The organism is Campylobacter sp. 110 (assembly GCF_002383965.1).
Classification (GTDB): domain Bacteria; phylum Campylobacterota; class Campylobacteria; order Campylobacterales; family Campylobacteraceae; genus Campylobacter_D; species Campylobacter_D coli.
Genome location: NZ_NXBD01000034.1, coordinates 57,672 through 115,342 on the forward strand (window position 1 = coordinate 57,672; position 57,671 = coordinate 115,342).

The 57,671-nt window shown below is 29.8% G+C and carries 60 protein-coding genes and 2 pseudogenes (2 of these 62 cut by a window edge); 37 read left to right on the forward strand and 25 right to left on the reverse strand.

Features of this window, described 5'->3' with window-relative positions; translation table 11 throughout:
* The 4 genes from BGS43_RS03560 to nspC form a co-directional block, all read right to left on the reverse strand.
* On the reverse strand, window positions 1-1,361 hold the beginning of the coding sequence (locus tag BGS43_RS03560) for a molybdopterin-dependent oxidoreductase (RefSeq protein ID WP_079742052.1). Its footprint begins 1,444 nt before the window's first position; the window shows 1,361 of its 2,805 coding nt (coding positions 1-1,361); it begins with the start codon at window positions 1,359-1,361; its stop codon lies beyond the left edge, outside the window.
* Window positions 1,361-1,552, reverse strand: a complete 192-nt coding sequence (locus tag BGS43_RS03565; protein ID WP_002779484.1) for a twin-arginine translocation signal domain-containing protein — start codon at window positions 1,550-1,552, stop codon at window positions 1,361-1,363. Before BGS43_RS03565 ends, BGS43_RS03560 begins: the two co-directional genes overlap by 1 nt.
* The gene (locus tag BGS43_RS03570; protein WP_002790288.1) at window positions 1,527-2,228 is read right to left on the reverse strand and encodes a TorD/DmsD family molecular chaperone; all 702 of its coding nucleotides are present in this window, start codon (window positions 2,226-2,228) and stop codon (window positions 1,527-1,529) included. The genes BGS43_RS03565 and BGS43_RS03570 overlap by 26 nt, the downstream gene beginning before the upstream one ends.
* Window positions 2,229-2,561: 333 nt before the next feature.
* Window positions 2,562-3,710 (reverse strand): carboxynorspermidine decarboxylase, encoded by a 1,149-nt coding sequence (gene nspC, locus BGS43_RS03575; RefSeq protein WP_002790287.1) that lies wholly within the window; start codon window positions 3,708-3,710, stop codon window positions 2,562-2,564.
* 123 nt (window positions 3,711-3,833) lie between these two features.
* Between nspC and cueO the strand changes: the two genes are divergently transcribed.
* Genes cueO through BGS43_RS03595 form a run of 4 tightly spaced genes read left to right on the forward strand, consistent with a single transcriptional unit; the run spans window position 3,834 to window position 7,285 of the window.
* Complete coding sequence (cueO, locus tag BGS43_RS03580) at window positions 3,834-5,375, forward strand: multicopper oxidase CueO (RefSeq protein ID WP_096568811.1); 1,542 nt, start codon at window positions 3,834-3,836, stop codon at window positions 5,373-5,375.
* Between the two features lies 1 nt (window position 5,376).
* Entirely contained in the window at window positions 5,377-5,598 is a 222-nt protein-coding gene (locus BGS43_RS03585; protein ID WP_002790284.1) for a MoaD/ThiS family protein, read from the forward strand.
* On the forward strand, window positions 5,599-6,045 hold the full coding sequence (locus BGS43_RS03590) for a molybdopterin synthase catalytic subunit (RefSeq protein WP_002831339.1): 447 nt from the start codon (window positions 5,599-5,601) through the stop codon (window positions 6,043-6,045).
* Window positions 6,046-6,094: 49 nt separating this feature from the next.
* Window positions 6,095-7,285: a molybdopterin molybdotransferase MoeA gene (locus BGS43_RS03595; protein ID WP_096568814.1), complete on the forward strand. Its 1,191-nt coding sequence runs from the start codon at window positions 6,095-6,097 to the stop codon at window positions 7,283-7,285.
* 16 nt (window positions 7,286-7,301) lie between these two features.
* On the opposite strand, the gene BGS43_RS10195 is transcribed toward BGS43_RS03595, so the two are convergent.
* Window positions 7,302-7,706, reverse strand: coding sequence for a hypothetical protein (locus tag BGS43_RS10195; protein ID WP_042962885.1), 405 nt, complete (start codon window positions 7,704-7,706; stop codon window positions 7,302-7,304).
* A 1,171-nt stretch (window positions 7,707-8,877) separates the two neighbouring features.
* On the opposite strand from BGS43_RS10195, the gene BGS43_RS10245 reads away from it, so the two are divergent.
* Window positions 8,878-9,234: a hypothetical protein gene (locus BGS43_RS10245; protein ID WP_370658913.1), complete on the forward strand. Its 357-nt coding sequence runs from the start codon at window positions 8,878-8,880 to the stop codon at window positions 9,232-9,234.
* Between the two features lie 34 nt (window positions 9,235-9,268).
* A pseudogene (gene dcuC, locus BGS43_RS03615) lies at window positions 9,269-10,402 on the forward strand (C4-dicarboxylate transporter DcuC).
* Here dcuC and BGS43_RS03620 read toward each other — a convergent pair.
* Window positions 10,354-11,331, reverse strand: a complete 978-nt coding sequence (locus BGS43_RS03620; RefSeq protein WP_002779495.1) for a glycosyltransferase family 9 protein — start codon at window positions 11,329-11,331, stop codon at window positions 10,354-10,356. The pseudogene dcuC and the gene BGS43_RS03620 sit on opposite strands and share 49 nt — an antisense overlap.
* A 60-nt stretch (window positions 11,332-11,391) precedes the next feature.
* The gene (gene purM / locus BGS43_RS03625; RefSeq protein ID WP_096568817.1) at window positions 11,392-12,381 is read right to left on the reverse strand and encodes a phosphoribosylformylglycinamidine cyclo-ligase; all 990 of its coding nucleotides are present in this window, start codon (window positions 12,379-12,381) and stop codon (window positions 11,392-11,394) included.
* Window positions 12,382-12,441: 60 nt separating this feature from the next.
* On the opposite strand from purM, the gene coaE reads away from it, so the two are divergent.
* Genes coaE through BGS43_RS03640 form a run of 3 tightly spaced genes read left to right on the forward strand, consistent with a single transcriptional unit; the run spans window position 12,442 to window position 14,499 of the window.
* Window positions 12,442-13,047 (forward strand): dephospho-CoA kinase, encoded by a 606-nt coding sequence (gene coaE / locus BGS43_RS03630; protein ID WP_096568821.1) that lies wholly within the window; start codon window positions 12,442-12,444, stop codon window positions 13,045-13,047.
* A complete protein-coding gene (gene dapF / locus BGS43_RS03635) occupies window positions 13,044-13,793 on the forward strand; it encodes a diaminopimelate epimerase (RefSeq protein ID WP_057041780.1) in 750 nt (249 codons plus the stop codon). The genes coaE and dapF overlap by 4 nt, the downstream gene beginning before the upstream one ends.
* Window positions 13,768-14,499 (forward strand): glucosaminidase domain-containing protein, encoded by a 732-nt coding sequence (locus BGS43_RS03640; RefSeq protein ID WP_057033078.1) that lies wholly within the window; start codon window positions 13,768-13,770, stop codon window positions 14,497-14,499. The genes dapF and BGS43_RS03640 overlap by 26 nt, the downstream gene beginning before the upstream one ends.
* Window positions 14,500-14,505: 6 nt before the next feature.
* On the opposite strand, the gene BGS43_RS03645 is transcribed toward BGS43_RS03640, so the two are convergent.
* Entirely contained in the window at window positions 14,506-15,543 is a 1,038-nt protein-coding gene (locus tag BGS43_RS03645) for a DUF4143 domain-containing protein (RefSeq protein ID WP_042963740.1), read from the reverse strand.
* Between the two features lie 175 nt (window positions 15,544-15,718).
* On the opposite strand from BGS43_RS03645, the gene BGS43_RS09790 reads away from it, so the two are divergent.
* From BGS43_RS09790 to BGS43_RS03670, 7 genes are all read left to right on the forward strand, one after another.
* Window positions 15,719-15,886, forward strand: coding sequence for a hypothetical protein (locus BGS43_RS09790; protein WP_002825918.1), 168 nt, complete (start codon window positions 15,719-15,721; stop codon window positions 15,884-15,886).
* A gap of 5 nt (window positions 15,887-15,891) precedes the next feature.
* Entirely contained in the window at window positions 15,892-16,086 is a 195-nt protein-coding gene (locus BGS43_RS09795) for a hypothetical protein (protein WP_002825919.1), read from the forward strand.
* A 228-nt stretch (window positions 16,087-16,314) separates the two neighbouring features.
* The gene (locus BGS43_RS10110; RefSeq protein WP_250637195.1) at window positions 16,315-16,590 is read left to right on the forward strand and encodes a Sir2 family NAD-dependent protein deacetylase; all 276 of its coding nucleotides are present in this window, start codon (window positions 16,315-16,317) and stop codon (window positions 16,588-16,590) included.
* 32 nt (window positions 16,591-16,622) lie between these two features.
* A complete protein-coding gene (locus BGS43_RS10115; RefSeq protein ID WP_223207178.1) occupies window positions 16,623-16,985 on the forward strand; it encodes a hypothetical protein in 363 nt (120 codons plus the stop codon).
* A 26-nt stretch (window positions 16,986-17,011) separates the two neighbouring features.
* On the forward strand, window positions 17,012-18,340 hold the full coding sequence (locus BGS43_RS03660) for a DUF262 domain-containing protein (RefSeq protein WP_096568824.1): 1,329 nt from the start codon (window positions 17,012-17,014) through the stop codon (window positions 18,338-18,340).
* Window positions 18,341-18,351: 11 nt separating this feature from the next.
* A complete protein-coding gene (locus tag BGS43_RS03665) occupies window positions 18,352-20,439 on the forward strand; it encodes a DUF262 domain-containing protein (protein ID WP_002825921.1) in 2,088 nt (695 codons plus the stop codon).
* Between the two features lie 472 nt (window positions 20,440-20,911).
* Window positions 20,912-21,253: a hypothetical protein gene (locus tag BGS43_RS03670; protein WP_025399260.1), complete on the forward strand. Its 342-nt coding sequence runs from the start codon at window positions 20,912-20,914 to the stop codon at window positions 21,251-21,253.
* 103 nt (window positions 21,254-21,356) lie between these two features.
* Here the strand turns inward: BGS43_RS03670 and BGS43_RS03675 are convergent, their stop codons facing one another.
* The 4 genes from BGS43_RS03675 to BGS43_RS03685 all read right to left on the reverse strand — a co-directional run bounded on the left by BGS43_RS03675 (window position 21,357) and on the right by BGS43_RS03685 (window position 24,526).
* Window positions 21,357-22,310 carry a WG repeat-containing protein gene (locus BGS43_RS03675; RefSeq protein ID WP_002825923.1) on the reverse strand — a complete coding sequence of 318 codons (954 nt, stop codon included), beginning with the start codon at window positions 22,308-22,310 and terminating at the stop codon, window positions 21,357-21,359.
* 129 nt (window positions 22,311-22,439) lie between these two features.
* A complete protein-coding gene (locus tag BGS43_RS03680; RefSeq protein WP_308203085.1) occupies window positions 22,440-23,615 on the reverse strand; it encodes a DUF2779 domain-containing protein in 1,176 nt (391 codons plus the stop codon).
* 47 nt (window positions 23,616-23,662) lie between these two features.
* Window positions 23,663-23,839, reverse strand: coding sequence for a hypothetical protein (locus BGS43_RS10205; protein ID WP_002825925.1), 177 nt, complete (start codon window positions 23,837-23,839; stop codon window positions 23,663-23,665).
* A 57-nt stretch (window positions 23,840-23,896) separates the two neighbouring features.
* Window positions 23,897-24,526, reverse strand: a complete 630-nt coding sequence (locus tag BGS43_RS03685; protein WP_096568827.1) for a hypothetical protein — start codon at window positions 24,524-24,526, stop codon at window positions 23,897-23,899.
* A gap of 161 nt (window positions 24,527-24,687) precedes the next feature.
* Between BGS43_RS03685 and BGS43_RS03690 the strand changes: the two genes are divergently transcribed.
* The 5 genes from BGS43_RS03690 (at window position 24,688) to BGS43_RS03705 (ending at window position 27,896) form a co-directional block, all read left to right on the forward strand.
* Window positions 24,688-25,998, forward strand: coding sequence for a hypothetical protein (locus BGS43_RS03690; RefSeq protein ID WP_051989426.1), 1,311 nt, complete (start codon window positions 24,688-24,690; stop codon window positions 25,996-25,998).
* 8 nt (window positions 25,999-26,006) lie between these two features.
* Window positions 26,007-26,219, forward strand: a complete 213-nt coding sequence (locus tag BGS43_RS03695; protein WP_223207365.1) for a hypothetical protein — start codon at window positions 26,007-26,009, stop codon at window positions 26,217-26,219.
* 186 nt (window positions 26,220-26,405) lie between these two features.
* Window positions 26,406-26,579 carry a hypothetical protein gene (locus tag BGS43_RS09805; protein ID WP_180753342.1) on the forward strand — a complete coding sequence of 58 codons (174 nt, stop codon included), beginning with the start codon at window positions 26,406-26,408 and terminating at the stop codon, window positions 26,577-26,579.
* Window positions 26,548-26,817, forward strand: coding sequence for a hypothetical protein (locus BGS43_RS03700; protein ID WP_002825927.1), 270 nt, complete (start codon window positions 26,548-26,550; stop codon window positions 26,815-26,817). The genes BGS43_RS09805 and BGS43_RS03700 overlap by 32 nt, the downstream gene beginning before the upstream one ends.
* Window positions 26,818-26,849: 32 nt before the next feature.
* On the forward strand, window positions 26,850-27,896 hold the full coding sequence (locus tag BGS43_RS03705; RefSeq protein WP_096568830.1) for a 5-methylcytosine restriction system specificity protein McrC: 1,047 nt from the start codon (window positions 26,850-26,852) through the stop codon (window positions 27,894-27,896).
* A 4-nt stretch (window positions 27,897-27,900) separates the two neighbouring features.
* Here the strand turns inward: BGS43_RS03705 and BGS43_RS03710 are convergent, their stop codons facing one another.
* Window positions 27,901-28,398: a hypothetical protein gene (locus tag BGS43_RS03710; protein ID WP_002825930.1), complete on the reverse strand. Its 498-nt coding sequence runs from the start codon at window positions 28,396-28,398 to the stop codon at window positions 27,901-27,903.
* 32 nt (window positions 28,399-28,430) lie between these two features.
* Window positions 28,431-28,589, reverse strand: a complete 159-nt coding sequence (locus BGS43_RS09810) for a hypothetical protein (protein ID WP_153606222.1) — start codon at window positions 28,587-28,589, stop codon at window positions 28,431-28,433.
* Window positions 28,590-28,829: 240 nt separating this feature from the next.
* Between BGS43_RS09810 and BGS43_RS03715 the strand changes: the two genes are divergently transcribed.
* Complete coding sequence (locus tag BGS43_RS03715) at window positions 28,830-30,248, forward strand: PDDEXK-like family protein (protein ID WP_002825932.1); 1,419 nt, start codon at window positions 28,830-28,832, stop codon at window positions 30,246-30,248.
* Between the two features lie 5 nt (window positions 30,249-30,253).
* Here the strand turns inward: BGS43_RS03715 and BGS43_RS03720 are convergent, their stop codons facing one another.
* From BGS43_RS03720 to tupB, 7 genes are all read right to left on the reverse strand, one after another.
* Window positions 30,254-31,171 (reverse strand): helix-turn-helix transcriptional regulator, encoded by a 918-nt coding sequence (locus BGS43_RS03720; protein ID WP_025399263.1) that lies wholly within the window; start codon window positions 31,169-31,171, stop codon window positions 30,254-30,256.
* A gap of 243 nt (window positions 31,172-31,414) precedes the next feature.
* Window positions 31,415-31,864 carry a Dps family protein gene (locus BGS43_RS03725; RefSeq protein ID WP_002825934.1) on the reverse strand — a complete coding sequence of 150 codons (450 nt, stop codon included), beginning with the start codon at window positions 31,862-31,864 and terminating at the stop codon, window positions 31,415-31,417.
* Window positions 31,865-31,987: 123 nt separating this feature from the next.
* On the reverse strand, window positions 31,988-33,211 hold the full coding sequence (locus BGS43_RS03730; protein WP_096568833.1) for a glucose-6-phosphate isomerase: 1,224 nt from the start codon (window positions 33,209-33,211) through the stop codon (window positions 31,988-31,990).
* Complete coding sequence (gene galU, locus BGS43_RS03735) at window positions 33,205-34,029, reverse strand: UTP--glucose-1-phosphate uridylyltransferase GalU (RefSeq protein WP_002825937.1); 825 nt, start codon at window positions 34,027-34,029, stop codon at window positions 33,205-33,207. Before galU ends, BGS43_RS03730 begins: the two co-directional genes overlap by 7 nt.
* Window positions 34,030-34,110: 81 nt before the next feature.
* Entirely contained in the window at window positions 34,111-36,084 is a 1,974-nt protein-coding gene (gene acs / locus BGS43_RS03740) for an acetate--CoA ligase (protein WP_025399266.1), read from the reverse strand.
* Window positions 36,085-36,224: 140 nt separating this feature from the next.
* Window positions 36,225-37,220, reverse strand: coding sequence for a tungstate ABC transporter ATP-binding protein TupC (tupC, locus tag BGS43_RS03745; protein WP_071314944.1), 996 nt, complete (start codon window positions 37,218-37,220; stop codon window positions 36,225-36,227).
* The gene (tupB, locus tag BGS43_RS03750) at window positions 37,221-37,907 is read right to left on the reverse strand and encodes a tungstate ABC transporter permease TupB (RefSeq protein ID WP_002779509.1); all 687 of its coding nucleotides are present in this window, start codon (window positions 37,905-37,907) and stop codon (window positions 37,221-37,223) included.
* Window positions 37,908-37,989: 82 nt separating this feature from the next.
* On the opposite strand from tupB, the gene tupA reads away from it, so the two are divergent.
* The 6 genes from tupA (at window position 37,990) to BGS43_RS03780 (ending at window position 43,565) form a co-directional block, all read left to right on the forward strand.
* Complete coding sequence (tupA, locus tag BGS43_RS03755; protein ID WP_025399267.1) at window positions 37,990-38,799, forward strand: tungstate ABC transporter substrate-binding protein TupA; 810 nt, start codon at window positions 37,990-37,992, stop codon at window positions 38,797-38,799.
* Between the two features lie 343 nt (window positions 38,800-39,142).
* Window positions 39,143-39,913, forward strand: a complete 771-nt coding sequence (locus BGS43_RS03760) for a LamB/YcsF family protein (protein WP_025399268.1) — start codon at window positions 39,143-39,145, stop codon at window positions 39,911-39,913.
* 21 nt (window positions 39,914-39,934) lie between these two features.
* The gene (locus BGS43_RS03765) at window positions 39,935-41,104 is read left to right on the forward strand and encodes an NRAMP family divalent metal transporter (RefSeq protein WP_002781022.1); all 1,170 of its coding nucleotides are present in this window, start codon (window positions 39,935-39,937) and stop codon (window positions 41,102-41,104) included.
* A 1-nt stretch (window position 41,105) separates the two neighbouring features.
* Window positions 41,106-41,846, forward strand: coding sequence for a 5-oxoprolinase subunit PxpB (gene pxpB / locus BGS43_RS03770; RefSeq protein ID WP_002787656.1), 741 nt, complete (start codon window positions 41,106-41,108; stop codon window positions 41,844-41,846).
* Window positions 41,827-42,792, forward strand: a complete 966-nt coding sequence (locus BGS43_RS03775; protein ID WP_025399269.1) for a biotin-dependent carboxyltransferase family protein — start codon at window positions 41,827-41,829, stop codon at window positions 42,790-42,792. Before pxpB ends, BGS43_RS03775 begins: the two co-directional genes overlap by 20 nt.
* An 8-nt stretch (window positions 42,793-42,800) precedes the next feature.
* The gene (locus BGS43_RS03780; RefSeq protein ID WP_002825950.1) at window positions 42,801-43,565 is read left to right on the forward strand and encodes a putative hydro-lyase; all 765 of its coding nucleotides are present in this window, start codon (window positions 42,801-42,803) and stop codon (window positions 43,563-43,565) included.
* Here BGS43_RS03780 and BGS43_RS03785 read toward each other — a convergent pair.
* The 3 genes from BGS43_RS03785 to BGS43_RS03795 all read right to left on the reverse strand — a co-directional run bounded on the left by BGS43_RS03785 (window position 43,562) and on the right by BGS43_RS03795 (window position 46,383).
* The gene (locus tag BGS43_RS03785) at window positions 43,562-44,461 is read right to left on the reverse strand and encodes a DMT family transporter (RefSeq protein WP_096568836.1); all 900 of its coding nucleotides are present in this window, start codon (window positions 44,459-44,461) and stop codon (window positions 43,562-43,564) included. The genes BGS43_RS03780 and BGS43_RS03785 overlap by 4 nt on opposite strands.
* Window positions 44,462-44,594: 133 nt before the next feature.
* Window positions 44,595-45,176 (reverse strand): NAD(P)H-dependent oxidoreductase, encoded by a 582-nt coding sequence (locus BGS43_RS03790; RefSeq protein ID WP_002806425.1) that lies wholly within the window; start codon window positions 45,174-45,176, stop codon window positions 44,595-44,597.
* A gap of 16 nt (window positions 45,177-45,192) precedes the next feature.
* On the reverse strand, window positions 45,193-46,383 hold the full coding sequence (locus tag BGS43_RS03795) for an MFS transporter (RefSeq protein WP_096568839.1): 1,191 nt from the start codon (window positions 46,381-46,383) through the stop codon (window positions 45,193-45,195).
* 124 nt (window positions 46,384-46,507) lie between these two features.
* On the opposite strand from BGS43_RS03795, the gene BGS43_RS03800 reads away from it, so the two are divergent.
* Window positions 46,508-46,960: a lipocalin family protein gene (locus BGS43_RS03800; protein WP_057980255.1), complete on the forward strand. Its 453-nt coding sequence runs from the start codon at window positions 46,508-46,510 to the stop codon at window positions 46,958-46,960.
* Here the strand turns inward: BGS43_RS03800 and BGS43_RS03805 are convergent, their stop codons facing one another.
* The gene (locus BGS43_RS03805) at window positions 46,961-48,040 is read right to left on the reverse strand and encodes an NAD(P)-dependent alcohol dehydrogenase (protein ID WP_096568842.1); all 1,080 of its coding nucleotides are present in this window, start codon (window positions 48,038-48,040) and stop codon (window positions 46,961-46,963) included.
* Between the two features lie 135 nt (window positions 48,041-48,175).
* Here BGS43_RS03805 and hsdR point away from each other — a divergent pair, with 135 nt between their 5' ends.
* From hsdR to BGS43_RS03845, 8 genes and pseudogenes are all read left to right on the forward strand, one after another.
* The gene (gene hsdR / locus BGS43_RS03810) at window positions 48,176-50,494 is read left to right on the forward strand and encodes an EcoAI/FtnUII family type I restriction enzme subunit R (protein WP_096568845.1); all 2,319 of its coding nucleotides are present in this window, start codon (window positions 48,176-48,178) and stop codon (window positions 50,492-50,494) included.
* Window positions 50,484-52,079 carry an RNA-directed DNA polymerase gene (locus BGS43_RS03815; protein WP_002787644.1) on the forward strand — a complete coding sequence of 532 codons (1,596 nt, stop codon included), beginning with the start codon at window positions 50,484-50,486 and terminating at the stop codon, window positions 52,077-52,079. The genes hsdR and BGS43_RS03815 overlap by 11 nt, the downstream gene beginning before the upstream one ends.
* 91 nt (window positions 52,080-52,170) lie before the next feature.
* Window positions 52,171-52,770, forward strand: coding sequence for a DUF6037 family protein (locus tag BGS43_RS03820; RefSeq protein ID WP_002787643.1), 600 nt, complete (start codon window positions 52,171-52,173; stop codon window positions 52,768-52,770).
* Window positions 52,771-52,774: 4 nt separating this feature from the next.
* Window positions 52,775-53,539 carry a hypothetical protein gene (locus BGS43_RS03825; RefSeq protein ID WP_002798167.1) on the forward strand — a complete coding sequence of 255 codons (765 nt, stop codon included), beginning with the start codon at window positions 52,775-52,777 and terminating at the stop codon, window positions 53,537-53,539.
* A gap of 13 nt (window positions 53,540-53,552) precedes the next feature.
* The gene (locus tag BGS43_RS03830) at window positions 53,553-54,785 is read left to right on the forward strand and encodes a restriction endonuclease subunit S (RefSeq protein ID WP_096568862.1); all 1,233 of its coding nucleotides are present in this window, start codon (window positions 53,553-53,555) and stop codon (window positions 54,783-54,785) included.
* Between the two features lie 119 nt (window positions 54,786-54,904).
* Window positions 54,905-55,975, forward strand: coding sequence for a Fic family protein (locus BGS43_RS03835; protein ID WP_096568848.1), 1,071 nt, complete (start codon window positions 54,905-54,907; stop codon window positions 55,973-55,975).
* Window positions 55,976-57,463 (forward strand): type I restriction-modification system subunit M, encoded by a 1,488-nt coding sequence (locus BGS43_RS03840; protein WP_096568851.1) that lies wholly within the window; start codon window positions 55,976-55,978, stop codon window positions 57,461-57,463.
* Between the two features lie 26 nt (window positions 57,464-57,489).
* Window positions 57,490-57,671: pseudogene (locus BGS43_RS03845) on the forward strand (RBBP9/YdeN family alpha/beta hydrolase) (it continues 420 nt past the right edge of the window).

Below are 57,671 nucleotides of genomic sequence, written 5' to 3' on the forward strand. Positions count from 1 at the left end.
GCATTATCCACTTTATCATTTCCATCTTTACCATTTAAGGCTGCAGCCCACCATCTAGCAAGTGAAAGTCCAGTTTTATGCATCCAATCTTTACTTACAAAATTTCCTAAAAGCCACTCATAATCAACGCCCCAAATCTTAGCATAATATCTCCAAGTCGCTTCATTTAAAGGATAATAGCCTGGTAAATTTTCACTCAAACACGCCATATCTGAAGCACCTTGCACATTATCGTGTCCGCGTAAAATATTTACCCCGCCGCCGAATTTACCTATATTTCCAAGTACCATTTGTACTATAGGTGCTAAACGTGTATTTGAAGTTCCTACAGTATGTTGAGTTAAACCCATAGCCCAAATAAGCGTAGTTGGTTTGTTTTTAGCTACTTCGTGAGTGATTTGCACCAAAAGTTCTTTAGAGATCCCTGTAACATTTTCCACTTCTTCAGCTGTCCATTTTGCTGCTTCTTCACGAATTTTATCAATTCCAAAAACTCTTTCATCAAGGTATTTTGTATCTTCTAAGCCTTCATCAAAGATGATTTTTAGCATTCCATACATGAAAGCAATGTCAGTTCCTGGACGAATTCTTGCGTAAATATCCGCTTTTGCCGCACTCTTTGTAAATCTAGGATCTACAACGATAAGCTTTGCACCTTTTTCTTTTGCTTTTAAGAAGTGTCTAAAACCTACAGGGTGATTTACTGCTGGATTTGCCCCAATGATAATGATACATTTACTTCTTTGAATATCTCCAAGATGGTTTGTCATAGCGCCATAACCAAATGTATTCGCCACACCGGCGACTGTTGCGCTGTGTCAAATTCTAGCTTGATGATCTACATTATTGGTTCCAAAAAATGCTGCGAATTTTCTTATATAATAAGCTTGTTCATTGTTTAGTTTTGCAGAACCTAAAAACATAACACTTTCAGGATTTTCTTTACGATAAGCTGCTAATTTTTCTCCGATTTCACTTAAAGCTTGCTCATAACTTATGCGTTTCCATTCTCCATTTTCTTTTTTCATAGGGTATTTTAAACGCACATGAGAACGCACCATATCGATCATATCAGAGCCCTTACAGCAATGGCCTCCCGAGCTAACAGGGTGATCTTGTGCGATTTCTTGGCGCAACCACACTCCGTTTTGAACTTCTGCAATAATTCCGCAGCCTACAGAACATGCGGTACATACACTCTTAATCTTTTGACTTCCTTCATAAGCTTCTTTTAATTCATCCGCATTTGCTTCTCTTAAAATTTCGCTTCTAGCTAGCAACGGACTTGCCAAACTTGAAAGCGCGGCCATTTTAAGAAAAGAACGGCGATTAAGCTTGATAGTTTCATTCATACTTGACATTATTCAGCCCTCATATAATATTTTTCCCAATTAGCACTTCTTTGATAAAGCACTTCCTTCTTTTTGCTTTTGCCTCTAACAAGATCCTTTCTTTCTTCATCTTGCCCAAAAGCTACACTTGCACCGCCTAAAAGACTTGCAGTACCCAAAGCAATAGCAGATTTTTTAAGAAATTCCCTGCGATTTTTCACGAGATCTCCTTTGTTTATTTGCTTCTCTTCTTAAAAATTCAGAACGAGATAAATCATTTTGAACTTTCTTAGAAGGTTTTATAGTAGGTTTTTCAAGTTCAAAACAATATCTTTCAAATTCTATAAACTGCGCAGCAATATTTGCTATTTCTTTATAAAGCTTCGCTTTTGAATTTGAAAAAATAAGCATTAAAAATTCATCAATGCCTTGATTGATGACTTTTTCAAACAATGCCTTAGCAAGTTCATCTTCCTTATTTTTTAGAAATTCACTCATCAAAATAAAACAAAATCCTACACTATCTTCAGCTTCTTTAAAAATTTTTTCATTGCGACGGATTGTACTCTTAGCTAAAATCTGCCTTACATTAAGCAATGCTTTTGAATTTTCAAAACCTTCTTCTATATAAGAGAAAGTCATAGGAATAGTATTTTTAAGTGCTAAAAAAAGCTCGTCGTATTCCTTATAAAATACTTGGAGATCTTGCGTATCTTTTAAATTAGAAAGTAAAATTTCAAAACTTGTTCTTAAACTTTCATCAAATAAACCCTCTTGCATAGCTTCTAAATAAGCTTTTAAGTTACACAATCTATTTTCGGAAAATGAAAAAACGAAAAGTTCTCCTAAGCACTGATAATAAAGACTTCTAGCTAATCTTAGTTTTTCTAAATCCATTTTTAACTCATTCAAATTTTTGAAGATTTGTCGTTAAATAATTTGCAAAATAATATTATGCAAATTACACCTAATTTTCCTTCTTAATCCTTATTTTTGACTGATTTATCTTAATATGATTTGTTTTAAAAGGAACTGAATTTCTCTTAAAAATCTGCCTGATATGAAAAAATAGAATCTATCCTTAAAATCCTATAAAATAGTATCTTGATAAGGTTTTTATAAAAAAGTTGCATAAAATATTTAAGCCTAAAAAACAAAACTTTCATTTTGTTGTTTAAAAAATATTTTATGCTAAAAAGAAATAATAAAATTATTCTTCCAAAAAAATTTTTAATTTCTTAAAGAATAATCCTTATAAGAAAATTCTCTTATCATTTGAAGTTCATTTTTGTGATCTAAAAGCATAAGATTTGGAAGTCTTATGCCATTAAAAGTTGTGTTTTTCACAATAGTGTAATGAATTTGATCTAAAAAAACAATTTTATCGCCGATTTTAAGCTTTTTATCAAAGGCATATTCTCCCATTACATCACCCGCTAAACAAGTATTTCCAGTAAGCAAATAGGCAAATTCGTTTTCTTTTAAGTCTGAAATTTTTTCATTTTCTCTTGTGGCTAAAATTCTAGCATTTAAAACTTCACTTGTATAAGGCATGATGATAGTATCTGGCATATGCGCTTCGCTTGAAGTGTCTAAAATAGCAATTTGCTTTTCATTTTCTATGATATCTACTACACTAGCCACTAAATTTCCTGTTTGCCAACCTACCGCTTCACCTGGTTCAAGATAAACTTGCACGCTATATTTATCACTGAAATTTTTACACAAAGCAATAAGTTTTTCAACATCATAGCCTTTTTTGGTGATGTGATGCCCTCCTCCAAAATTCACCCATTTCATTTGCCCTATCCATTTGCCAAATTTCTCTTCAAAAGCCTTTAAAACAGCTTCTAAAGCATCAGCACTTTCTTCACAAAGTGCGTGAAAATGAAGTCCTTCTACTCCGCTTAAATCAAAATTTTCTAAATCCTTGCTCAAAATCCCTAGTCTAGAGTATTTCCCGCAAGGATTATAAAGCTCTTTAGGAGCAAAAGAAAATTCCAAATTGCAACGAAGTCCTAAGGAGTTATTAGTACACAAGGATTTAAATTTATCAAATTGATACAAAGAATTAAAAACAATATGATGAGACAAATGAGCAATCTCACTCATTTCATCTTCTTTAAAAGCAGGCGAATAAGTATGAATTTCTTTATCCATATATTGTTTAGCAAATTTTGCTTCCCAAAGCCCGCTACAAGTACAGCCTTTAAGATACTCACCTACAATCTTCATCGCCCCTGAAAAAGCAAAACCTTTTAGAGCTAAAAGCACTTTAGCTCCGCTTTTTTCACCAACATTTGCTAAAATTTCACAATTTCTTCTTAATTTATCTTCCTCCAAAATATAAGCTGGGGTTTGAATATTTTCATAAAACATTATTTTTCCTTGATTAAATTGCTAAAATCATAACAAAATTAAACCAAATTTTCAAAATAAATATTTACTAAAACTAAAAAAATAATGACTATAATACAAAAAATCAAGCAAAAGGAAAAACTAATGAATAGAAGAAATTTTTTAAAATTTAATGCACTCACTCTAGCAAGTATGGGTGTAGCCTATGCAAATCCTATGCACGATATGCACTCCATGCATAAAAATCATTCTATAAATCATGACTTAGATACTTCTTTTATAAACTTTGCTCCAAAAAATTTAAAACTTTTAGATCCAAAACAATTCCCCCAAGGAGAAATTTTAAAAGCCTTACCTTTGCTCAAAAATGAAAGTAAAGAAAAAAATATTTTTCGTGCTACCATAGAAATCAAAGAAAATCATATAGAACTTATCAAAGGTAAAAAAACTCTATTTTACACTTATAATGGCTTAATACCGGCTCCAAAAATAGAAGTTTTTGAAGGAGATAAACTTGAAATTTTAGTCAAAAATAAACTCAAAGAAGCTACAACTATACATTGGCATGGCGTTCCTGTACCACCTGATCAAGATGGAAGCCCACATGATCCTATCTTAGCAGGAGAGGAAAGAATATATCGATTTGAAATTCCTCAAGATAGTGCAGGGACTTATTGGTATCATCCACACCCACATTTCACTACTTCTAAGCAAGTTTTTATGGGATTGGCTGGAGCTTTTGTGATTAAGGCGAAAAAAGATGCTTTAAGTCATTTAAAAGAAAGAGATTTGATGATTAGTGATTTGCGTCTTGATGAAAACGCTCAAATTCCAAACAACAACCTCAATGATTGGCTTAATGGTAGAGAGGGTGAGTTTGTACTCATCAATGGACAATTTAAACCTAAAATCAAACTCGCCACAAACGAACGCATACGCATTTATAATGCTACTGCGGCAAGATATTTAAATTTACGCATACAAGGAGCTAAGTTTATACTTGTTGGTACTGATGGCGGACTTATAGAAAAAGCTATTTACAAAGAAGAACTTTTCTTAAGTCCTGCTTCTCGCGTAGAAGTTTTAATCGATGCTCCAAAAGATGGGGAATTTAGACTAGAAAGTGCTTATTATGATAGGGATAAAATGATGGTAGAAGAAGAACCTAATACCCTATTTTTAGCTAGTATTAGCTTAAAAAAAGAAAATTTAGAACTTCCAAAAAAATTAAAAATTTTCAAACCTTTAGAAGAGCCTAAGGAATTTAAAGAAATAATCATGAGTGAAGATCATATGCAAATGCATGGTATGATGGGAAAAAGTGAAAGCGAATTAAAAATCGCTCTTGCGTCTATGTTTTTAATCAATGGCAAAAGCTATGATTTAAAACGCATTGATTTAAGCTCCAAGCTTGGAGTAGTTGAAGACTGGATAGTGATAAACAAATCTCACATGGATCATCCTTTCCACATACACGGCACGCAATTTGAACTCATCTCATCAAAACTCAATGGCAAAGTTCAAAAAGCCGAATTTAGAGCCTTCAGAGATACTATAAATGTGCGTCCTAATGAAGAGTTAAGACTTAGAATGAAACAAGATTTTAAAGGACTTAGAATGTATCATTGCCATATTTTAGAACATGAAGATTTAGGAATGATGGGAAATTTAGAAGTAAAGGAATAAAATGGTAAAAGTGGAATTTTTAGGCCCTATAAATAAAGAAAATTTAGAACTTGAAGTAAAAAATTTAAAAGAATTAAAAGAAATTTTGCAAAAAGATGAGAGTTTAAAAGAATGGCTAGAACTTTGTGCTGTATCTTTAAATGATGAAATCATTTTTGATGAAAACACTAGCTTAAAAGATGGTGATAAAATCGCACTTTTACCACCGGTTTGTGGGGGTTAAATGAGTGAATTTATATTGACAAATAATGCCTTAGATATTCCGCGAATTTATGCAAAATGGTATGAATTTGCTAAGGATAAAAATTGTGGTGCTTTGCTGACTTTTTGTGGTATAGTGCGCGAAGAAGAAGGCATTGAAGCACTTAGTTTTGATATTTATGAGCCGCTTTTAAAAAAATGGTTTGATGAATGGCAAAAAAGAGTTAAAGAAGAAGGTGTGATCTTGCTTTTTGCACATTCAATCGGAGATGTAAAAACACATGAAAGCTCGTATTTTGCAGGAATTTTAAGCAAACAAAGAAAATTAGGACTTAAACTTCTTAATGAATTTGTTGAAGATTTTAAAGCAAGTGCGCCCATTTGGAAGTATGATGTGATAAACAAAGAAAGAATTTATGCCAAAGAAAGATCAACCAAACTTTGCGGTGCAGGACTTTTAAAATCATAGTTTATTTTTTCAAAAATCAATCTTAATAAATTTAAATTAAGGAATTAAAATGCTAATGTCTTATGAAGAAAGTCTAAAAATTTTACATTCTCATATCAAACCTTTTGCAAGGGTTGAAAAAATAGCTCTTACCGAGTGTTTGGGGCGAATTTTAGCTCAAGATATAAAAGCGAGTAAAAATCAGCCTGAATTTTTAACTTCAGCCATGGATGGTTATGCTATAAAATTTGAAGATCAAGACAAACCTTTAAAAATTTTAGGCATCACACCTGCAGGGACTATGCCTGAATTTAAAGTAGAAAACGATACTTGTGTTAAAACCTTTACAGGATCGCTTATGAGCGAAGGAAGTGATACTTTAGTGCCTGTTGAAAATGTTCGTGTGGAAAAAGATACACTTTTTATAGAAAAAAAGGTTTCTAAAGGCTTTGCAGTTAGGGAAATCGGAGAAAATTATAAAAAAGATGAAATTTTACTTAAAAAAGGCACGAAGCTAAACTATAGCGAAATAGCTCTTTTGGCTGAACTTGGATTTTTTCATATCAGTGTATTTATAAAGCCTATCATAGGAGTTTTAAGCAGTGGAAGCGAGATAAAAGATCTAGGAGAAGCCTTAGAAAACCCTGCTCAGATTCGCTCTTCAAATCATATTGCTATAGCTAGCTTAGCTAAGAATTTAAATTGCGATACAAGGGTTTTTCCGCTTTTAAAAGATGATGAAAAAACTACTTTTTCTACCCTTGAAAGTGCATTGCAAAGTTGTGATATTTTAGTTACGACGGGCGGAGTTTCAATGGGAGATTTTGACTTTTTAAAAAAGGCTATTAAAGAGTATGAACTCATCATCGATAAAGCAGATATCAAACCAGGAAGACACATCAAGATAGCTAAGGCTAATGAAAAATTCATCATCGCCTTACCAGGTTTTCCTTACTCAGCCATGGTGATGTTTAATCTTTATGCAAGAGAGATTTTAAATTCTTGGCTACTTCAGCCAAAAGACTATATTTGCAAAGCTTTTTTGCAACGAAGTTATAAGAAAAAAACACCTTATTTGGAATTTGTTGCTTGTAATGTGGAATTTAAAAATGGACGCATTTTGGCAAATTTAGAAGGCAAAAAAGAAGGCTCAAGTGCGATCATTAATAATCTTAACAACAAAGCCGCACTGATGATAGCGCCAAAAGAATGTGAAATTTTAGAAAATGAAAGCTTAGTGGATATTATCTTTATGCCTTGAAATTTTTCAAAAAGGTTTAAATCGCCTTTTTGACTTCTTTTTGCCCTTTTAAACTAAGCCAAACAACTAAAAATGAAATGAAATAAGCAAGTGTAAATGGAATACTGATATAAAATATTATCTCCGTCATCATTTCTTGTAATCTTATACTATCTAATAGCCAAATAAAAGCAAAAAATAACTTACTTACAATTTCACTACAAACAAAAAATGCGAAAACAAGATAGAAAAGTTTTTCTTTTGTAGCTTGAACTAAAGTTTTAAAGAAGAAAAAGGCGATGATAATATAGACTACACTCATAATTTCATTCAAAATAAAATTTTCAATAAAAACACCTTCGCCCATTATTAATTTTAAAATAAAGTGCAAATTCCATTTAAGAACAATCAAAGCCTGCCACACAAAGAAATAAATAAGCATTTTATAGGTTTTTAACTTTTTACAAAATAAAAACACACTTAATAAAGCTAAAAATGTTGCTATATAAAATAAAACATATCGAATATAAAAAAGATTGTGTATTAACCTACCATAGGTCTCAAAATCAAAAAATTCTCTCCATGTGGATTGAAATGTAATTATTTGAGTAAAATTTGAAAGTCCGAGAATAACAGAAAACAAAACCAAAGACAAAACCATTGTAATTTTAATCCATTTTAAATCAAAATCGAAAATAACTTTTTGTGTTGGGATTGTAAATTTTTCTTTATTTGAAATTTCTTGCTTATCAAATTTTTTAAATTCAACCCACGCTAAAATCCAAAAAACCAAACTTGCTAGCAAAAACACCAAACCTATACCGATAATCAAAGTAAGAAGCCCTAAATAATAGGTATTAAAAGCATAAATGAAATACTTCTGTTTTGTTACTCTAGCAATTTCATAGTAAAAAGCTTTCAAAAAAGGAAAAATTAAAGCCAAAGTAATGATAAAAAGCACACTAAAAGTGGTTATGGCTGAAAATATACTATCTTGATTAAAATAAAAGTCACCAAAAAAGTCAATTCTAGGCTTCAAAATCACAAATAAAGAACTTGTGCTAATAAGAATGCCAAAAAATCCAATCCCTGCAGCAATAAAGAGATTTTTAAATAAATTTTTAGCACCGCCATAGATTTTTAAATCATAAAGCAAGATAAAAAACAAAATCCAACTCGCAAGAGCAAATAAAAATCCAAGATAAGGAATGATACCTAAAAATCCACAAACAATACTTGCTATAGCTTTAAAGCGAATTTCTTTTATCTTTTTTTGAAGTAAAATTTCATGTAAATTTTGCATCGAAATTCCTTAAAAATTAAAAAGGATATTTTACTGAATTTTGTATAAAATGCAATCATTAATATATAAAATATTTTCAACTTAAGCTATTTTGAGATTATTTTAATCATAACAAAATCTCTTACGATCTTCACACTGACGCTCTTATAAAATCTTATATATCAAACTTATCAAGATGCCCTTTGAAAATATTTATAATGAAAATATGAAAAATAACTTTAATATAAGTTTATTTTTGTAACAATATTAATTAAATACTAAATATATAAAAAATAATCATGAAATTTAAATATTAATTATAGGAGAAAACATGCCAGTTTTTATGATATGTTCTACACTTTTAGCAGTAATTGTCGTTGCTTATTATATACTTAAAAAATACAATCCTATTTTTGTATTTTTTCTTTCAAATATTATCTTGCTTATTTTTGCTTTTTATATCACAGGAGCACCTATACCCAAAGCCCCAAGCAGAGAACACTCAAGTTTTTTAGATGTTTTACTTGATAGCTACGCCTTTATCACAGCAACTTTTAAAAGTCAGCTTTCTGGAGCAGGGCTTATTATCATGAGTGTGGCAGGCTTTACTGCTTACATGAAACATATCAATGCTTCGGCAAAACTTGCTTTTTTAGCAAATAAACCCTCAGGAAAAATCAAAAAATAAATACTTAATTTTAAGTGGAACTTTTGTTGTTGGAATGGCTTTAAAAATCGTCATTTCTAGCTATGCTGAATTGCTTTTGCTTTTGTTAGCATGTATTTATCCTGTTTTAATCTCACTTAAAATCCGTCCTATTACAACTGTATATGCGCTTTCTTTAATTGCACTTGATTATGATTCAAAAGATGGAAATTCAATCAATATGGCAGATATGGTAGGACAAAGTGATAATGTCGTAGGGCTTTTTTTAAATTACCAAATTTATAGTGTGATTACCTATGTTGTAATTATTGCCATCTTGATTCCTTTTTATTTTGCTTGGATTGATAAAAGAGATAAAGAAAAAGGTGTTTTAAATGATGAAGTTGAAATTCCGCAAATCATTGATCCTAAATGCCCTACTTTTTACATACTCTTTCCTTGGTTACCTGTTATATTTTTATTTATAGCGTATTTTTTTACTATCAAGCTCGATGTTGTGATAGCAAATTTTGTAAGAATTTCTTTAGTTTTTCTTGTTGAATTTGCAAGACACAGAAATGCTAGAAAATTAGGCGAAGATATGATGGTGATTTTAAAAGGCTATGGCTGAAATTTTTTCTCAGTCGTAAGCATAATCATCGCCGCTGGAGTATGCGCTAAAGACATTAAAGCACTTGGTGGAGTTAATATCCTTGCTAACGCGGTTTCAAATCTTGGAACAGGAAATTTTGCATGGTTTGGAATTCTTTTGAGTATAGCTATTTTAAGCTTTTTAGTTTATTTTGCCACAGTGATTATGGGAAGTGGAATTGCTGCTTTTAATGCTTTTGGAAAACTAGCTCCTGATATAGCTACGAAATTAGGCATTGCACCTATTACTCTAGTTTTACCTGTAGAAATTGCATCTTGTTTAGGTCGCGCAGCTTCACCCATAGCAGGTGGGATCATAGCTTTAGCTGGATTTGCAAAAGTAGCTCCAATGGATATTATAAAACGAACCACTCCTCTTTTACTTATCGCTATGCTTGCAAACGTGCTTGTAGCCTTTTATCTAGCACAAACCAATCCTGTGCCAAAAGAACAAAACACTACAAAAATAGCAGTATCTTTAAATAATAAATATTTATTATTTTATAAAAACTATAAATTTTCTAAATTATTTTCTGCTTTTTTAGTAAAAATTTCATAAATTTTTCTATATTCTTTTTGCCAAGCTGGTTTTACTATCAATTTATCAAATCTACCTCCATAACTTCCACCTCCAAATCTATAAGCTGCAAGACTACTTGTGAAAGCCAAAGTAGGAATTTGTAAAATATCACAAAGATGTAAATTTCCAGTATCAACAGTAATTAAAAAATCTAGCTTTTGAGAAATACTTACCAAAGAAGCAATATTTTTATTATTACAGAAAACTTTCAAATTTGCATTCTGATCAATATTATATTGAATAGAATTCGTACTAAAATTTAAAAGTATAAATAAAAATTTAGGATATTTTAAAGAAAGTTGCCTTGCAAGCCCTATCCAATCTTTTATAAAAAAATTAAATCCTCTATATTCGCTATTATTTGAAAAAGCATTAATACCTATAATTTTTTCATATTTTGTATCAATTTGTTTAAAAAAATTATCACTTAATCTTGCATCATAAGGTAATAAATTTTTAATTTTAGAAAAATCAATTTGATTAAAATTTTTATCAAAATGCCTAGTATTAATCATCCTAACCAATTTTAAAACAATTTCACTCATATGTTTTTTAGCTCTAAAAAATGGTAAAGGTGTGGTTAAATTTTTAGAAATTATACTAATAAGATGAGGGAATACTATACATTTTTGAACATTTAAAAATTTTAATTTTTTAAAATATAAACCTTGTCTTCGTGTGGTAATAAAAATTACTGGATTTTTGCTTTGAATTTTTTCTAAAAAATCATCCTTATAAATCAAAACTTCATCAATAAATGGAATTTTTTCTAAAAAATCACTTTCCATTAATCCATTTGTTAATAAAAATAATTTATACTCTGGATAGAGTTGCTTTATAGCATACAAAGCTTTAAAACAAACTAATAAATCTCCAAAACCATCCGAATGAAAGACAATATTTTTCATCACTTTTCCTTATTATTTTTTTAATTTACTCTTAAAATATCTTAAAAAAATAAATTCTTTTCACTCTAAAACAATACCTTCATTAATGCAAATTTCGCCGATAATAAAGGCATCTGAATTTTCTAAAACCTTACTTACATTAGAAGGATCTACAACCATTACTAAACCCGCTCCCATGTTAAAGCTTCTATACATTTCGCTTTCTTCTACAGCCTGTCCTATAGTATAAAAAATTTCAGGAGTTTTAAGATGATGTTTGCGTATAGTTGCACCCATACCACGAGGTAAAACGCGTGGTAAATTTTCTACTAAACCACCCCCTGTAATATGAGCTAGAGCACTAATATAAGGCTTTAATGTAAGAAAATCACGCACATAAATCCTTGTAGGTTCTAACAAAATATCAATTAAATTTTTACCCTCTATCTTGTCATCAAATTTTAATTTTAAACTTTCAAAAAGTACTTTTCTAGCTAAAGAATAGCCATTTGAATGAAGTCCTGAACTAGGAAGAGCAAGCAAAATATCGCCATTTTTAACAAATTTACTTCTATCGATCTCATCTTCTTCAGCCATGCCCACTGCAAAACCCGCAAGATCAAAATCATCTTTTGCATACATTCCAGGCATTTCGGCAGTCTCTCCGCCTATTAAAGCACAATTTGCCATTTTACACCCCTCGGCAATGCCTGCCACAACTGACTTTGCAACCTCTACTTCAAGCTTGGCTGTAGCGTAATAATCCAAGAAAAACAAAGGCGTAGCAAAATTACAAATCAAATCATTCACACACATTGCTACTAAATCTTGCCCTATGGTGTCGTATTTTTTTGCATCAATAGCCAAACGAAGTTTAGTCCCAACACCATCTGTAGCCCCCAAAATTACAGGATTTTTAAAGCCACTTGGCATTCTAAAAGCACCAGCAAAAGAACCAATTCCACCTACAACATTATCATTAAAAGTTTCTTTAACCAAAGGTTTTATAGCCTCTACAAAGGCATTTCCATTATCTATACTTACGCCTGCATCTTCATATGAAATTTTCATTTATTTTCCTTTAAGAACTAAAAAGGTATTTTAACGAAAAAAGTTTTAATAAGGCATAAGATGAAAAATGCTTTTTTTGTAACCGCTTCAATTGCTTGTGGTAAAAGCACTTTTATAGAAATAGCGAATTCTTTAGGCTTTAAAAGCATTAGCGCAGACAGTATCGCTCACGAAATTTTAGATAAATATGCTTTGGAACTGGCTCAAATTTTCTCTAAATTTCATAAAAAAAATTTATTGAAAGCAGAGGGTAAGATAGATAGAAAAATCCTTGGAGAAATTATTTTTAACAACAAAGAAGCCAAAACCATATTAGAAAATTTCACCCATCCTAAAATTCGTGCTCAAATTTTAGAACAAATGCAAATTCTAGAACAAGAAAATAAAGCTTTTTTTGTAGAAATTCCTCTTTTTTTTGAAAGCGGTGCTTATGATGGTTTGGGGAAAGTGATCTTAATCTATGCTCCTAAAGAACTCAGCCTAAAAAGAATCATACAAAGAGATAATTTAAGCTTAGAAACTGCAAAAGCAAGGCTTGATTCTCAAATGAATATTGAAGAAAAACTTAAAAAAGCGGATTTTATCATTAAAAATACTGGCTCTTATGTCGATTTTAGGCAAGAATGTGTTAAAGTAATACAAAATATTTCCAAAGGACAAATGTGAAGTTTTATAAATATTGCGCAAGTGGCAATGATTTTGTGATAATGAATGCGAGTGAAAAAAAAGACAGAAGTGCTTTAGCTAAAGAACTTTGCAATCGTTATGAAGGCATAGGTGCGGATGGCTTTATAGTAATTTTACCTCATGAAAAATACGACTTTGAATGGGAATTTTATAATAACGATGGCTCAAGGGCTGCTATGTGTGGCAATGGCTCAAGAGCAGCAGCGCATTTTGCACACCATATAAATGGTATCAAACCTCATATGGCTTTTCTTACCGAAGCAGGAGTTATAAAAGCAAATGTTGATAATAATAGCGTAGAAGTTTCTTTAGGGAAGATAAAAAACATACAAGAAGCCTTTAGTGAGTGTGAAAAAAACTGGCAACTTTGTGATACGGGAGTTCCACATTTGGTGCATTTTTGTGAAAATTTGGATGAGTTTGATCTTGAGCTTTGCAAACAAATGAGAGAAAAATATAATGCCAATGTAAATTTTGTAAAAGTTGAAAATGACAATACTTTAAGAGTTCGCACTTTTGAAAGAGGCGTAGAAGATGAAACACAAGCATGTGGCACGGGCATGGGAGCTTGTTTTTATCTTGCATTCTTAAATAAAAAAATTCACAATCAAGCTAGAGTGATTCCAAAAAGCGGTGAAGAGCTAAGTTTTAAATTCGAAAATGAAGAATTATTTTTTAAGGGAAAAGTGAGATATTGCTTTGAAGCGAATTATAATTTTTCTTAGTTTTTATTTACTCCCTCTTTTTGGCGATAGCGAGCTTAAAAATGGCTTTGGAGAGGAGTATTATAAACTCGATGTAGAACAAAAAAGACAAATATTTTTTGTCAAAATGAATGCAATGTTTGATGAAAGCTTTGAAGAAATAGCCAAAGAAAGGGCTTTTGTAGAAGCTTTTTTTTATGATGCGTATAAAAATGGACTTAGAAATTCAAACCAAAACAATCTAGAAAAATTAATCAATCTTAAAAACAAATACCGCGTTGAAAATCTTTATGATTTTACAGAATACAAAAAACGCATTCAAAAAATTCCAAAATCCATGGGTATAGCCCAAGCTTTGGTCGAAAGTGCTACAGGAACAAGCCGTTTTGCAAGAGAGGCAAATAATCTTTTTGGAGAATGGACCTGGGGAGAAAAGGGCTTAATCCCTGATCTAAGACATCCTGATAAAAAACATAAAATTAGAATTTTTGATAGCTTGCAAGATAGTGTGGATTCTTATGTACTGAATTTAAATCGGCACTTTGCTTATGAGGAATTTCGCAACGAAAGAGCTAAATTTGAAAGCGAAGGCAAAGAAATAACAGGACTAGAGGCTATTAAAACTTTAGATTCTTACTCCGAGCGCAAGGGTTATTATATCAATATCGTTACTAAAATCATCCAGCGATACGATCTTGAGCGATACAATACTCCAAATTCTTTCTAGTCTTAGCTAAAAGCCGAGTGAAAATTTATCAAAAGGCAAAACTTCAAATTTCACCCCTTGCTCAAAAAAGCTATCTTCACTCGAAAGAGTGATGAAAACTACATGAAAAATTCCAAGCTCTAAACTCTTAGAAAGAATTTTCTTAGCGCGCAATTTGATCAAGTCTATATCCAATGTCGGACTAGAAATATATGCGATTTTTGAAACCTTACTATAAAATGTAAAAAATTTATTGTAAAAAAATTCTTGTTTAAATTTAAAAAGCTCATTTAAAATAAGATTTTCAAACAAATGGGTAAAATCTTTTTGTATGCATAGATTGTTTCTTAAGCCAAAATCCCTAAAATAAATTTTTTGAAGCTTTTTTTCATCATGGCTTATAGGATGGATGATATAGGTATTTTCAAGCTCTTTTATGGTGTGATAAACGCTATCTTTAGATGTTTTTAGCCTTTTTTTAAGCTCTAAAAAAAGCTTGGAAATACTGATCTGCTGTCCTAAATTTAAAGCTAAGTATTTTAAAATTTCAAGTTCTAGAGTGTTAAAATTTTGTCTTAAAAGTATATTTTTTTCACCTAATTTACTACGCCCACTTTGCAAAAAAAGTCCCACTAGATTGTTTATCGGTAAATTTTTTCTACTGATACTTACAAATTCTTCAAAGTCAAAATAATCAAGCTCAAGCTCTTGAAATCCTTCGATATGCAAATCTTTTTTATCTGTACTTATGATGATAGGAATTTTAATATCTTGCAAATTTAAGGCAAATTCAACATTATAAATACAAAGAAATTTTATCTGGGCATTTTTTTCTAAAAAATTTGAAAGATGCTCTAAGCTTTGGTTTTCAAAACGAGTATCGTGCAAATTTAAAAATAAAATTTCATTGGGCTTAAATTGGGATAAATAGTTAAAAATCAAGGTTTTTTTACCGCTAAATTTTGGTCCTTTGATGATGATATTACAAAGAGGAATTTGTACCTTTCTTTCATAGCTTATTTCAAATTTGGGATGATTTTCGTAAAAAAAATTTAATATCTTCAAATCTTATCCTTTTAAAAAGGAAAATTATAACATATTTAAAAGCTCATTTAATCACTGACTATTTGCCAATTTTCACAAATATATCACTATCTTTAAACATAGGAATAAATTTTTATAGACATTAAAAGTCCATTTTTATATTGTATAATTTCACAAATACCAAGAAAGGGTTGAAATGGCTTTAGTAGTTGATACCATACAAGAATACACTATCAAAAAAGATGCAAAGTCTTTTTGGATGTGTTTTAACGCTCCAAATAATGATTTTCATATCAATAAAACAAGATATGAAAACATTTTTGATGAAAAGAAAACAGACTATAAAGCTAGAGATGAATTTTAACTTTTATGAAAGAAAATTTTCCAAAAACAAAACTTATTAAGGTGTTTGATACAGCTCCGGTGGGGTATTTACTATATCCTTATTTGAGGAGCATTGCTGTTGATTGCGAAGAAGGAGATGAAGTTTATAGGGCTATAAGTGAAAAATACGAAGATGAAAACTGTATGCCAAAATCCATAAATGCTGTTTTTGGGAAATGAGTTTTGAAGTAGCTCAAGATCTACACGAGGCGAGGAAATATGATTATGATAATCTTTAAAGGTTGAAAATACAAATAAAAACTCATATAAAAGAAGCTCTAGATAAAGCAGAAGTGATCATTATTACAGCTGGAGCTGGCATGGGAATAGATAGCGGTTTGCCTGATTTTAGAGGAAAAGATGGCTTTTGGAGAGCCTATCCATATTTGCAAAAACTAGGTATAGATTTTGAACGCATGGCCAATCCTAAAAAATTTTTATGCAAACCCACAACTTGCTTGGGCTTTTTATGGACATAGGTTTAAGCTTTATAAAGATACTAAACCACACAAGGGCTATGAAATACTTTTAAAACTTGCAAAAAGCAAGCAAGATTATTATGTTGTTACGACTAATGTGGACGGGCATTTTAAAAAAGCTGGTTTCGATGAAAATAAAATTTATGAATTTCATGGAAGTATAAATATTATCTACAATGTTTTAATTATGCGTGCAGTGATTTAATCTGGCAAATACAAGAAGAATTACCCATAGATATGGGGGAATTTAAAGCTTTATCTTTGCCAAAATGTCCTAGATGTCAAGGCTTAGCAAGACCAAATATCTTAATGTTTGCTGATGGCACATTTAATGATAGTCGTTATTTTTTACAAAAACAAAATTATAAAAATTGGCTTAAGCCTCTAGAAGATAAAAATATCTTACTTATAGAGCTTGGCGCTGGCAAAGCTATACCTAGTATGCGTATGTTTGGCGAGGATTTTTGTAAAAAAAGTAAAACTAGAACACTTTTAAGGATCAATCCAAATGAGTGTGATTTTCCAAAGTTTTTTAAAAATGGTATAGGACTTAAAATGAAAGCTTTAGAAGCTTTGGAAATGATAGATAGCTTGATATAATAAACTTAAATTTAAAAAGGTTACAAATGAACGAAAAAAGTAGTAAAGTAAAATCATGCGTGGTAGGCTTGAAAGAGTTGGTGTACGGTAAAATATCTGATCAAAATGATCAAAAATTAGAGATATTTTCAAAAGATAGGTTTTCATTAAACATACCTGATTATCAACGCCCTTATACTTGGGAGAAAAAACATGTTAAAACTCTTTTAAAAGATGTAAGCGAGCAAGCAAATAAAAACAATCAAAAGTATCTTTTAGGAAGTTTGATATTACATAAAAATAATGAAAATAAATTTAACATAGTAGATGGTCAACAACACCTTACCACTTTGGCTTTGATTTTAAAAGTTTTATGCGAAAACAATCAAGAAAAATGCAATGAATGCAAAATAGGTAATTTTTTAGGCGAGAGTAAATACTCTCATCATGAGTCAAAATATCATATCAAAGAAAATTACGAGCATATAAAAACTTATTTTGAAAGCTATAATGAAAAATATAAGTTTTTAACATATCTTTTAGACAATATAGAATTTATCTGTGTTTTAGCTCCAAGCGAAGATGATGCGTTTTTGTTTTTTGATAGTGCAAATTCAAAAGGTAAAACTTTAAAACCTTATGATCGTATAAAGGCTTTTCATTTACACTCTTTAGAGAAAAAACAAGGCAATATACTAGATTATTATGCAAGAAAATTTGAAAATCTTGCAAAAGATGAAAAGAAAATCACTATTTTATTTGATGAGCTTTTAGCACCTGCTAGAGCATGGTTAAGACACAGAAGCGTTAATGCTAATAAGATTGAAGTAGATGAAGAATTTTGTAAAGAATTTTTTAGCGACAAATTCCTTTATAGCAAGGAAAATTTAGGAATTTTAAGTAATTTTGCTAATGGGGTAGATTTTTTTGAATATTTGTTTAAATATGATGAATTTTTTAATAAATTATCAAATAACGCTTTATATCAAGAACTAGATGAAATATATCAAACAGGATTTATTTATAATAAATACATTTATGCAATTGCTGTGATGATTTATTTTTCTAAATTTCCAAATGGCAATAGTGACTATTTTTTGCTTTTACTTGCGAGAGCCGCTTTTAGCTTGAGAGTTTATAAATCAAGTATTTATAGGGCTACTCAAAGAGATTATGCTTTGGAATTTTTAGAAAAAGTGTATTTTGTATCTTTTGAAGAAGATTTAGAGCAAAATTTACTTGATTTTATAGCTACAAAAATTGAAGAAGAAAGAAAAGCTAAAAATGAAGAAAATAAAAATCCAAAACATGATTGGTATTTAAAAAAAACCAAAGAAATTTATGAAAATCAACGCATACCAAAGCATATATTTTAAGAAGGCTTAAAATGGAAAATAATTCAACAAATAATCAAAATCAAGCAGATGTTAAAAATATTAGTAATATAAATAGTATCTTTTTTGAAATTCCGCCTTATCAAAGACTGTATGAGTGGAATAAAGAACAAATACAAACTTTACTAAATGATATAAAAACTAAATTTGAAGAAAATAAGAATAAAGAATACTTTATCGGTAATGTAGTAGTAAGTAAAAAAAATAATAAAAATAATCAACAAGATGTTAAATATCTACTTATAGATGGCCAACAACGCTTAACAACTTTATTTTTGATAGGATTTTATCTTTCTTATAAAATAAAAAATCCAAATAATGACTCAAATTGGAAAGAATTTATCATGCAGGGTGATAAGCTTAGAATTTCTATGCCTATAAGAGAAAAAGAAGAAAAAGCTTTAAAGGAATTTGCTAAATTTTGCGATGAGGCTAATAAAGACAATAAGAGTGAAAATAATTTATTTTTACAAGAAATTAAAAAAATTCCACAAGATATATGTCAAAACATACCTCGAGCTTTAGAAACTATAGCAAATTGGTTTAAAGATGATACTAATGATGATATTGCAATTTTTTCTAATTTTATTTATAGCAATGTAAAATTTGTTTTTGTAGAATTAGCTCAAAATACTGACTTAAACCGCTTTTTTATCCGTATGAATAACCGCGGCAAACAGCTAGAAAAACATGAAATTTTAAAAGCAAGATTACTTAAAAATATCAGCGATAAAGAAGAAAGAATTGTTTATGCTCATATATGGGATATTTGTTCGCAAATGGATAATTATATCTTTCAAAAAGCTAGTGATAGAAAGATTTCTAAATTAAAAGAAAGCAATGAAAATACAATAGATACTATTATAAATAGATCGTTTAGTAAACCAAATCAAGATGAAGGAAAACAAGAAAAATTCAAATCTATAGTAGATTTTCCTACTTTTTTATTGCATGTTTATAAAATTTGTAACAAACAAGATATTACTATAGATAAAAATAAGCTTTTAGAGATTATAAAAATAGAAGATAGTGGAAAAGCTAAAGCTTTCATCGAAAATCTTTTAAAATGCAGAATTTTATTTGATTATTTTATTGTTAAAGGTAAGGATGACGAGGAAAATTCTTATAAGATTAGAAGATTAGATGAAGAAGGTAAAAAATTCAGTAAAGATTTTGATGATCTTGCTATGGTGCAAAACTACCTACGCGTAGCAAGAAGTGGTATGTCCAATAATCATCATCACTGGCTCACTCCATTTTTGAAAATTATATTGAAATTTATAAACAATGATAAACTAGAAATTTCATATGAGAGAGTTAACAACGAAGACAAACCTGAGGAATTACAAATAAAAATAGGTGATTATAATATCACTACAAATTTTCAAAATTTTTTAAATACATTAAACCCGGGAGAAGAATTGATCGAATTCCTAGAAAATTTAGATACAGCTTTAGCAAAAGAGCAAGCAAGTGCAGAAGAAATTAAAAAAGACTTGCTAGGCATTTCCAATGATATTCTGGATCAATTAAAAATTAAAAATGATCAAATAGATGCTGAAAATATATTTTTTATTGAAGATGAAAATGGTATTTCAGTGCTAGATCAAGGAACCGCAACTCCGCATTATTGGTTTTATCGTTTAGAGTATTATTTATGGAAGTATTCAAAAATAAAATATTATCTAGATGGGAAAAATTTAAAAGAAATAAAATTAAAAGATAAAAATTTTGGCGATATTGCTAACAATTTCTATTTTAGAAATTTAAATTCCATAGAGCATGTGCAAGCACAGAGTAAAGCAAATGAGAAAGATTGGGATGATGAAAATATAGATAATTTTGGAAATTTAGCTCTTATTAGTTCTAGTTTTAATTCATCTTTAAGCAATCTAGACACACAAGATAAATATTTATATATAAATAAAGATAATAATATTATATCTTTAAAACTTTGGCTAATTTATGCTTTAAGTGAGAAAAATCAGCTAAATTGGACTTTTAATAAAGCACAAGAACACAGAAGACAAATGTTAGAAATCTTAAAAAAATCTTTTAACAATGGGCATGATAAAGCTTAAAGCTTTATCTTTTCACAAATTTAGCAGCCTTATTTTTGCTTTTTATCTTGCAAAAATACTCTTTTAATAAAATACCTTTAAAATCTTATCGTTGCTGTAGCTTAGATTGGTTTTTCATAGACGCTTTTAATCCATAAATTTCCGATACAATTTCACTTTACAAAGAAAGATGATGAGAAAAGCTAAGATTGTGATTGATGGTAATCTTGAGAAAGTTGGTGCGCGGTAAAATAGCTAATCAAAAATTTTATCGATATAATGGACATTAAAAGTCCATTTTACTATTGTATAATTTTACAAACACCAAAAAAGGGATGAAATGATTTTAACAGTTGGTACCATACAAGAATACAGAGAAAAAATTCGAAATAAAATACAAAAAGAAAAATTATAAAGAACATAATAAAAGAATTTGTTAAAAAATATCGATATTATTATAAAAGCAAACGAAATTTTAAAAAAATGGAAGTCAATGAAAACTTATAATATTTTGTTAGAAAAATGGATGGATTTTCACAAAAATCAATGCAAAGAATTTATTCACCATGAGGTTTTTAACAATCATAAAATCAAAGAAGCCTTAAAAGAAAATAAAAATTATCATTGTGAGATAAAAGCTATAGATGAGGAAATTAAACTAAATTCCGAAACCAAAATTCATATTTTAAGCTTTAAGCTTAGCGATGATAGAAAACTAAAGTTTATTAAACAAATTTTAATTGATGATGTAGATATTTATGATGGAGTTATTTGTTTTGATATTTTTTATACAAATGAAAAAAATACATATGAAGTTCTAAAAATCGAATTTTAATCCATAGTTTAAACTGTGGATTAAATATCTTCGAAAACACACTTTCAATAAGATATTTTCCAAAATACTAGTATATTTATATTTAAAAATTAGATAGAGTTGATTATATTTTTTGGATTAAAATCTCATTGTTTTTTACAAGGATTATTATATCTTTGTTTACTACAAGAATTTTTTCATATAAAAAATCAACAATCACTCTTCCATTTTTATCCAAAAGACCTGATTTTCCATCAAGTTTAGCTATAGCTAAACCCTTGTCAAAATCCTCGACCTCATCATACTTAGCTTCTATAACTAAATTTTCATTTTTATCTATAAAGCCGTATTTTTTATTTATCCTAGCCAAAGCCAAGCCTTCATGAAAACAACCCAAAATATTTTCTTTGAATAACAACAAATACAAACCGTGCTTTGAACCAAACATTACCATTTCATCATCTTTATCATCGATAAAATCATATTTAGCTTTTATGATGATTTTTCCTTTTTTATCTACAAATCCCCATTTATCATTTAAACAAACAGCGACTACATTTTCTTTAAAATTCTTTATAGCTTCAAATTTAGCTTGGATTACAAAATTTCCTTTTTTATCTATAACTCCAAATTTACCATTAAATTTAACTATGGCTAAACCTTGTGAAAAATCATTAACCCAATCAAATTTAGCATCTATAATTAATTTTCCACTTATATTTGCAAATCCCATTTTTTTATCGACCATAACAGCGATTAAACCCTCATGGAAGTTTCTATGATCCAAACCATAGGGAAAATTTATTTTTACAATATTTGCGTTTTTATCTATAAAACTATTTTTATCGGTATTATTTAATCTTAATAAGCCATCGCAAAAACTACTACCGATACTCCCGTCCAATTCTTTTATAAATTTATTCTCTAGATTAAATAAAATTGTTTTAAAAACAAATTGTTCATATTGGCTATCACTTAATTTCAAATTTATATAAAATATTTCTCTTTCTTTCAATACACCAAAATTAAGAAAATCCATATCAATATTTTTATCTAATTTTATACTTATTTGATTCATATATTGTAGTTTTAAGTTATATTATATATACCGATTAAAAAACAAAATCTAATCCATAGTTAAACTATGGATTAACTCGCTATTTCTTCTAAATACTTTAAGATTTTTACCATTGCCAAGGTATCAAGTTTACAATACTCTAACAAAGCTTGGACTCATATTTTGCATAGCTTCAAAACTTTGCATAGCTTCGCTTCCATTATGGATTAAATTCAAATCTTTATAGGCTTGTTCCATATCAGGAATTAAAGCAGGCAAAACTTTTTTTATAGAATAACTCCCTTGCATTTTATAATGATAGTAGTCTTTATTTTGAAAAGGAATCATAAGATCCTTGATATTTTTTTCTATATTTAGCAAATGCTCGCTAAATTCAGGAAAAACAAGTGCTAAATTTTTTATCACACCTCTTTCAAAGCTGGCATTATAAGCAAGTACGCAAGCATCTTTTGGTATATCGTTGATCAAATTTTTTGCAAGTTCATATCTTGGATCAACGCCGCATTCACTTAAAAATTCTTTATGTTCTAATTTATCTTTATAATCTATATGCAAAGAGTATTGAAAAGGGATTTGCATATAAGGTTTTACACCTTTAAATTCAGGCACAGCTTGCATAAATGTTTCAAAGTCTAAATGGTATATAGGATAAGTTAGAGTATTTAAAAACTCTTTGATTTTTTCCTTATTGATATAAATTTCTTTATTGAGTGAAGCTTGAATTTGAATTTGTTGATTTTTATTAAAGACAGATAGATCTTTTATATCTTTAAAACTAATTATATTTTTATAATAAAACTCGAATTTTTTATTAGAATTTAATCTTGAAATATTAAAAATACTATCCTTTTCACATAAATTTCTTTGTTTAATCCAGCAATACTCATACCCATCACACTCATAAGGATCAAAACAATGTGTTCCTATATCTATGTTTGGTTCTTCTTTTTTGTTTAAAATATCTTCAAAATATTTTAAATTTTCTTTAACTTGCTCTTGTTTTTGAATAATTTCATCTGTTATGTCGTTTACCTTAAAAAGTTGATTTATATCAAGAAAATCATCTCTGTAATATTCACTATTTAAATGTATCAGATTAACTTGCTTGATTTTATAATCCAAATTTGATAAAACATAATACTGCAAAGAACAATCATCTATATAAACATCTTTTAAGGAAGTGGAACTTTTAACTTCATTGATAATAAATCCTTCTTTGGTATTTTGCAAAATATCTACCATGATCAAAATACCATCATAACAAAAAGTAGCTTCGTAAATGACTTCTTGGTTATTTTCTAGCAATTGTTTGGTTTGCTCACATTTTTCATCAAAAGTACTGCCTTCAAATTCTATTTTACTCCATTTGGAAAAAGCTCACAGGCTAACTCCCCTACTTTATCACCTGCACTAAATCTAGCCAAGGTATTTTCATCAGGCATACTTAAAACATCTTTTTTATAAGTTTGCAACCAAAGTGATTTGGCACATTGCGTGCCTCTTGTGTATTTTGATTTTGAAAAAAACATTATTTACCTTTCTTTGTATTTAATTTAAAATTTAACCTATTTTTATTTAAAAACAGTCTATTTAGAGCTATTTTTAAAAGGCTTATCTTTAATTAAGTTATAGATCAATGTGCTTGAGATAGCAAAATGTACTAGTGAATTTTGCTTATCTTCTTTTCTTTCAGCTACCGTTTTACCTTCGCCCTTTTTTATAGCCCCAAAAAGACTAAGCCCAAACCACAATCCCAATATGATTTTTAAAGGTAATATTAAAATTACCAATAAAGGATTATAACGATTATCTTTGAGTGTTATATATGCAATGTATGATAAAACACTCATCCATATAAAAACCATGATACCTAGCGTTATTAAAGTAATACTTCTTTCTACTTGTAAAAAAAACATAGTAAGAAAAATTATCCAAACTATAGGTAGCGCAGCAAATAATGCAACACACAAACTTACATCTAAAAGATTTCTATACACTACAATCCTGCCCTTGATACCATAAACCACAAGCACTATTGCAATGACTATGTAAACAATAGCTGCTATGATAATCACTGCGTTAGTATGATTTTTAGAAATGCTGTGAGTTGTGTTATTATCTATGGTTTTTTCTACTGCTATATCTTGCTGTGGTATAGCAGAGATTGGTTTGGCACCTATAAGGTTGAAACACATACATACCAACATCATAAGCATTAAAATTCTTTTTTCATTTTTTTCCTTTTGTTTTTATTTTTATTTGATAATTATATTTTATATTTATGGACTATATATGTCCATTTTATATTTTTTGATTTCAATGTGATTGAAAATAAAAAATAAGCTATAATTTCAAAAAATTAAAATTAAGGAAAATAATGAGTGATTTAGAAAATAGTTTAAAGGGTTTTAAAGATAAAAATTTTGGTTATTATTTTGGTAAAGATAAAGAATGTTATTATATTTATCATACTAAATTTGGCAGAGAAAGAAGTATCGAGATTAATGAAAGCAATGATATTAAATCGAAATTTGGAGAGTTGATTGATAACATTTGTAAGGAAAATAGGGATAAATTTAATGGTTTAAAAGAAGCTTTTGAGAAATATTTAGACATTTATAGTGATAAAAGTACTATCCATATTAAATTTGATAAAAATGGAGATTTTTTAAAAACAAAAAGTGAGATTGTGGACAATTTTAGCAAAACATTTGGTAAAGAAAAAATAGATCAAGGTAATTTTAATGCTGTAACTTTTAAACAATGGTGGGATAAAAGTATAAATAGTGCTAGAATGCAAGGTAATGCTACAAATTTATTAAAAGATGAAAAAAAATTAGTTGATAATCTTAAAATAATAAAAAAAGCAGCAGATGAGAGCGAAAATTTAACAAAACTATTTGAAAAACTTAAAGAAGTAGAAGGTATGAAAGCTACAGCCAGAGAATTAGCATATTTTTTACAATTTAATAAAGATAAAGATAAATTTCCACTTGCGAATGATGCTATGATAAATATTGCTAAATATATCTTTGAGATATTAAAGGAAAATCCAAAAGAATATAATTCTGATAACAAATGCAAAGAAGAAGTGTATTTTAACTTTGTTTTGAATGAACTTAAAATAAAAGAAAATTCATATAATTTTCCAAAATACTATATTTTAGATCAATTTTTAAATTTAATTGATAAGATAAAAAAATCTGATTTGGCCTTAATTACAAAAGAAGGATTAGCTGAAAATGATGAAAGTAAAGATATAAAGCAAAGCGTGTATTATAAACTTTATCAAGCAGCTTATGATTTTGCAAATTTATGTGGCAAAGCAGATATAAAAAGCAATGATTTAGAAGGTTTTAAAGAGCTTTTAAAAACGCATAAAAACATCATTTTTCATGGAATTCCTGGAACTGGAAAAACCTATACTATAGTAAATAATATAAAAAACATCATTAAAAATGAAAATCAAATGCTCATTACTCAATTTCACCCAAGTTTTTCCTATGAGGATTTTATAGAAGGTATTAAACCTGCAGGGATTGAAAATGGACAATTAAAACTTGAGCTTAAAAATGGAATTTTTAGAGAATTTTGTGATAAAGCAAAAGAAGAAGAAAAAGAGTTTTTGGGTGAGCTAGAAAAAGGAAATTTTAATGAAGCTTTAAGCGATTATGGGTATTTTTTATAGCTGATGAGATTAACCGTGCGGAATTATCTAGAGTTTTTGGAGAATTACTTTATACACTTGAGTATAGAGGAGAAAAAGGCAAGATAAAAACACAATATGCCTCTATGAGAGGTGATGAGGATTTTTATGTGCCTGAAAATGTATTTTTCTTAGGGACTATGAATGATTTAGATAAAAGCATAGATAGTTTTGACTTAGCGCTTAGAAGACGCTTTATATGACAAGAAATAACATGTGATTATGATGTAATAAAAAATGAAATTTATGCAAAAAATATCGAAGAATACGCACAAACCTGCGAAAACTTAAATAGTAAAATTAGAAAAGATATAGGTGAAAAATATCAACTTGGGCATTCTTATTTTCTAAAAATTGAATTTAAAGATGATGAGATTAAAAATAACGATATGAAAAAACTTTTTAGCAACCGTTTTGAGGCGCTTTTAAAAGAGTATTTAAGAAGTGAATATAGCGAAAAAGACATACAAAAACACTTGGATGATTTAAAAAAACTTTTTGTTATAGAAAAACCCAAAGAAACAAAAACAAATGAAAAAAACCACAATAATAAAAACGACTGATAATAGCTGTATAGAAATAGATCAAAAATCTTCAAGAATACAAGATTTTGATCTGTATTTTGAAGATTTTATAAAAAATGGAAATTTCTTTTCTTTTTTCAATGATGATGAAAAAATTTTAAGCAAAAATACTAAAAATCTTATCATTTCATTGCGAACAATTGAAGAAAATAAAAGGCAAATCACTAGTGGAAATTATATAGGAAAATTTCTTATAAAGGCTTGGAAGTTGAGATAAATTCCAGGTTTGGCAAGAAGTTCTTAGAAAGAATGTTAAATTTTGCTAATGATGTATTTGTCGATGATGTGAGTATTTATCAAGATGTGAAAAATGAAAGCAATATAAGCGAATTTATCCTTTTTTATATCTTTGTGCAAAAACTTGAAAAAAGTTTTTTGATAGGTTTGCCTAAAAATTATCAAAGTAAAAAATACAACGACTTGCGTTTTAAGGGAAATATCGATATGGTTGAATTTATAAAACACAATATCCCTTTAAAAGCAAAGCTTGCTACAAAAACAAGAGAGCAAATAGAAGATGTGCATATCATAAATGTGCTTTACAAGGCTTTGCAAGTCATAGAAAAGAAAAATTCAAGCTTTTTGAAAAATGTAAAGCATATAAAAACCTATTTAGTGCAAAATAAAAGCGAGCATTGCTTTATAAAAGAAAGTTTAAACAAAGCCTTTTCTAGTAAAGCCTTGAGAAATCAAAATTATCAAAACTACAAAGAGCTTTTAAAATATGCAAAAATGATCATAGAAAGCGAAAATTTCACTAGCAAAAATAAAAATGATCAAAAAAGCTATGGTTTTATCATCAATATAGCAGAGCTTTTTGAAATTTATATAAGCAAGCTTTTAAGAAATAAATTCGAAGAATGCATGCTTGATTCTCCAAAGCTTGAAATTTATAAAAATAGCTTTTATAAACGCTATATAATACCTGATATTGTTTTATCTAAAGATGATAATTATATAGTCTTTGATACTAAATATAAAAAAATGACAATGGAAGGTAAAAGCCAAAATGGCATGGGAGATTTAGACAGAAATGACTTGTTTCAAATTCATACCTATATGGGATATTATCAAAAGATAGGCAAAGTGCTTTTAGGTGGGCTTTTATATCCTATGCAAAATTTTAACGAAGAAAAATGCCATAGTGAAAATTCTATCCTTTCAGATGAGTATCAATTTATAGTTGATGGAATTTTCCTTGAAGATGATCAAAATTCAGATAAAGAAATCACTCTTGAGTATATCATCCAAAAAGAAGTGCAATTTATAAAAAGGATAAAAAAGCTACTAAAATAATCTTTTAGTAGCTTATAAAAGAAATTTTTCTTTCTGTATCTTCATGAGTGATAGAGCCTATTTCTAGCTTATAGGGTTTAAAATTTTTCGTGCTAATGTTTGCAAATAAGATATCTAAACTCACATCTAAAAGCTTCTTTAAGCCTTTTGAAAAATCATAATCCTTTAAATAAAAATTATTTTTTATCAAATTTTCATTTTGTTTTAAAATTTCTAGCAATTCTTGTTCTTTTATACAAAACAATCCTTCTATAAGTATATTTTGATAAGGTGAAATATCATTAATATTTAATGCTTTTTCATCTATCCAACCCTTTTTAGGAAAAGCATATGCACTTGCAAGATGATAAAGCTTATTCTTAGTATCTGCTTCTTTTGATTTATAGTGTATTTTTGTATTATATTTTATAAAATCAACAACACAAAAATATTTAAAATCACCATAAGTTTGACTTAAGAAATTTTCAAAAGATATAAGCTTGCTTTGAACATTTATATCCAAAAAATGTCCATTTTCTAAATGGTAGCTTTGGCTTAGAGCAATTGTACATTTTTAATGCTTTGAATTTGTGCTTGAAATTTTAGCCCCTTATCACTATTTTCATATAATGCCTGAATATCTTCTTTTGCTTTAACATCATTAAATCCAAACACAAAGCTTTTGTGTCCCCTTCCTTGAAGTGCTATATTCATAAATTTATTCTTTTTGTATAAATCCCATATTGATTTCATTATCATTTGATTTTAACTTTGACTCATTTTCTAGCTTTTGCAAGTAAATCCTCGGCAGTTGTGAATTAAGATATGTTTCATAGTATTAAACATTTTTAATCCTTTATGAGTCATCTACAAGAATGATAACCAAAAAATATAGACATTAATAGTCCCATATTTTTGTAGTATAATTTCAAAAATCATTCCAAAAGTTTAAAAATGCAAGATTTCATTGAAGAGTTATTAAAAGTTAGCGAAACATTTAAAAACAATGCTAAAAAAGGTATGAGCGATATCAATATTTTTGAGGCTTTGGGTGTTGAGTATAAGGAAAATTATCATTCTAAATTTATAGCTTATTTGATCAATCCACATGCTGATCATTACCAAGAACTTTTCGCAAATGAGTTTTTAAAAAAGCTCAGAGAAAGCGTACAAGCTAGTAATTTCAAAGAACTTACAGTTCAAGATATAGAAAGTGTAGAAACAGAAGCTTGCGTGAAAGATAATAGAAGGATCGATATACTCATAAGTTTAAAAGACAAAAGATATATCATCATAGAAAACAAACTTTATGCAAAAGATCAAAAAAATCAACTCAAAGATTATATAAACCATTTGAAAAATAAAATAAAAAATATAGATAACTTTCATGAAAATATACTTACTATTTATTTACATATGGATGAAAATACAGAGCCTAGCCAGATCAGCTTAGGTGTAAAAAATGGGTTTAAGATACAAAATAACTTTATACACGATAGCAGTAATCAAACAATGAGTTATTATTTTAAAATGGATTATAAGTGGATTAAAGAATGGATAAATTTATGTATCAGCACTTGCAAAGATAAATTTGAAAAAAATGAGATTGAAAAAGATTTTAAAGAAGATATGGAAAATGTGATTTTTACCCTAAACCAATACAAAACTCTTTTAAAATGGTATCTTACAGACGAATTTGAAGCTAAAGATGATGTATTAAAATTTTTAAAAGAAAATTTAGAAAAGACTATGACTTTATACAAATACACAAAAAATAAAAATGATTTTAAAGATATAGAATATGATAAATACAGAAAAGCAAAAGATATCGTAAAAGATAAATGGGATGAGCTATGTAAAGAACTAGTAAGCAAATTCTTTCATGAATTGAAAGAAAAATTTGAAAAAGCACAATCCATAAATAAGCATGGACAATGGCTTGGATGTGAACTTGATGAAAATAGATTTAATTATGATTGGTTTGATTTTTATCCTGAAATTTATAAAGATGAGGATGATGTATGGCCAAGCATAGGTGTTTATTTTGGAAAAAGCAAGTATAATCATTTTGGGTTAACCTTTAAAATAAACTATCTTGAAGAGGATGAGAAGTATAAACAATGTATAAATTGTTTTCAAGAATTAACTGGAAAAAATACTGACAATATTTGCAGACATAACGAGCATTATTATTGTGATAAATTTGAGAATTTTAGCAATTCAAAAGAAGAATATGCTTTTATATATTGGCTAATAAATAATCATGGTGATTGGACGGCAGAATTTTCCAAAATTTTAGAAGAATTTCTAAACAAGGAAACTATAAAAAACACTTTAGAAAAAATCAATAAAATTTTAAAACCGAGCAAATAGGTATTTTATTTGCTTATTTGCTCAAGATAATCCTTAACCACTTCTTTGACTTTATCTGCTATAAAATCAGGCTCCAAAACCTTTATATAAGGTATATAATAATACACCAAAGGTAAAATTTCCATTTCGTGGTTGATTTCAAGTTCTATTTCTATAGAGCCATCTTTGTCTTTACCGGTGATAATTTGCGAATTTAAAGGTTTTCTTTCAAAATATTTTCTCACAGGCTCTTCCACTAAAAGCCTTACTACAAAAGGCTTATCAAGACTAAACCATATAGAATTAACCTTTCGAAGTCTTGCTTCTAAAATTTCATCAGTTTGAAAAGATTCTTGAGTTAGGGTGATATTTTGTATATTTTTCAAATAAAATTTTTTAAAAATATCTCTTTTTTTCATATCAAAGGCAAGTAAATACCAAAATCCACTAAAAAAAGCAAGCTTTAAAGGCTTTACTTGAAAAAGCTTATTTTCATACTTAAAAACAATTTGGGTTTTGGTGCTAATAGCTTGTTCAAGAATTTGAAAATGATTCAAGTCTTTTTCTTCTAATTTTTCAGCATCTAAGCTAGTATGAATAGGATTAGAAATATTTTGAGAAAATCTACAAAGCAAAGGATGAGCCTTGGCATAAAAACTATTTCCAGCACTTTTTGCCATAGTATCAAGCACTTCAAGGATAATTTTATCATCTTGTTTTTGCGTATCTTTACTTGTATCAATGTACCATTTTTTACCATTTTTAACAAGTCCCATAGGCTCTAAAACCTCTTGCATATCTCTTTTTATGGTTTTAGTGCTTACATTAAGTTCTTGAGCTAATTCTTTTATCGTGATCCCATTTTCGGATTTGACTAATCTATCGTATAAAATTTCAAGGCGTGTTAGTTTAGAATTGGCAATATATTTTTTAAAATCTTTCAAAGTTTTTCTCTACAATTTTTAAAATATTAACAAAAATTATTTTATAAATAAATAAAGCTAAAGTAAGACAATAAGAATGTTTACTCTTGTTTTACTAGTTTTAATCCATTCTTTTAAATACATAAGAAAGAAAAATTTACAACAATATTTTGATATTAAAAACATTTATTGCGGTTAAATTAAGATAATAGAGAAAAAAGAAATTTTATTTTAAATCATAAAGGGGCAAAAAGCCCCTTGAAATTACATTTGACAAGTATTTTGTAAAGCTGAAGCAAGCATCCAAAGACTTTTTTCATATTTTGCGATATTTTCTTGCGCAAAAGCAGCTGTAGTAGTATCGCTAACTTTTTCAGCTTCCTCGTTTAATTTTTTGAATTCTGCCAAAAGATATTCATAATCTTTTTTGATCAACTCCATCACTTCAGCTGGAGTGAAACAATCTTTTTCTACTTTTGGACTTTTTGCATTTTCCATTAAAGTTTTTTGGCAAGTGATAGCTTTTTCACCAAGTTGTAAAGCTCTTTCTGCACAATCATCAAAAAGTTCTGCCATTTCTTCATAAGCTTTTTCAGTGTGCTCATGAATTGAATAAAACTGTAAACCCTTAACATTCCAATGATAATTGTGAAATTTAACCCATAAATGATGAGCATCTGCTTGCATTTGTAATAATTGTTTTGTTACTGACATGTTAACTCCTTTTTTTAATTTTTAAAATTATAACAAAAAATTCTTAAATAATAATTATTATTAGTTAAAAATTTTTATTATTAATTTTACTTATTTCTATTATACTCTTTTTCTTTAACAAAATTACTGCGATCTTAAAATATTTTTTAAAATCAATTTCCCAACCTCAACTCCAGGCTGATCATAAGTATTAATTCCTAACATTACCCCGCAAGTTGAAGTAAAAAGTTCATAATAATACATCAAATATCCCGCATGCCAAGCGTCAAGTTTTTCAAGTTCTATCACATCAACACTCAAATTTTCGGCGATTAAAGCGTGCATAGTTGCATCACATTGAGCGTTTAAAAGTTCGTGAAGATTGACTTTATTACTTAAAGAATCTAAAAATTTAAAATGAATATCAGGGATAATAGGTGCTTTTTGAGCGTCTTTGATTTTTAAAAAAGTTACAGTTTTATTTTTAGGTCCATCCATGATGAGTTGCAAAAAACTATGCTGATCCCTTGCTCCTATAAGAGCGATAGGGGTTAAACCTATGCGTTTATAACCTTGTTTTTTACCCAAACTTTCAGCAATGAGCTGAATATACCATTCATTAAAACCCTTAAAAGCATCACTATAAGAAAAAAGTACATTGATATTGGCATTTTTATGCGTGCAATAATGATAAGCTTTTTGCAAAATTTCATCTTTTTTGTGAGTAAAAAAATCTTCAAAACAAGCTTTAGCTCCTTCTAAAAGAGCCTTGGCATTATAGCCACAAAAACAAAGCGGAACTATACCTACGGCTGAAAGTATGCTAAAACGACCTCCTACATTTGCAGGGATAAAAAAGCATTTGATGCCTAAATTCTCACCCTCTTTATGCAGTTTAGAATCCTTATCTGTGATGAAAACAAAGTATTTTTTTAACTCTTGCATATCAAGCTTAAAATGTTCAATAAGAAGCTTAAAAAGCGATACTACTTCTATGGTGCTACCTGTTTTACTGATGATTAAAAACAAACTTTCTTCAAGCTTGATTTTTTCTAAAGTCTTATTAAAAGAATGCGAGCTTGTGTTATCGAGTATAAAAAGCTCTCTTTGGTTGCTTTTTTCATTAAAAAGCATATCACGCAAGGCTTTTACACCACAACTTGAACCTCCCATTCCCACTAAAACGATATTTTTTACATACTCTTTATCTTGAATAAATTGCAAGCTCTCATCGATTAAATTTAAACTTGTGTCAATAAGATGATAATACCCTATATCCCCACTTTCTACTTCATCATTGATACGATTTGCATAAGAACTTATAGTGTGAATTTCACTTTGTTTAAAAAAAAGCGTATTGTTTAACATTTACTTTTCTCGTAAAAATAATTTGTCGCCTCTACAAAGCCTTCTACACTTCCACAATCAAAGCGTTTCCCTTGAAATTTATAAGCTAAAACCATACCATTGGTTGCTTGAGTTAAAAGCGCGTCGGTAAGTTGAATTTCGCTATTTTTTCCTGCTTGAGTATTTTCTAAAATTCCAAAAATATCAGGAGTTAAAATATATCTTCCTATGATAGCAAGATTACTTGGAGCTTCATCAGGACTTGGTTTTTCTATCATAGAATTAACCATGATAAGATTATCTTCTACAAAATTTCCAGAAATTACTCCATAGTTTGAAACTTGTTCTTTTGGTACTTCCATCACAGCTATGATGGTGCAGCGATATTTTTCATAAATTTTTACCATTTGAGCCATAACATTTAAGCCTTCTTCATTAACACACAAATCATCAGCCAAAATTACGCCAAAAGCTTCATCGCCAACCAAAGGTCTACCCTTTAATACCGCATCACCTAAGCCTTTCATTTGATTTTGTCTTGTAAAAGTAAAGGTACAACGATTGATTAAAGAACGAATTTCATCAAGTAAGTATTCTTTTTTTGTACCTGAAATTTGATGTTCAAGTTCATAAGAAATATCAAAATAATCCTCCAAAGCTCTTTTTCCACGCCCTGTGACAAATCCCATATTTTCCATTCCTGCTTCTAAAGCTTCATCAACTCCATAATGGATCAAAGGCTTGGTTAAGATAGGTAACATCTCTTTAGGTAAAGTTTTTGTTGCAGGTAAAAATCTCGTCCCATAACCTGCCGCAGGGAAAATACAAGTTTGAAGCATAAAAATTTCCTTTTATTTTTTTATCATTATAGCTTATTTTTATGAATTTTCATGCAACAAGGCAAAGTTCTTTTTGCCTTGTTATTCAAACTCTGCCTTAGCTAATTTAACAATGGTTTCTACTACTTTAGAATCTTCAAGTGTTGAAATATCCTGTTTGATTTCTTCGCCTCTTGCTATAGTTCTTAAAATTCTTCTCATTATTTTACCACTTCTAGTTTTTGGCAAACCTGGAGTATAAAGAATTTTTTCTATTTTAGCTATAGGTCCTATTTCTACTCTTAAAATGTCATTAAGTTCTTTTAAAGTTTCTATAGCTCCGCCAAGATCACAACTGGATGCAGGACTTAAAACCACAAAAGCAAACAATGACTCGCCCTTAATCGTATCCAAAATACTCACTGCAGCTGATTCTGCTACGCTTGGATGTTTAGCGATGGCACTTTCTATTTCAGCTGTTCCTATACGGTGCCCTGCAACATTTACCACATCATCAGTTCTTCCCGTGATAGTAATATAGCCATTATCATCATAAAAAGCCCCATCTCCACTAAAATAAACCGGCTTTCCTTCTTTTTTGGCTTGTGAAAAATAACTTTCTATATAGCGGTTTTCATCTCCCCAAATTCCACGAATCATCGAAGGCCAAGGCTTGGTAATACAAAGCAAGCCATCTTCAGCCACATCTTTTACATTACCCTCTTCATCAATAACCTCGGCAAAAATTCCTGGTAAAGGCAAGGTAGCACAACCTGGTTTTAAAGGAGTAGCTCCAGGTAAAGGTGTTATCATATGCCCTCCTGTTTCAGTTTGCCACCAAGTATCAACGATGGAGCATTTTGAATTTCCTATATTTTCATAAAACCACTGCCAAGCACTAGGATTGATAGGCTCTCCAACAGTTCCAAGCACTTCAAGAGTGTTTAAATCATATTTTTTAGGCTCATCAGGAGCATCTGCATGAAGCATTCTTATAGCAGTAGGCGAAGTATAAAATTTGCTCACTTGATACTCTTCTATCATTCTCCACCAACGCCCAGAATTTGGATAAGTAGGCGTTCCTTCATGCATAATAGTAGTCGCTCCACATGCTAAAGGGCCATAAACAACATAAGTATGTCCTGTGATCCAACCCACATCCGCACTACACCAATAATTATCATAATCTTTTATATCAAATACCCATTCCATAGTCATTTGCGCCCAAAGTATATAACCTGCACTTGCATGCATTACTCCTTTTGGCTTGCCCGTAGAACCTGAAGTATAAAGTAAAAATAACAAATCTTCACTATCCATAATTTCAGGTTCGCATTTATAAGATTCATTTTTTACTAACTCATTATAAACATAGTCCCTTCCTTTAATATATTCTATAGGCTCATTATTGCGTATAACTATAAGTACTTTTTCTACACTTTCACACCCTTCACTTAAAGCCTTATCTACTGCAGGTTTTAACATATAAGGTTTGCCACGACGAAAAGCTCCATCGGCTGTTACTACAAGTTTGGCTCCTGCATCTATGATTCTATCTCTTAAGGCTTCAGGAGAAAACCCTCCAAATACTACACTATGAATAGCTCCAATTCTTGCACAAGCTAACATTACTATAGCTGTTTCTGGAATCATAGGCATATAAATTACAACCCTATCGCCTTTTTTTACACCAAAGCGTTTAAGCAAATTTGCTGCCTTGCAAACTTCATGCAATAATCTACGATAAGTATAAACCTCATAATCACCCATTTCCCCTTCAAAAACAATAGCAGCTTTATTGCGTCTTGTTTTCATATGGCGATCTAAGCACTGATAACTTACATTTAAAGTCCCACCCTCAAACCATTTATAAAATGGGGCTTTATCATCATTTAAAACACGAGAAAAAGGCGAAAACCAATCAATTTTTTCAAGAGCTTGTCTTTTCCAAAAACCTTCAAAATCTTCCCTTACCTCATCGCATAAGTCATAATATTCGCATAAATTTTTTATTCTTGCGTTGCGAGAAAGTTGTTTGTTAGGTTTAAAAAGTCCTTGAGTATTTTGATAACGCATAAATCCTCCTTCTTTAAGTTATTTATAAACATTATATAAGACTTTTTTTGTGTTTTATACAAATTTAAAAATAATTAATGAAGAAAATTACAAAAATGTGAATATTTGTAATAAATTAAAGAAAACATTTCTAAATTATGTTAATTTAAGAAACAAATAGCCTCTTCATTAAAAACTAAGCAAAGTTCTTGATATAAGCTTAGTTTTTCTTGTTTAAATCGCTCTGATTCTAAGGCAAATTCTAAAATTTTACTTCCACACTCCACTCTGATAAAAACAAATTCTTTTCTTGTTCTAAGTGCTATGATGATACATTTTTGAAGTATAAAATCAAATGTTTGTTTGGAAAAATCATCAGGATATAAAAAAGAAATTTTATAAGGATCGATAGCTATTTTGTTTGAAATTTCATCTTTGCAAATATAGTTTTTACACATACTAAAATCTATAAAATTACTAAAATTCACACCTTTGTTTTCGAGTTCAAAAATATTTGTATTTTCAAATTCTAAAATCTCTCCTGCATGCAAATAATATTTTTTTTGCGCCAAAGAGTCTAAGAAATTTTTATCATGACTAGCGATTAAAAAACCACTTTTGTATGTTTTTTGCATATATAAAATAGCTTTTTTAAACAATATCATCGTATCTTTATCCAAAAAAGCACTTGGCTCATCAAGTAAATAATACTTCGCTCTAACACTTAAAGCTAAAGCAAATGCTATTTTTTGCCCTTGTCCAGATGAAAGCTCGCTAGGATGTTTTTTTAACAAACTTCTATCAATTTCAAGTAAATTTAAAACCTCATTAAGGCGTTTTTTAATCTCTTTGCTGTCTAATTTATAAGTTTTTAACAAAAAATAAAAATTTTTTTCTACACTGCGATTTAAAAAAACAGGCTCAGGAAATAGTAAGTAAATTTGGCGTTTTTCATCTGAATTTAAATGCTTATTGCCAAAATAAGTGATATTATCAAATTCTCCTTCAAGAAATTTGAGTATTCTTAAAAGTGTAGATTTTCCACTTCCATTTGAACCCATTAAAATACTGATTTTATCAGTATCTAAACATAAGTGTTTGATATTTAAAATATTTTTTTGTCCATAATTAAATTTAAAATTACAAAGTTCTATCATTTAATATCTTTTGAGTTTGTGTATAATAAAATTTAAAATAAAAGCGATGAAAATCAAAACTAAAGCAAGAGCAATACCGCTAGCAAATTCACCTTTGTTGGTTTCAAGGGAAATGGCTGTGGTAATAGTTCTAGTATCGTATTTGATATTTCCACCCACTATCATCGCTACTCCTACTTCAGCAACTATCCTGCCATAAGCTAAAGCCACAACGCTTACTAGAGCAAAACGCAACTCATAAATGATAGTCATCACAAGCTTTAAAGGGCTTAAATGTAAAGATTTGATGAGTAAAAAATGCTTTTTATTCATATTTTCTATCAAATTAGAAAAAAGTGCGATAACAATAGGAAGAGCTAAAACAAACTGCCCTAAAATCAATGCTTTTACAGTAAAAAGCAAGCCTAAATCCCCCAAAGGCCCTCTGCTTGAAATCAGTGCATAAAGTATAAGCCCAACCGCAACCGTAGGAAAAGAAAGACTGGTATCAACTATAAGTTTTATAAAACGCTTCAATTTAAATTCAAAAAAACCTAAAGCAAAGCCCAAAGGAAAACCTACAATCAAAGATAAAACGATAGAAATGCTGGAGCTAAAAAGTGTTGTTTTGATTGCAGAAATGACGCTTTCATCAGCGTTAAAAAGCAAAAATAGAGCTTGAGTAAAGCCTTCTAAGATATAATCCAAAAAGTTTCCTTATTTTAAATAAGTAATTTTAGCATAATTATGTTACAATATTTTTTAAGTAAAATTTTAATTAGGAGACAAAATGAAAAAAATCATTTCTTTAGCTCTTGCCTTAGCCTTCAGTGCAAGCGCGGCAGAACTTAGAATGGCAACTACAACAAGCACCGATAACACAGGACTTTTAGATGCTTTAAAACCGCTCTATGAAAAAGAAAGTGGCAATACCTTAAAATGGGTCGCTGTAGGAACGGGCGCGGCTTTAAAAATGGGTGAAGATTGCAATGCTGATGTGCTTTTTGTGCATTCTCCAAAAGCAGAAAAAGACTTTGTGAGCAAAGGTTTTGGCGTGGATAGAACGCCTGTAATGTATAATGATTTTATCATTATCGCGGATAAATCTTTAGCTCCTAAATTTAAAGATAAAACTTTAAAAGAAAGCTTAGAACTTATCAAAAATGAAAAACTTACTTTCATTTCAAGGGGCGATAAATCAGGCACTGACAATAAAGAAAAAAGCCTTTGGAAAGATCTTGGCGGCGTACCTGAAAAAGAAAGCTGGTATCAACAAAGCGGACAAGGAATGCTAGCAAGTATCAAAATCGCAGAAGAAAAAAAAGGCGTGATTTTAACCGATCGTGGCACTTACATCAAATACGAAGCCAATGAAAAAGACAATCCTAATTTAGTGATCGTAAATGAAGGCGATGACAATCTTAAAAATTTCTACTCTATAATCGCTACAAATCCAAAACATTGTAAAAATGTAAATTACACAGAGGCTAGCAAATTTATCAAATGGGTAACAAGCGATAAGACTTTGAATGTTATCAGTGAGTTTAAACTTCTTAACAAACCTTTATTTATAGTGGATGCAAAAACAAGAAAAGATTAAATTCAAGCAAGGAATTTCCTTGCTTAAAAACTCATTTTATCTTTTTCATTTTAAATACAACAATGATAAAAAAAGAGGATAAAAAATATATCAGCATAAAAATTATTCCCACACCGCTTAGAGCTGATATTTTTATATTTTGTATATGTCTTTGAGTATTTTCTTGCATTGTTTTGATTTCTTAAAATATTTTTATAGTTAAATTATAACATATTTATTACAATTTGTAATAAATTTTATATTTTTTTATAAAATTTACATTTTTTAAAAAAATATCATTCTTAGTCTGGTTAAAAAAAGATACAATAAAAGTTAAGATTATAATTAAACAAATAAGGTAAAAATGTTTAAAGTAGATTTAAATAGTGATCTAGGAGAAAGCTTTGGCGCCTATAAAATGGGTATGGATGAAGAAATTTTAAAATTTGTTAGCTCTGCAAATGTCGCTTGTGGCTTTCATGCGGGCGATCCTTGTGTGATGGATAAAACCTTAAACTTAGCCAAGCAAAATAATGTTTGTATAGGAGCACATCCCTCTTACCCTGATCTTTTGGGTTTTGGAAGACGCAATATGCAAGTAAGCTTTGAAGAAGCTAAAAATTATGCTTTATATCAATTGGGAGCTTTATTTGCTTTTGCCAAAGCCAAAGGTATGAAAATACAACATTTTAAAGCCCATGGTGCACTTTATAATATGGCTGCAATAGATGAAAATCTAGCTCTAGCACTTTGTGAAGCAGTGGCTAGTTTTGATGATGGTATTATTTTTCTAGGGCTTAGTAATTCTGCTATGGAAGAAGTTGCAAAGAAAAAGGGATTAAAATACGCAAACGAAGTTTTTGCAGATCGCGCTTATAATGATGATGGAACTTTAGTTTCAAGAAAACTTGAAGGTGCAGTTATCACAGATGAAGATTTAGCGATAAAACGCGTGATAAAAATGATAAAAGAAAGCAAAGTTACAAGCATAAATGGCAAAGAAGTGGATTTAAAAGCTGATAGTATTTGCGTGCATGGAGATGGTATAAAAGCATTAGAATTTGTTAAAAAAATCAAAGAAAATTTAACAAAAGAACAAATTCAAATAAAAGCCTTAAATGATTTTATAAATTAAAAACTATAAGAAAGGATAAAAATGATAAACAAAACCGCTCTTTTGGGCGCTGCTTTTTTGATGGCAACCTCTGCTATTGGCCCTGGATTTTTAACCCAAACAGCAACATTTACAGGAAGCTTATTGGCTAGTTTTGGTTTTGTAATACTTGTTTCTATTATTTTGGATATAGGAGCACAGCTTAATATTTGGCGCATTATAGGGATAAGTGGAAAAAGAGGAACTGAAGTAGCCAATATGGTTTTACCCAATTTGGGCTATTTTGTAGCTTTTTTAATTGCACTAGGTGGCTTTTTCTTCAATATAGGAAACATAGCAGGAGCTGGGCTTGGATTAAATATAGTATTAGGTATTAGCGTAGAAAATGCAGCAGTTATTAGCGCTATTATCGCTATTGGTATTTTTATCTTTAAAAAAGCTGGGGAATTGATGGATAAATTCATCGTTTTAGCAGGTTTTGTGATGATTGTACTTACTGCTTATGTAGCCTTTGCTTCAAAACCTCCCATTGGCGAAGCTCTTTTTAGAACCTTTATACCTACACAAATTGATGTTATTTCTATAGTAACCTTAGTAGGCGGAACAGTGGGTGGATATATAGTATTTTCAGGCGCGCACAGACTTATAGATGCAAAGCTTTATGGAAAAGAAAATTTAAACTATATTAATAAAGCTGCAGTAAGCGGAATCATCATCACAGGAATCATGCGTGTGATTTTGTTTTTAGCAGTTTTAGGAGTAGTTAGTTCTGGTTTTATACTGGATAAAGAAAATCCTGCTGGTTCGGTATTTCATCATGCTTTAGGGGATTTGGGCTTAAAAATCTTTGGCGTAGTACTATTTTTAGCTGCTATTTCATCAGTTATCGGGGCTGCTTACACTTCTGTATCTTTTATAAGATCCTTTCATCCTTGGATTGAAAAATATAACCGCTTTGTGGTAATTTTTTTCATTATTGTTTCAACTTTAGTTTTTTATATACTTGGAAAATCTCCTGCAAGTATATTAATCATCGTTGGGACGATCAATGGTTGGATTTTGCCTGTTACCCTATTTATAATGATAATTGCAGCGCATAAAAAAAGCGTAGTTGGAGACTATAAACATCCTAAATGGATGAGTGCTTTTGGGCTTTTGATCGTGGCTTTGATGTCTTATTTATCTGTACTTTCTATGATAAAGTTAATGTAAAATGTTTAGCGTACATTTTAGTGGAAGTAAAGCGGTGCTTTTGCGCTTTAAACAAGAAATTTCACCTCAAATTAATGCTTTGGTTTTAAGTACAGAAGCTAGAATTCAAAAAGGCATAAATGAAAATGAAATTTATGGCATAGATGAGCTTGTAAGTGCTTATTCTAGCTTGCTTATTTATTTTAATCCTTGCGTATTATCCTTAAATTCTTTACTTGATTTTTTGGAAAAAATCAAAAAGGATATTAAAATAACGGAGAAAAAATCCAATCTCTGTATTAAAGTTCCACTTTGTTATGATGAAGAATTTGGGCTTGATTTAGAATTTGTATGCAAATATCACAATCTTTCCAAGGAAGAATTGATAAATCTTCACACAAAACCCTATTATCTTGTTTTTATGCTAGGATTTATGGCAGGTTTTCCCTATCTTGGAGGACTTGATGAAAGACTTTTTACCCCAAGACTTGCAAGCCCTAGAACTAAAATTGAGGCAGGAAGTGTAGGTATTGCCGATAAGCAAACAGGAGTTTATCCGATTTCAAGCCCAGGCGGTTGGCAAATCATTGCTAGAACTCCTTTGGAATTTTTTAACAAAGAGGATGAGAAAAATCCTACACTTTTAAAAGCGGGAATGCTTTTAAAATTTAAGGCCATTTCAAAAGATGAATTTTACGATATTAAAGAACAAGTTTTAAAAAAGGCTTATCAAAAGGAAATTTATGAGTATAAAAGTCATTGAAGCTTCTATAAATTCCACCATACAAGATCTTGGGCGTAAAAATTATGCTAAATTAGGCATAGCAAGAAGCGGTGTGATGGATCAACTTTCTTTAAGGATTGCAAATATCTTACTTGGAAATAAACAAGATGAAGCAGGACTTGAGCTTTGTTTAAAGGGTGGAAAATACGAATTTTTAGATGAAAGCTATTTTGTATTAAGCGGGGCAGAATTTGAAGCTAAATTAAATAATAAAAAAATTCAAACTTGCAAAGTTTATCAAGCAAAAAAGGGTGATATTTTAGAACTTGGTTTAGCAAAAATAGGTTTTCGAGGCTATCTATGCGTAGCGGGTGGATTTAAGATAAAAAGCTTTTTAAATTCAAAATCAAGCGATGTAAAAATGGGTGTTGGGGTATTTAATGGAAGAGCTTTGCAAAAGGATGATGTATTAGAACTAAATAATAGCTTTATCCCCTTTAATCTATCAAAAAGAGAATGCGAAAATCCTGTTTTTCAATTTGCTAAAGAACCCACTATCCGTGTTATTTTAGGCACAAATGATGATGCTTTTACGCAAAATGGCTTAAATACCTTTTTAAATACTAGTTATAAAATAGGCTTAAAAAGCGATAGAATGGCAATTTATGCAGAAGCTAAAACTACGATAGAACATAAAAATTCAGCCGATATTATTTCAGATCCTGCGGTTTTTGGAAGTATTCAAGTGCCAAAAAATGGCCTACCTATCATCTTAATGGCAGGAAGACAAAGCACTGGAGGTTATACAAAAATAGCCTCTGTTATAGAAAATGACTTACCTTTGCTTGCGCAAGCGAAATTAGGAACAAATTTTAAATTTGAAAACATTAGCATGCAAAATGCTTTAGAACTCTATAAACAAAGGGAAGAAAAAATTAAGACTTTGGATAAAAAAATCAATCTTGATTTTGAAAATTTGATTTAAGGATAAAAATGAATCCAAAAGAACTAAGAGAAAAAATCGCAAAAGGTGAGATAAAGGAACAAACTTCAGGCATGGCCTTAGGCTACGCACAAGCAAATTTGGTGATTTTACCCAAAGAATACGCTAAAGACTTTCAAACCTTTTGCATGCTCAATCCAAAACCCTGCCCACTTTTAGAAATAGTACATGGTAAATTTACTCAAAAAATTGCCAAAAATGCAAATATTTACACCGATATTCCAAAATATTTTATCTATGAAAATGGGATAAAAACTAAAGAAGCTTACGATATAAGCGAGTATTATAGCGATGATTTGATAGGTTTTTTACTAGGTTGTAGCTTTTCTTTCGAAGAAGCTTTACTTGAAAAAGGCTTAGAAATAAGACATATTAGCAATAAATGCAATGTGCCAATGTATAAAACCAATATTGCTTGCAAAAGTGTAGGAATTTTTAGTGGCGAAATGGTTGTTTCTATGCGCCCCTTTACTCCTGATAATGCCAAAAAAGCTAGCAAAATCACTGCTAATTTTCCTTTAGTTCACGGAGCTCCTGTGCAAATTGGCAATGCTAAGGAAATTGGTATAAATAATATTTTAAAAGCTGATTTTGGTGATGATCCTATTATAAAAGAAGGCGAAATTCCTGTATTTTGGGCTTGCGGAGTAACTCCACAAAATGTGATAATGAAAGCAAAATTGCCTTTTGTGATTACCCATGCGCCAGGGCATATGTTTATAAGCGATATTTTAAATTCATCTTTAAAATCTTAGGATTTTTTCTTACCATAAATATTGATAAAATATATAGCAAAAATCGCTAAAACACAGCCTATTAAAGTAAGTATAGTAGGCACTTCATCTAAGATAAAAAAGCTACAAATCAAAGCACTTGCAGGAGTGATCAAAACAAAAGAATTTGCTTTTACACTTCCTAAAATATGAATTCCATAATAATATATACTCGTACCTACCACCGTAGATAAAAAAGCCACCACAAAAAGATTGATCCAAAATTTAAAATCAAATTGAAAGATCTCATAACTTTTAAGATCAAACAACACCCATGAAAACATCAATAACGACATAAGGTTGATATAAAAATTGATCGCCAAAGGATGAGTTCCTTTTGCTTTATGGGTAAAAACAGCCATCAAAGCCCATATAAAAGCACAGCTTAAAAACAAAGTATTAAACTTACCCAAAAGCTCTTCTATGGAGCCTAAATTTAACAAACAAAGCCCTGAAATCAAACCCAAAAATAAGCCTAGAATTTCACTCTTTGTGATCTTGTGAGTTGATTTTTTATCTTTTTGAAAGAATATCGCTATCACAAATATCAAATAAGAAAATATAGGGATCATAGTGGTTACTAAAACCCCTCCTTTACCTGCTAAACCATGCTTTATAGCGATAAAAAATACAAAGGCATAAAGTCCATTTAAAACTCCTGCTATCAAGACCCATTTTAAGGCAGTTTTTTCAAGTCTAAGAGGAATTTTTAAAAAGCTTAAAACAAAAAATGAACCCAATACAACAAAGAAAAAACGCCAGAAGGTAATAATAGAAGTATCTGTATAGTTCGCCAAAATCTTAGATGTCGGCCATGAAGAACCCCATAAAAACATAGCAATAACAAGTAAGATAAATAAATATTTTGAACGATCCATTTATACTACCTTTGAAATAAATAAGAATGTTTTTATGATATCAAAATGCTAGGTTAAATAATAACCCAGCATGAATTAATGTTTATTTAAAATCATCTATAAAATGGTGCAAATTTTACATTTGCTATTTAGCTTAGCTAAACACTTTTTGCAAATGCGCTTTATAATCCTCGATATATTTTTCCACTTGTGGGTTTTTCATCACATCATTGCAAATAAAAGTCGGCAAAGGCTTCATACCCAAAAACTGATTTGCTTTGTGCAAATGCAAATACACTCCATCCACGCCCACACCTTCAAAAAACTGCTCTTTATCATTAAAAGCTTCAAGCGGTGCATTCCAAGTAAGGCTAAACATATATTTTTTATTGTTTACAAGTCCGCCACTGCCATATTTTTTACTTGCATCTTCTCTACTTCTACCATCATTTGCATAAAATTTTCCATGTCCTGCGGTAAAAACCTCATCGATATATTTTTTCACTATCCAAGGCTCACCCATCCACCATCCTGGCATTTGATAGATGATCGCATCGGCATTAAGTATCTTTGCAACTTCATTTTCTATATCATAGCCCTTATCGATATGCGTTTCATCGACCTTTAATCCTAAATTTAAAAGGCTTTCTTTTGCTACTTCATGCAAAGTATCATTTAGCTTACCGCCTGAATGTCCGAAACTTTTTGCTCCGTTTAATAAAAGTATGTTTTTCATCTTTTCTCCTTTATAATTAAATTTTTAATTTTTTATCTTCTAATCTCATTCTAACCAATACCAAAATAAGCCCTAAGCCCACCATGATGATAGAACTTATCGCAATGTATTTAGTTTCTTTTATAGAAATGACTAAGCCACAAAGAGTAGCACCTACGCTGATAGAAATATTTGAAACACTTATAAAAAGCCCATTGGTAAAATCTTTTGTCCTAGGGAAAGGAAAAGTGATGATATAATGCATTGCGTTATTCATAACCCCATTTACAATTCCCAAAATCAAACTTAATGTAAGCATGATTGCAAATTGTGCTGCATTTACAAAAATCAAAGCATATATCAAAATCATCGCCATAGAAGCAAATATAAGCGTTTGATTTGAGTGATTGACTAAAGTTTTTCCTGCGATATTATTACCAATAATACTTGCAAAACCATAAATAAAAAGTGCTAAACTGATATTTGTAAAGCTCATTTTACTCACGCTAAATAAAAATTCAGAATAATAAAAATAAAAACCCAAATACCCCGTCGAAATACAAAAAACAGCAAGCATAGAAATCCACAAAAGCGCATATCTTAGACTTAAAAGCTGTTTTCCTACCTTTATCCTGCTTGTCTTTTTAAATTCAGGCATAAAAAACAAAGTGATAAAAAACGCTAAAGAATTGATCACCACATAAAAAGCCATCGCCATTTCAAAGCTAAAATTCCCACCAAAATAACTACTAAGGGGCACACCAAGAACTAGCCCAGCACTAATAGCCATAAAAATCTTTGCGACTATATGAGGTACTTTACTTTTATCATCTGCTAAATTTGCAGCTGTACTAAAAGCAAGTGCAAGATAAATAGGATGAAAAAAAGCAGGAATAGCTCTTAAGATCAAATGAAGCCAAAAATCATTTACAAACATGCTTGCCAAAGAGCTAAGAGAAAAAATAGCTAAGCAAAATAACATAAGCTTTTTAGGATTAAAATTCGCACAAAGCATAGGTGCTATAGGCGCACAGCACATTACAATAAGTGCAAATATACTCACACTCCATCCCGCATCACTAACACTCACGCCAAATTTCTCCGATATAAGCGGTATGATCCCCATCACCCCAAGTTCCATACTGATAAGCCCAAACACGCCTAGACAAAGCGTGATTAAGATCTTGATTTGATAAGTATTGTTTATAGTTATACTTGATTGTTGCATTAAAAAAACCTTTTTTCGAAAAATTAAACTCGCAATTTTAATTTATGCAAGTTATAATGTCAATACATAAAGTGATGATTTAATCAGATATAAAGAATATTTCAAAAAACAAAAGGAGGATATCATGATAGAATTTATAGGAGATGTTAATTTAGAAAAATATATGGGAACTTGGCTTGAGATGGCTAGAAAACCTGCATTTTTTCAAAAATCTTGCGTTCAGTCTAAAGCTGAATATCAACTAGAATACGAAGGCTCTACCCCTGTTGTAAAGATAAAAAATATCTGTGTTAAAAAAGATGGAGAAGTTTCGCAAGTGCAAGGCAAAGCCAAAGTAAAAGCCCCAAGAGCTTTATCGGTGAAATTTAGCATTTTTATGAATTTATTTAATAAAACAAATTATGAAATTCTCTTTATAGACACAAACTATGAAGTTGCTGTCGTTGGAAGTCCTGATAAAGAGTATCTTTGGATTTTGTCTAGAAAAATCATCGATAAAAAAGATATAGATAAACTCTTAGATATCGCTAAGCAAAAAGGTTTTGACATTAGCGATATAGTGTTTGATAAGTATTAATTACTCATCTCTCATATCGATCACATAGCGGAATTTTGCTTTTCCTGAAGTGAGATTTTCATAAGCTTTGTCGATATCTTTTGAAGTGATGAGTTCAGTTTCTGGGTAAATTTTATGTTTGAGTGAAAAATCGAGCATTTCTTGAGTTTCAGCGATTCCGCCGATTAACGAACCATAGACTTTTTTACCCGCTTTATGCACAAAGGTTATCACGCTGATACTTGGAGCGACTTCGTGAGGTGGCAAACCCACTATCGCCATTTCACCGCCAAATTTAAGCAAATCCATATAAGCACTAGGATCATAAGGAGTTGGGATGGTAGAAATGATAAGATCAAAGCGTTCTTTTACAGCATTTTTATCTGTGCTTGTATAAAAAGAACTCACGCCCATAGCCAAAGCATCGGCTTTTTTGTTTTCATTTCTAGCAAAAACACTTACTTTTGCACCCATTTTCACAGCATATTTAACCGCCATCATACCAAGTCCGCCAAATCCTGCTACTGCTACGCTTGAGCCAGCTTTAATGTTTGAAAATTTAAGCGGAGAATAAGTGGTAATTCCTGCACAAAGCAAAGGCGCGACTTTTTCCATCGGTGCATCTTTTGGCACACAAACAGCAAATTTTTCACTTACGACTATGTTGTTTGAGTAGCCTCCATAGGTGTTTTCATTATCATGAAAAATATCGCAGCTATTGTAAGTATAGATAGTTTGTCCTTTTTCGCAAAATTGCTCTTGGGATTTTTTGCATGCTTCGCATTCTCCGCATGAATTTACCATACAGCCAACCCCTGCATAATCCCCTACTTTAAATTTGCTCACATTTTTACCCACTGCGATCACTTCTCCTGCTATCTCATGCCCTGGCACACAAGGATAAACAGCCTCTCCCCACTCGCTTCTTGCAGTGTGGATGTCGCTATGGCAAATTCCTGCGTATAAAATTTTAATCAAAATATCATTATCACCCACAGCGTGGCGTGTGAATTCAAAGGGTGTGAATTTCGCATCTTTGCTAGGCATAGCATAACCCTTGCTTTGAATGCGACCATTTTCTAAAAAGATTTTAGAGTCCATTTTCTCTCCTTATTTTTTGATTTTTGAAATTATAAAACATTAGAGTAGCTATAAGTCAAGAGGGAAATTAAATTTTTTTAAAAAAATTATTATAAATGTTATAATTACAAAATTTAATTTCACTTTGGGGTAAAAATGCAAAATTTATATTCAGAAGATGATACAAGAGTTAAACTTATAGACACAAAGCTTTATGCTAGCTCTTGGAGTGAAGAAAATATCACAAGAAATTATTATTTCACCGATGGACGCAAGCTCATAGGCAACAAAAGAGCTGAGAGAAAATTTGCAGATTATTTGCTCAAATTTCAAAATAACAATCTTGCTATCATAGAAGCTAAAAAACAAAACAAAGATGCTTTAGATGGTTTATCTCAAGGTATAGAATACGCTAGAGCTTTAAATGTGCCTTTTGTTTATAGCACTAATGGCGATAAAATTTATGAGTATGATTTAAGGGTTTCAAGGGGTGAGTATATAGAAAATTTTCCAAGCCCTAACGAACTTTTTCAAAGAGTTTATGGAAATTTAAAAGAATGGCAATACAAACTTTTAACTCAAAGAGAATTATACATACCTCAAAAAACATTAAGATACTACCAAAAAATAGCCGTAGATAAAGTCATAGAAGCTTTAATCAATGGTAAAGATAGAATTTTACTTACCCTTGCTACCGGCACAGGTAAGACGACTATAGCTTTTGCTTTGTGTTATCGTTTGCTTGAAGCAAGATGGAATAAAGAAAACAAAGACCAAAAACCTAAAATATTGTTTTTATGCGATAGAGTGAGCTTAAGAGATCAAGCTTTGGGAGAATTTAACGCAGTAGAAAGCGATTGTAAAGTAATCAGCGCAGAAGAGATTAGAAAAAATGATGGAAAAATCATCACCAACGCAAATGTTTTCTTTGGAATTTATCAAAGTCTACCTGCAAATTCTAAAGATCAAGAAAATACCCAAGAAGAACAAGAGAGCAAATTTTATCTACAATACCCAAAAGATTTTTTTGACCTTATCATCATCGATGAGTGTCACAGAGGCGGAGCAAACGAAGAAGGAAACTGGGCGTGCGTACTAGAGCACTTTTCATCAGCTACTCATTTAGGACTTACTGCCACACCTAAAAAGAGTGATAATGTAGACACTTACAGGTATTTTGGTGAAAGTGCGTATGAGTATAGCCTAAAAGAGGGTATAGAAGATGGCTTTTTAACCCCTTATAAGGTAAAACGCATCACCACCACACTTAGCGAAGGCTATGTATATAATCCTGATGATCTCATAGAAGGAGAGCTAGAAAAAGGATTTTATAAAATGAGTGAATTTGAAAGAAATATCCATCTACCTCAATATAATGATTTTCTAGCTAAAGAAATTTTAAAACTTATAGATCCTATGGATAAAACCATCATCTTTTGTGCCAATCAAGCTCACGCAAGCAATATAAAAAGAGCTATTGATAAATTTAAAAGTGTTAAAAGAGATGATTATTGTGTAAGAGTTACGAGCGATGAGGGTAAGATAGGACTTGAGTATTTAAAACAATTTCAAGACAATGACAAAAGCTATCCTGTAATCCTTACAAGCTCTAAAATGCTAACCACAGGCGTAGATGCTAGAAATGTCCGCAACATAGTACTTTTGGCAAATATAGGCTCTATCATAGAATTTAAACAAATCATAGGGCGAGGCACTAGAGTGTATGAAGGAAAAGACTTTTTTACCATCATAGATTTTGTAGGTGCGACAAAGTTATTTTATGATCCAAAATGGGATGGCGAACAAGTCAAAGATGAAGATAAAGAAGATAAAAGCGAAATTTGGGGCAAGCAAAATAAAAAAGAATCAGACAAAACAAAAGAAACAGAAAGCAAAAAAGCAATCACCGTGCATTTAAAAGGCACAAAACTCAAAGTGCTTGACATAAACACAAGCTATCTAGGAAGTAATGGCAAACCACTTAGCACTAAAGAATTTTTAGAATTTTTGATAGGCAAGCTAGCAGAATACTACGACGATGAAGTAAAACTTCGTGAAATTTGGAGCAAACAAGAAACTAGGCTGAATTTCTTAAAAACCCTTGAAAAAGATGGAGTGGATGAAAATGCCTTGAAAGATTTGGGTGAAATTTTTGATAAAAAGGATTGTGATATATATGATGTTTTGGCGCATTTGAGTTTTAATGCTGAGATCAAAACAAGACAAGAACGCGTTTTGCAAGTAGAAAAGAGTGAATTTTTAAAACGCTTCCAAAAAGAAAAAGCTCTGAAATTCATAGAATTTTTACTCGGTAGATATCAGCAATACGGCATAAAAGATTTTGATAGAAGCTTAGCTCCTTTGATAGAGCTTAGCTCTTTAGGTAATGTAAAAGAAATAGTCAGTGAATTTGGCGGGGTGGAGAATTTAAAGCAAAGTGTAGACGATTTGCAAAGGGAGATTTATGCAAGATAAAGATAATATAAAGACATATTATGAGTGTCTTAAAGAACTGTCTAAGGAAGAACTTTATGAAGGATTATTAGGATATGGAATGTTTGCAGATAGAATACCAAATTTTTTAACTTCTGAATATTTTTTTGAGTTCTGCAAATCAAATAAGCCATCTTTTGAACAGAAAGAATACAGATATATTAAATACGAAAGCATGAGAAATATTAATGTTCCTAGAGTTTTATCAATACCAAATCCATTTGCATATTATAAACAATGTAAAATTTTAAAAGAATATTGGAAAAAATTACAAAGATATTTTTACAAAAAAACAAAAAGTAATAAATATAAGATTAGTCGTATTCATATTAGAAAGCTATATGAAAAAAAACTTATTGATAATAAATATTACGATGTAGAAATAGAAAAAATTTTCATTATGAATTTTAAAAACTATAAACTTGATGGGACGCCGGAACAAGAAATTTTTATTGGTAAAGGATATAAGGTAAATGCAGATATTTCAAATTGCTTTCCTAGCATATACACACACTCGATACCTTGGGTTTTAATTGGAAAAATTGGTGCTAAAAAAAATAAAGGTTTTACGAAATTATATTACAATAAGATAGATAATGCTACACAATGGCTTAATTATGGAGAAACACATGGAATCTTAATAGGGCCTCATAGTTCAAACTTAATCTCAGAGATTATTTTGGTTGCAGTTGATTATAAACTTAGTAAAAAATATAAATATATTAGAAATATAGATGATTATACTTGTTATGTTAAGTCTCACGAAGAAGCTGAACAATTTCTCTTAGATTTATCCATAGAACTTAAAAAATATGGGTTATCCTTAAATCATAAAAAAACAGAAATTATAAAATTACCTAGCTCATTTGAAAAACCATGGAAAAATAAGCTAAAGCTTTTTAAATTAGATTCTTATAGTGGTGGAATAAAATATACTGGAATAATGCCATTTTTAGATATGGCTTTGAACTTAATGAAAGATAACAAAAACAATGCTGCTATTTTAAACTATGCATTTAAAATTTTAATTAAAAAGAAAATGACCCCAAGCGCTAAAAAATATTTTATTAACATAATTCATCATTTAGTTTTACTATACCCATATTTGATTTTTTTGTTAGATAAAATATTTAATGAAAAAGAGCTTATTACACAAGAAAATATAGAAAAAATATCTTCAGATATTTTTAATCTAGGCAAAGAAAAAAGAAACTATGAAGCAATGTCTTATGCTCTTTATTTTGCACTAAAATATAATTTTAAATTAAAAGAAAAAATTAATCTATTAGAAGAAGCAAAAAGAAAAGAAGATTGCATTTTAATGTTATTGTGTTACCTTTATGATAAAAAGAATAATAAGGATACAGAAGAATATAAAATAATAGCAAATAATTTTATTATAAATACAACTTCAAAAAATACAAATTTTAAAATTCTAGATGATGAATATTGGTTGTTTGCCTATGAAGTTTTATCCAGAGAAGACCCTAGTGCACTTAATAAATGTAAAGATTGGAAACAAATAAAAAATAGTAATATATCTTTTATTAGACAGGAATTTCAGTAATAATTATAAGAATGTATTAGGTTATTTAGAATTTTAAATAAAATCTTAGTTGATTAAAAAAGTAGTTATTTGAATTAAAAAAGGAGAAGCAATGAAAATGACAGGATTGGAAAACTTATACAAAGATATAAAAAATAAGCAGATGACTTATTGTATATTTAATTATACACACAATAGAATTGAATTGGAAATAATGTTTGATATAAACCCAAAACCATTTAAATTGCTTATAATTAAAAAGTATTCTAATAAAACTTTGTTGCTAGATATTTTAAATGGCTTTAAGCTAGATATATTTCTTTCAAAAGAAAAATATCAGATATTATTAGATATATTAGATATAAAAGGTGGTGGCGCGACTCCTTTTAGCACAAAGAAATTTTTTGAAGAATTAAATAGCGCAATTCCATCTGCAATTGTGCAATATGATTTAAATAGTAATTTAAGACATATCATTTCTCAAATAAAAAATTTTGAGGATGCTGATTTGATATATGTTAAACACTTGATAGATTGGAATAAGATTAATAGCGGTAAGCATGTGTCGCAAAAAAATAGGGATAAGACGGAGTATTTATATCCTGATATTTTTAAAATTATAAAAGATAAAAATATAAGCGTTGTTTATACAAATAATAAAGATTCTTCCAAATATACTAATATAGAAGATATTGAAATAATAAATGGATAGCGATATGAATAATATATTAACCTATAAAATAGATACCGAGCAACCTATCGATATAAAAGAGTTAGCTGAAAGTTTAATAGCTATACAAAATATGTATAGGAAAAGTATTATTAGCAATGAGGCTTCTATAAAGATTAGTGAAGTTAGAAAAGGTAGTTATGAATTTGATATTGTTGTTTTGGGTTTAGGATTAACTTTACCTTATATAGAAAATTTTAATTCAGCGATTGATTTTATTAAAAATTTAAAAAATTGTTATAGTTTTTTTAAGGATAATAAATTTGATAATAATACTAATCAAATTAATATTGATGATGCAAAAAATACCAGTAAAATAATACAACCAATTATAAGCATAGGCAATAATTCTACAGTTATTATTCAAAATGGTTATAGTGATTCTGAATGTTTTAGTGTTATAAGTAAAGAAGCAGCAGAAGTCCAAAAAAAAATTTATAGTTATATTGAAAATAAAGAAAGAAAAACTAAAGAAGAATTGCAAACATATAAATATTTTCAAAATATACTTGTTGAATTTACACAAACAAGAACCGATGATAAGCGTGGAAATAAATTATTATGTAAAAATATTTATAATAAAGAATTAAATGTTGAATTTTCTAGTGATTATTTAAAAAAACAAATTTTAGAAGAGCACAATCCGCATTTACATTTATACAATGTTGATTTACAAGTTATTTATGAAAACAATGTGCCAAAAATTTACAAAATTATTTCTATTAAAGATATTAAAAATAAAAATATTTAGGTTGCAAAATAAAATGATAAATTTACTGCAGGGTTGGGAATGGAAAAGCTTAGGAGAAATTTTTAATATTGAAAGAGGGGGCTCTCCTAGACCTATTAAAGAATTTTTAACAGATAAAGAAGATGGTATAAATTGGATTAAAATCGGCGATATAAAAAATCAAAAATATCTCTATAAAACAGAAGAAAAAATCATACAAGAAGGACTTAAAAAAAGTAAATTAGTCATTGAGGGAGATTTATTGGTTTCAAATTCAATGAGTTTTGGCAAACCTGTTATTGTAAAATTACAAAAAGGTGCAATTCACGATGGTTGGCTATTGTTAAAAGAAAAAATTAATCTAAATAAGGAATATTTTTACTATTTATTTTCTAGTAATTTTATGTATAACTTTTTATCCTACCAAGCCTCTGGTTCTACTGTAAAAAATTTAAATATAGATAAACTCAAACAAATTGAAATCCCACTACCCCCACTCAAAGAGCAAGAAAGGATAGTGGGAATTTTAGATGAGAGTTTTGCAAAGATAGATGAGAGTATAAAAATCTTAGAGCAGGATTTGCTAAATTTAGATGAGTTAATGCAAAGTGCCTTGCAAAAAGCTTTCAATCCCTTAAAAGACAATGCCAAAGAAAACTATAAACTCCCACAAGGTTGGGAATGGAAAAACTTAGGGGAAATTGCAAATACTAGCAGTGGCGGAACCCCATCAAGAAATAAAAAAGAATATTGGGAAAATGGAAATATCAAATGGCTAAAGAGTGGGGAATTAAATGATGGATATATTGATTTTATAGAAGAAAATATTACAGAAGAAGCTATTAAAAACTCGTCAGCTAAGATATTTCAAAAAGGGACTCTACTTATTGCTATGTATGGAGCAACAGCTGGAAAACTAGGAATTCTAAATTTAGATTCCACTACAAATCAAGCAATTTGTGCATTTTTACATAAGGATAAAAATATTAAATTCTTGGAAAAATTTCTTTTTTATTTTCTATTTTTTCTAAGAGATAAAATCATCAAAGATTCTTTCGGTGGAGCTCAACCTAATATAAATCAAACCTATATAAAAAATTTACAAATCCCATTACCCCCAATCAAAGAGCAAGAGCAAATCGCAAAGCATTTAGATTTTGTCTTTGAAAAGACAAAGGCTTTAAAAGAGCTTTACACTAAAGAACTAAAAGATTATGAAGAGCTTAAGCAATCCTTGCTTAATAAAGCTTTTAAGGGAGAATTATAATGTTAAAAAATTTGCCAAATTTTAACACATTGGCTTAATATGTTAAAAATTTTTGATTTTTTTAACATATTTTTTTATAATGTTAAAATTTTTAGAAAAAATTAACATATTGGAAAATTATGAAAGAATTTATACCTCAAAAATTGCCTTTAAATATAGAATTAAATGCAAATATTTATAGTCTTATCATCAAGGCTTCAAGAAAATTAGCAGAACTCAACGGACTTAGCAAAAGTATCCCTAATCCAAACATTTTAATCAATGCTTTAATTTTGCAAGAAGCAAAAGATTCAAGCGAGATAGAAAACATAATCACAACCCATGATGAACTATTTTTATCTCAAATCGATGAAAGCAAACTTACAAGAGCGGCAAAAGAAGTAAAAGACTATGAAAATGCTTTAAAAAAAGGGTATGAGCTTTTAAAAAAAGAGTGTTTGTTGAGAAATGCACATATTTTAGAAATTCAAAAAAGATTAGAAAGAAACAATGCAGGCTTTAGAAAACAAAGCGGCACTATGCTTAAAAACCCTATCACAGGAGAAATCAAACACATACCCCCACAAAATCATAGCGACATACAAGAGCTTATGAGAAATTTAGAGCAATACATTAACGATGATACTTTAGATGAACTAGATTTTTTAGTAAAAATGGCAATCATTCATTATCAATTTGAAAGCATTCATCCATTTTATGATGGCAATGGCAGAACAGGCAGGATTATAAATATACTTTATTTGGTTTATAAAGGCTTGCTTGATTTGCCTATCTTATATTTGAGTGCTTATATTGTAAAAAATAAAGGGGAGTATTATAGTCTTTTGCAAAAAGTGCGAGATGAAGGAGCGATTTTAGAATGGATAGAATACATACTAAAAGGCGTAGAGCAAACTGCTATAAAAACTATTGAAACTATTGCCACGATAGAAAAAATGATGCTAAATGTAAGCGAAATTTTGCAAAATAAAACCAATTTTTATAGTAAAGACTTTGTAGAGCTTTTGTTTTCTCATCCTTATACAAAGATAGATTTTTTGATAGAAAAATTAAATATTTCTAGGCAAAGTGCCTCAAAATATCTTAAAATTTGTGAAAATTTAGGGGTATTAGAATGCATTAAAATAGGTAGAAATCATTATTATATAAATATAGAACTTTTAAGACTTTTTAAAAAGGGAATTTTTTAAATGCAAAATAAAATCGACAAAATCACAGACATACTAAGACGCGATGATGGTATAAGTGGTGCGATGCACTATAGTGAGCAAATCAGCTGGATATTGTTTTTAAAATTTTTAGATGATTATGAAGAAGAATTAAAACTAGAAGCTATCTTAAATGATAAAGCATATAAAAGCATTTTAGAAGAAAAATTCAGCTGGAGAATATGGGCAGCTCCAAAAACAAGTGAAGGCAAACTTGATGTAAAAAATGCTTTAAGCGGAGATGATTTGCTTAGCTTTGTAAATAACGAGCTTTTTCCATATCTAAAAAGCTTTAAAGATAATGAAAATTTCAAAAGCATAGAGTATAAAATAGGCGGAATTTTCGAGTTTATAGACAATCGCATAGCCAATGGACACACCTTAAGAGAGGTTATAAATTTAGTCGATGAGCTAAGCTTTAGTAAAGAAAGTGATGTATTTGCCTTAGGTGAAGTTTATGAAAAGCTTTTAAAAGATATGGGAAGCGATGGGGGAAATAGTGGAGAATTTTACACGCCACGCCCTTTGATAAGAGCTATGGTAGAAGTGATAGATCCTAAAGCAAAAGAAAGGATTTATGATCCTGCTTGTGGGAGTTGTGGGTTTTTAGTAGAAAGCTTTTTGCATATCTTGTATGAAGACAGGAGTAAAAACAAAAAAGCAAATTTAAGCGTAGAAGAGCTTGAATTTTTAAAAAATGATGCTCTTTTTGGTAAAGAAAAAACTCCGCTTAGCTATGCAATGGGCGTTATGAATATGATATTACATGAAATTTCAAGTCCAAATATCATAAAAACAAATACTTTAAGTAAAAAAATAACAGATATAACAGAAAAAGATAAATACGAAGTAATACTTGCAAATCCACCTTTTGGTGGCAAAGAAAAAGAACAAATTCAAGAAAATTTTCCTATAAAATCAAATGCTACTGAACTTTTATTTTTACAGCATATCTTAAAATCTTTAAACAACAACGGAAGATGTGCCATTATCGTGCCTGAGGGCGTGCTTTTTCAAAATTCAAATGCCTTTGTAAGCGTGAAAAAAGACTTGCTAGAAAATTTCAATCTCGAATGTGTTTTAAGCTTACCAAGCGGGGTATTTTTGCCTTATAGTGCGGTAAAAACCAATGTGCTTTTTTTCTCAAAAGGAAAAAGAAGCATTTGCGCTGAAGATGATAAGGTGTATTATTATGAGCTTATACCGCCTTTTAAACTCACCAAAAACAAGCCTTTAGAATACGCACATTTTGAGGAATTTTTAAAATGCCACAAAGAAAGAAAAATCACTCCTCATTCTTATCTAGTCAGTATAAAAGAGCTTGAGGAAAGAAACTATGATCTAAGTGCTAAAAATCCAAATTCCAAAGAAGAAAAAACCTTGCGCGAAGTAGAAGAAATCCTAAGCACTTTAAAGGCAAATCAAGAAAAAGCCAATGAACTTTTACAAAAAATACAAAATATTACCTAAACTACTGAATTTTAGAAAGGACACTTATGAAAAAAATCATCTTTTTGCTTTGTCTTTGCATTAGCTTTGTTTTTGCTAAGCAAATTTATATCGTGCATGGCTATGGCAGCGATGAGAATTACGGATTTTTGCCAAGTGTAGCAAAGAATTTAAAAGCTAAAAATCATGAAGTTTTACTTTTAAGTTTCCCTAATGCTTTTTCGCCTAA

Coding starts and splice junctions, on each gene's coding strand:
- BGS43_RS03715 (WP_002825932.1), top strand. CDS start 28,830: ATGCAAGATTTCATTGAAGAGTTATTAAAAGTTAGCGAAACATTTAAA.
- BGS43_RS03590 (WP_002831339.1), top strand. CDS start 5,599: ATGAGTGAATTTATATTGACAAATAATGCCTTAGATATTCCGCGAATT.
- BGS43_RS03800 (WP_057980255.1), top strand. CDS start 46,508: ATGATAGAATTTATAGGAGATGTTAATTTAGAAAAATATATGGGAACT.
- cueO (WP_096568811.1), top strand. CDS start 3,834: ATGAATAGAAGAAATTTTTTAAAATTTAATGCACTCACTCTAGCAAGT.
- BGS43_RS09805 (WP_180753342.1), top strand. CDS start 26,406: ATGAAAAAACTTTTTAGCAACCGTTTTGAGGCGCTTTTAAAAGAGTAT.
- BGS43_RS10245 (WP_370658913.1), top strand. CDS start 8,878: ATGCCAGTTTTTATGATATGTTCTACACTTTTAGCAGTAATTGTCGTT.
- BGS43_RS03660 (WP_096568824.1), top strand. CDS start 17,012: ATGAACGAAAAAAGTAGTAAAGTAAAATCATGCGTGGTAGGCTTGAAA.
- BGS43_RS03820 (WP_002787643.1), top strand. CDS start 52,171: ATGAAAATGACAGGATTGGAAAACTTATACAAAGATATAAAAAATAAG.
- BGS43_RS03830 (WP_096568862.1), top strand. CDS start 53,553: ATGATAAATTTACTGCAGGGTTGGGAATGGAAAAGCTTAGGAGAAATT.
- BGS43_RS03815 (WP_002787644.1), top strand. CDS start 50,484: ATGCAAGATAAAGATAATATAAAGACATATTATGAGTGTCTTAAAGAA.
- BGS43_RS03570 (WP_002790288.1), bottom strand. CDS start 2,228: ATGGATTTAGAAAAACTAAGATTAGCTAGAAGTCTTTATTATCAGTGC.
- BGS43_RS03840 (WP_096568851.1), top strand. CDS start 55,976: ATGCAAAATAAAATCGACAAAATCACAGACATACTAAGACGCGATGAT.
- BGS43_RS03765 (WP_002781022.1), top strand. CDS start 39,935: ATGATAAACAAAACCGCTCTTTTGGGCGCTGCTTTTTTGATGGCAACC.
- BGS43_RS03705 (WP_096568830.1), top strand. CDS start 26,850: ATGTTAAATTTTGCTAATGATGTATTTGTCGATGATGTGAGTATTTAT.
- BGS43_RS03685 (WP_096568827.1), bottom strand. CDS start 24,526: ATGCTTATGATGTTGGTATGTATGTGTTTCAACCTTATAGGTGCCAAA.
- BGS43_RS03725 (WP_002825934.1), bottom strand. CDS start 31,864: ATGTCAGTAACAAAACAATTATTACAAATGCAAGCAGATGCTCATCAT.
- BGS43_RS03775 (WP_025399269.1), top strand. CDS start 41,827: ATGAGTATAAAAGTCATTGAAGCTTCTATAAATTCCACCATACAAGAT.
- BGS43_RS10115 (WP_223207178.1), top strand. CDS start 16,623: ATGGGGGAATTTAAAGCTTTATCTTTGCCAAAATGTCCTAGATGTCAA.
- BGS43_RS03785 (WP_096568836.1), bottom strand. CDS start 44,461: ATGGATCGTTCAAAATATTTATTTATCTTACTTGTTATTGCTATGTTT.
- BGS43_RS03585 (WP_002790284.1), top strand. CDS start 5,377: ATGGTAAAAGTGGAATTTTTAGGCCCTATAAATAAAGAAAATTTAGAA.
- tupA (WP_025399267.1), top strand. CDS start 37,990: ATGAAAAAAATCATTTCTTTAGCTCTTGCCTTAGCCTTCAGTGCAAGC.
- coaE (WP_096568821.1), top strand. CDS start 12,442: ATGAAAAATGCTTTTTTTGTAACCGCTTCAATTGCTTGTGGTAAAAGC.
- BGS43_RS03670 (WP_025399260.1), top strand. CDS start 20,912: ATGAAAACTTATAATATTTTGTTAGAAAAATGGATGGATTTTCACAAA.
- BGS43_RS03690 (WP_051989426.1), top strand. CDS start 24,688: ATGAGTGATTTAGAAAATAGTTTAAAGGGTTTTAAAGATAAAAATTTT.
- purM (WP_096568817.1), bottom strand. CDS start 12,381: ATGAAAATTTCATATGAAGATGCAGGCGTAAGTATAGATAATGGAAAT.
- acs (WP_025399266.1), bottom strand. CDS start 36,084: ATGCGTTATCAAAATACTCAAGGACTTTTTAAACCTAACAAACAACTT.
- BGS43_RS03780 (WP_002825950.1), top strand. CDS start 42,801: ATGAATCCAAAAGAACTAAGAGAAAAAATCGCAAAAGGTGAGATAAAG.
- nspC (WP_002790287.1), bottom strand. CDS start 3,710: ATGTTTTATGAAAATATTCAAACCCCAGCTTATATTTTGGAGGAAGAT.
- galU (WP_002825937.1), bottom strand. CDS start 34,029: ATGCTTCAAACTTGTATTTTCCCTGCGGCAGGTTATGGGACGAGATTT.
- tupC (WP_071314944.1), bottom strand. CDS start 37,220: ATGATAGAACTTTGTAATTTTAAATTTAATTATGGACAAAAAAATATT.
- BGS43_RS03760 (WP_025399268.1), top strand. CDS start 39,143: ATGTTTAAAGTAGATTTAAATAGTGATCTAGGAGAAAGCTTTGGCGCC.
- BGS43_RS03790 (WP_002806425.1), bottom strand. CDS start 45,176: ATGAAAAACATACTTTTATTAAACGGAGCAAAAAGTTTCGGACATTCA.
- BGS43_RS03665 (WP_002825921.1), top strand. CDS start 18,352: ATGGAAAATAATTCAACAAATAATCAAAATCAAGCAGATGTTAAAAAT.
- BGS43_RS09795 (WP_002825919.1), top strand. CDS start 15,892: ATGAAAGAAAATTTTCCAAAAACAAAACTTATTAAGGTGTTTGATACA.
- BGS43_RS03835 (WP_096568848.1), top strand. CDS start 54,905: ATGAAAGAATTTATACCTCAAAAATTGCCTTTAAATATAGAATTAAAT.
- BGS43_RS03675 (WP_002825923.1), bottom strand. CDS start 22,310: ATGAATCAAATAAGTATAAAATTAGATAAAAATATTGATATGGATTTT.
- BGS43_RS03805 (WP_096568842.1), bottom strand. CDS start 48,040: ATGGACTCTAAAATCTTTTTAGAAAATGGTCGCATTCAAAGCAAGGGT.
- BGS43_RS03825 (WP_002798167.1), top strand. CDS start 52,775: ATGAATAATATATTAACCTATAAAATAGATACCGAGCAACCTATCGAT.
- BGS43_RS10205 (WP_002825925.1), bottom strand. CDS start 23,839: ATGTTTTTTTCAAAATCAAAATACACAAGAGGCACGCAATGTGCCAAA.
- BGS43_RS03595 (WP_096568814.1), top strand. CDS start 6,095: ATGCTAATGTCTTATGAAGAAAGTCTAAAAATTTTACATTCTCATATC.
- BGS43_RS10195 (WP_042962885.1), bottom strand. CDS start 7,706: ATGCTTATTTATTTCTTTGTGTGGCAGGCTTTGATTGTTCTTAAATGG.
- hsdR (WP_096568845.1), top strand. CDS start 48,176: ATGCAAAATTTATATTCAGAAGATGATACAAGAGTTAAACTTATAGAC.
- BGS43_RS09810 (WP_153606222.1), bottom strand. CDS start 28,589: ATGAATATAGCACTTCAAGGAAGGGGACACAAAAGCTTTGTGTTTGGA.
- BGS43_RS03620 (WP_002779495.1), bottom strand. CDS start 11,331: ATGAAAAATATTGTCTTTCATTCGGATGGTTTTGGAGATTTATTAGTT.
- BGS43_RS03700 (WP_002825927.1), top strand. CDS start 26,548: ATGAAAAAAACCACAATAATAAAAACGACTGATAATAGCTGTATAGAA.
- BGS43_RS03795 (WP_096568839.1), bottom strand. CDS start 46,383: ATGCAACAATCAAGTATAACTATAAACAATACTTATCAAATCAAGATC.
- BGS43_RS03730 (WP_096568833.1), bottom strand. CDS start 33,211: ATGTTAAACAATACGCTTTTTTTTAAACAAAGTGAAATTCACACTATA.
- pxpB (WP_002787656.1), top strand. CDS start 41,106: ATGTTTAGCGTACATTTTAGTGGAAGTAAAGCGGTGCTTTTGCGCTTT.
- BGS43_RS09790 (WP_002825918.1), top strand. CDS start 15,719: ATGGCTTTAGTAGTTGATACCATACAAGAATACACTATCAAAAAAGAT.